Here is a 54,662-nt window from a genome sequence, read left to right as displayed (position 1 = left end):
AAGTTGCCGGCTCGCTCGGCTTGAAAGACCGGGGTTTGGGATCAATCCGCAACCCCGGCCATAGGCTCAGCGTTAAATGACGAACCGCGACACCAGCGCATTCAGATTCACCGCCAGGCGTGACAGTTCATGGGAGGCGGCGCTGGTCTGGTCGGCTCCTGCGGCGGACTGGGTGGCGAGATCGCGAATGTTCACCAGGTTGCGGTCGACTTCGCGCGAGACCTGGGCCTGTTCTTCGGAGGCGCTGGCAATGACCAGGTTGCGCTCGTTGATCAAATGGATCGACTGCGTGATCTGTTCCAGTGCGACACCGGCGGCACGCGCCATTTCCAGGGTGCTTTGGGTACGTTGATTGCTTTGCTGCATCGACGCCACGGCTTCACCGGTACCGTTCTGGATGCCGGCGACCATTTTCTCGATTTCCTGGGTTGATTGCGCCGTGCGATGGGCCAGCGCCCGCACCTCGTCCGCGACCACGGCAAAACCGCGTCCGGCTTCACCGGCACGGGCGGCTTCGATCGCGGCGTTCAGCGCCAACAGGTTGGTTTGCTCGGCGATGGCGCGGATCACATCCAGCACCTTGCCGATGTCGCGTCCCTGAGCGGCGAGGCCTTCGATCATCAGCGAGGTGGTGTGCACGTCGTGGGTCATGGTCTGGATCGCGTCGACGGTCTCCACCACACGGTTGCGACCTTCGCGGGCGGCCTGGGTCGACTGGTTCGACGCTTCGGAGGTCGATACCGCATTGCGCGCCACTTCTTCCACGGCGGCGGTCATTTCGTTGACGGCCGTCGCTGCCTGTTCGATTTCGTTGTTCTGTTGCTGCAGCCCGCGGGAAGCGTCTTGAGTCACGGCGCTGAGCTCTTCGGCGGCGGCCCCCAACTGCGTGGCGGAACCGGCGATCTGTTCGATGGTTTTGCGCAGATTGGCCTGCATGTTCGCCAAGGCACCGAGCAACCGCCCCGGCTCGTCCTGGCCATCGGCCTCGATGGTTTTGCTCAGATTGCCGTCAGCAATGGTCTGCGCTGCCTGCAATGCACGGTTCAGCGGCGTGACGATGCTGCGGGTCAGCAGCCAGGCCAACAGAATGGTCATCAGCGCGGCCATCACGGCGGCGACCACAATGCCGAGAATGGCGCTGCTGTAGTTGTCGCCCGCTTCGGCCGAGGCGGTTTTGGCATAGCCGGTGTTGAGTGCCACCAACTTGTTGAGCTGCTCGCCCATCTGATCGGTACCGTCCTTGATCCGCGTATTGATCAGCGCGCGCATTTCATCGAGCTTGTTCTGCCGCGACAACTCCAGCATCTGCTCCTGGTCGCGCATGTAGCTGTCCAGGGTGGCGGTGAACGACTTGTACAGCTGCGCCTCTTCGGGCTGGAATGGCAACGCGGCATAGCTGGCCTGGGCGCTGCGCACCTTGTCCACCAGCACACCGATACGCGTCTGTGCTTCCTGCAACGCCGCCGGATCACGGTTGACCAATACGCGGAACGACAGGATGCGCATGCGCAGCACGTTTTCCGTCATGTTGCCGAGATAACCGACGCTGGGCAGTTGATTGGTTTCCATGTCCAGGGAAGCCTGGCGGATGATGCTCATGCGATTCACCGCAAACACCCCCAGCACGATGACCAGCAGGGCAATGAAGGCAAAACCCAGGAAAGCTCGAGGCGCGATACTCAGATTACGCAATGACATAGGATGACTCTCGGGTGATGGTGGCTACGAGCATCCTTGCGTGATCACTGAATGGCAGACAGGCGCAGGCCCTTTCAGCGGGGCGCTATTGTTGTAGTGGGTTTGTGTGCGCCTGCTCTTTGTATCGGCCAGGCTTGAGGTTTATTGCGGGGATCGAGCAAAAAAATTTCAACGACTTACAAGTGTTTCATCGCTGAAACACCTGGGGCAAAGTGACAGCATCGCCCCGGAAAACTCCGCACTCTCGACTATCCTTGAAGATGTCCGGCCCAGGGCGTGTACCAATGAATTTCGCCTGTCCCTGGCTTCAGCCGGAGGCTGTCGACACTCAACGGTGCTGCATCCAAGGCTGAGGGAGCTACGTATCATGCCCAGGTCGAACTCGCCCGCTGACGCCACGCCCTTACTGGTCGCTTATGCGACATTACGTACCGGTGAAGCCCGTATTCCCGGTCATTACTCCAGGCAACTGGATGTGTGGGTGGTCGACCATGCACAAGGCGCCATGCCCCTCGTCGAATGCCGGCAAATTCCCGAGATTCTGACCAAGACACACGCTCGAGTGGAAGAAGACGACGACACGCCGTTCGTCATGATGGAAGCGGTCAGCCAATACCCGCTCGAACTGCTCACCAAAACCCTTGCTGCGCCTGAGCAAGACGATCCCTCGCTGGATTATCTGCTTGAGTTGATCACCAAGACCAACGCGGTCGCGGAGAAGGATGACACTACAGACTCGACGCTGGACCCTGAATGCGTCGATGTCTCGGCGCCGGACGTGCCACGCTGATGCTGCTTTTAGTGACCAATCAACGGGACATTACGACGGATTTTGTCGTGCTCGAATCAAGGCGGCGGGGCATCGATTTTTTCCGGCTCAACACCGAACTGCTGCCCTCCATGGCGTGCAGCTTTTCGGATCGCATCCTCGACGACTGGACGCTGACACTCGATGGCAGGACGGTCTGCGGCTCGCAGGTTTCGGGCGCTTACTTCAGGCGGCCGGGCAAGCCTCGGATTTGCGAAAACATCATCGACGATGCCGCACGCCGCTACGCGGAGTCGGAGTGGGCCAGCTTGCTGAAAAGCCTGTATACCCGCCTTGAGGGGCGCTGGCTGAACTCGCCGACTCAAATTGTCCTGGCGGAGGACAAGCCGCGACAGTTGCTGCTTGCCCATCGCCTCGGGTTTGACGTGCCGGCGGCTCGTATCACCAACGACCTGCAAACGGCGCAACAGATCACCGAGCACTTCAACGCCATTGCCAAGCCCCTTAGAGAATCCCTGCTGACGGGCGAGCGCGAGAGCGTGATGTTCACCACTCGCCTTGATGGTCTCTGTGCGGCGGATGCCCCCGCCCTGGCCCTGGCGCCGATCATCGTCCAACAAGAGATCGCCAAGCAGTACGACGTACGTGTGACCGTGGTTGGACAGCGGGTATTTGCCGTTGCGATCGGGTCCCAGGCGCATGCCGAGACGACGGTGGATTGGCGTCGCGGCTCCCATGCCGACCTCAAGCATGAACTCATCCAGCTACCGGAACGCCTGCAACACCAGTGCATCGAGCTGACCCAATCCTTGGGTTTACGCTTTGGGGCGATTGATTTGATCTGTGATCAGGATGATCGATTCTGGTTTCTGGAAATCAACCCCAATGGCCAGTGGGCCTGGCTGGAAAACATGACCGGCGCGCCAATCACCAGTGCCATTGTGGACGAGCTTCAAGGCATGGGTCGCCCATGGACTTGATAGAACTGATCTGGCCTGCAATGGAGCCGCTCACTTCGCAAGAGCTCAAGCTGCAGGACGCCCGGCATAAGCAGGACATCGCCAAAATCAATATCGCCCGATGGTCAGTCGACACCGACGCCGCCCTGGAGGAAGCGCGGCGCCTGGATGACGCCGAATCGGACCGCCGGAAAACGGCAGACAGCAAGGCCAGCATCTATCTGGCGGCCGTGACGGCGCTTACACCGGTGCTGGCTTCTCTGCTGCCGAGCATCTGGAGCGACAAATCAACGATCAGCTTCAGCGTCTGTTCGCTGGCCATCTTCTTTTTGGCCACGTTGTACCTGTTCAGGGCCGGGATATGGGCCTTCGAAACGCTCAGGGTTTCAACCTCCAGCCGTGTCGATGCAACGGACCTGGCCAGCCTGTGGAGCGCGGCCACCCCCAAGCCCGAACTGGTCAAGAAGCTGCTTATCGCCGTCAGGTACAACCACGCCGGGGCCAATCGCAAAGTGTCCTGCATCAAAATGACCCATGCCTTTCTGCTCAGGGCATTTTTGGCGTTCATCCTCCTGCTGATCGTCCAGGTGGCGTGGACACCGGCAGGCCAACTGATTGCGCTGGTGATCGCGACGGTGCGTTGCTTCAACTGAAGCGCCCTGGCAGGCAAGCGCGCCCGCCTGCTAAACGACGGGACCCTACAGCCTCACGCCCACCACCCCTTCCCCATGCAGCTGCCGGATCAACGCCAGGCCGACATCGAAGAAGTTCGACGACCCGGACCCACCCGCCTCCAGCGCCAGCCCCTGCAATTGCGCACGGCCGTCCAGCTCTGGACATTCGTCGATGCGCTGCAACAAGCGCCAGGCCAACGGGCTCAGTTCGGAGAACTTCACCTGCCAGTCTTCGGCCCGCCGCACCAGCAGCAATGTCGGCTGAGCTGGCGCGGTGTCCGGCTGATAATCCGGCCCCAGCAAGTGCACCGGCCAGGCATAAGCCAACGGCCAGGCCAGTGGCGAAACGCGCAACGGGCGACTCGGCAACAGCTCGGCGTCGCCCGCTGGCAACGGCTCGGCTTCGGATTGTTGCAGCGCCATTTCGACCCATTCGTAGTGCGCCAGCTCGACCATGAACGGCGGCCAGGAACCTTCGGCCAATGCCTGCGGTGCAGACGCCAGGAACTCGACAAACTCTTCGGCGATCTCACCGAATTTCGGCGTGTGGGCACGGTAGTCGCGCAGAAAAATCCGCACCAGCGCACGCCACTGTTCATCACCGAGGATTTGCACCAGTACCGGGAAGGTGCCGCTGATCAATGACGACAGGTTGGCGAACACCAGGTCGCGGTAAACCCGTGCCCGCGCCGGGTCCATTTCCGCGGGCGGCGCGTAGTGCTCCGGGTCGCGCAGATAACGGCCCATGCTGCTTTGTTGTTCGTGCAACGAGCGATTAGCCACGGCTCACCTCGCTGGCCTGCAAACGGCGAATGGTCTGCAACTCGGCGACCAGTTCGCTGAACGCCGGAAAATTGAAATCCCGCTCCAGCAATGTCGGCTGGGCGCCGAACCGGGAATAGGCTTCGGCGAGCAACGACCACACCGCCGGTTTGACCGACGCACCGTGGGTATCGATTTTCAAGGTGTCGGACTCATCGAAATGCCCGGCGATGTGCATGGCCACCACGCGGTCCGAATCGATACCGGCGAGAAAAGTGTGCGGATCGAAACCGTGGTTGATCGAGTTGACGTACACGTTGTTGACGTCGAGCAACAGATCGCAATCGGCCTCGCGCAACACGGCGTTGGTGAAGGTCACCTCGTCCATGTCCTGCTGTGGCGCGGCGTAATAGGAAACGTTTTCCACCGCCAGGCGCCGGCCAAGAATGTCCTGGGCCTGACGAATGCGCGCGGCGACGTGGTGCACCGCCTCTTCGGTAAACGGCAAGGGCAACAGGTCGTACAGATGACCGTCATCGCTGCAATAGCTCAGGTGCTCGCTGTACAGCGGCACGTTGTAATGATTGAGGAAGACTCGCACTTCTTGCAGAAAGCCGACGTCCAGCGGCGACGGCCCGCCCAGGGACAACGACAACCCGTGGCAGGACAGCGGATAGCGCTCGGCCAGGGCCCGCAGCGTCGCGCCATGGGCGCCGCCGATGCCGATCCAGTTTTCCGGTGCGATTTCGAGAAAGTCGAACTGGCCGGCCGGGGCAGCCTGGAGGTCGTTGAACAGACCGCGACGCAAGCCGAGCCCGGCGCTGGCCTTCGCTGAAGTGATGGGGGTTTGCATGGTGTCGATTCCTGGGGTTGTCGGTACGCAATCACAGTTAATCGAATCGATGTATCGGGTCTGTGTTGCGTACCGACGGAAAACGGCAGTGCTTGTATCGCCAGCGGGTCTGTACACACTTCGGTACAAACCCGTCGGTCAGGGTCAAGCCAGGTCGTACTTCTCACGCACCAGATGACCGATGCCAATGCGATCGAGCACCTCCATCGGGCACAGGAACGTCACCCGCACCGTGCCCGGCAGGCGGCTGATGTCGATCGAACCGGTGAGGGTGGCGCGGTTGAGCACTTCGTCATACGGCAGGCCCGTGACCTGTGCGGCACGCGTCAAGCCGTTCTCGACCGCCAGGTTGAGATTTTCGCCGCTGCCGATAAAGGTGACCGGGCCGCTCTGCTCGATCTCGTGCTGGCCCCAACGGGCGCCCAGCTCACGGACCTTCGCCCGTTGTTCGGCGTTCATTGGCCGCGCCATCGGCGGCAAGTCGTCGAGGTTCTGCAGGAGGATCGGCCCGTCCAGCGTCAGGTTTTTCACCACCTCGACCACCACTTCGGTTTCCCCGGAGCAATCGGTGGCATGCCCGGCGATTTCGCCGTTGCCCTGCTGGGCGTGCATGTCGCCCATGTACACCCCGGCCCCGGGGACTTTCACCGGACAGATCAATACGCAGCCCTCGCGGATCGAATTGGTGTCCATGTGCCCGTCGGTCTTGGCCGCATGCAGTTCTTCACGGGTCATGCCGAAACGGTGCGGTGCGTTGATCAGGTACTGGCCGAAATCGGCGCAGTTGTGGGAATCAGGCAAATCGCGGGACGGCATAGTGCCGATGTTGCCGAGGAACGGTCGCATGTGCGCGGCGACGCCAGGCATGTCGGCACGGGCCAGGGACAGGATCGAATGCTGGGCGGCGAATTCCGGCAGCGCTGACATTTCGGATGCCTGGCCGGCCAGTTGATTGGCGATGTCCTGGTTGACCGTCAGGCTGACCTGATTCTGCGCATCGAACACGATCACATAGCCGTGGCTGAAGCGAAACGCGCTGACTTCGGCGCCGCAGTGGTTACAGCGAATCGAGTCCTCGCCGATGCCATCGACATGGCTGGCCGGATGTTCGGTGCCGCACTTGGCGCAGAACTTGGAGACGAACGGATCGCCGTTGTAACGACCCTCAACAAAGGTCATGACCCCGGACGAGGTCGCCAGCGAGGTCACGCGCATGCTTTTGATCTTGATGGCGACCGCATCGCCGACTTGCGCACCGGCGATGGCCACCGGTTGCGTCACTTCATGGCCGCCTTCAAAGGCCGGGGTGATCATCGGCCCCCAGCAACCCGGCGGCGTTCCGGTGATCAGGGTGCCGCCGTCGGCCAAAGGCCCCAGCATCGGCAGGCTGGGGCCGATGATGCCGTGGGTGTAATGATCGACCCGCAGGCGATCGACCGGCGTGGCGTTGAGATTGGCTTGCGACACAAGCGTTGTCATTGGGTCCCCTTGACCGCATCAGGCGCGGAACAGTGTCAGGAGCGAACGGCCGCCGGTTGCGACGGCCAAGGAAAGGGTCTTGGCCGCCAAGGTTCAGGGCGCCAAAACGGCCTGCACAGTTCAGCGCAGATTTGTATCTGCTCTGTGTTCGGCGGTGGCCCTGAATTGAGGGGGACTGTATCGGGAAGGCCGTTAGATACAGTGGGATACATGCGCAGGCAATGCGGGCCAAAATATCTCTGGGAGCGGCGGTGCGACCATTCCGCTTGCCCGCGATGAGGCCGGCAGATCTGGCCCATCTGTTGTCTGACACTGCGCTTTCGCGGGCAAGCCCGCTCCCACAGGTACCTTCGTCGCCAGCAAAGGCGGCTTTCGACCCGCGAACTAAACTTATTTCACTCAGGACATGCAAATCGTCCTGTTCATCCCCCACGACCACCGCCCAGTGGCGCGAGTCCTACACACCCGGCCTCTGGACCGTGATCCTTTCTGAAGGAGCACACGTGATGGACGAGGCCAGACTCAATGACTTCATGGGCAAACTGGTGAATGACATGGGCGGCGCGGCGATGCTCGCCAACGTCATCCTCGGCGAAGAACTCGGGCTGTACCGGGCCATGGCCGACAGTCAGCCAGTCACCCCTGAAACACTCGCCGGCAAGACCGGCTGCAACCCACGCCTGGTGCGCGAATGGCTCAGCGCCCACGCCGCCTCCGGCTATATGGAACACATCGACGGGCAGTTCCGCCTGCCCGAAGAACAGGCCCTGGCGCTGGCGATCGAGGACTCGCCGGTCTATATCGCCGGTGGTATCGGGGTGGTCGCATCGTTTTTCCATGACAAGGACAAACTGGTCAACGCCATGCGCGGCGACGGCGCCCTGCCCTGGGGCGATCACCATCCGTGCATGTTCAGTGGCACGGAGCGGTTCTTCCGCCCAGGCTACAAGGCCCATCTGATCGCCGAATGGCTGCCGGCCCTTGAAGGCGTGGTGGCCAAGCTGGAAGCCGGCGCGAAAGTGGCGGACATCGGCTGCGGGCATGGCGCCTCCACCGTGATCATGGCCCAGGCCTTTCCCGAGTCGCGATTTGTCGGGTTCGACTACCATGCGCCGTCTGTCGCCGTCGCCACCCAGCGCGCCGAAGAAGGTGGCGTGGCCGGACGGGCGCGATTCTTCCAGGGCACGGCAAAGAGCTACCCCGGCAACGACTATGACCTGGTCTGCTATTTCGATTGCCTGCATGACATGGGCGACCCGGTCGGCGCGGCCAGACACGCCTACGAGTCGCTGAAACCGGACGGCACGGTGCTGTTGGTCGAGCCATTCGCCAACGACACGCTCGATGAAAACATCAACCCGGTCGGACGTTTGTTCTATGCCGCCTCGACTTTCATCTGCACGCCGAACTCGCTGTCCCAGGAAGTCGGCCTCGGCCTCGGTGCCCAGGCGGGCGAAGCGCGGTTGCGCAAGGTGTTCACCGAAGCCGGGTTCTCCAGTTTCCGCCGGGCGACGCAAACACCGTTCAACCTGATTCTTGAAGCACGCAAGTAAACACAGCTGCCTTTGGTAGGAGCCCGCTTGCTCGCGATGGTGTATCAGATACATTGATGTCGACTGACACACCATCGCGAGCAAGCTCGCTCCTACAGGTTTTCCGACATGTTCGACAGCCTTATCCACGAACAACTCGACCGTCTCCAACAGCTTATGGCCGACGAACCGTTCGTGGTCCTGACCGGTGCCGGGATCAGCACCCCGTCGGGTATCCCGGACTATCGCGACAATCAGGGCGTACGCCGTGGCCGGCAGCCGATGATGTATCAGGAATTTCTCTCGGCACCCGAGTCCCGCCGACGTTATTGGGCGCGGGCGATGCTCGGCTGGCCACGGGTGCGCCAGGCGCGGCCGAACGTGGCTCACGACACCCTGGCCCGCTTGCAGAGTACCCGGCAGATCAGCGGCCTGATCACCCAGAACGTCGACACCCTGCACGATCAGGCCGGCAGCCATGACGTGATCGAACTGCACGGCAGCCTGCAACGGGTGCTGTGCCTGGACTGCGCGAAACGCAGCGAACGGGATTCGATCCAGCAACTGATGGAAGCGCAAAACCCCTATCTGGCCGGCGTTGATGCCGTACAGGCGCCGGACGGCGACACCTTGCTGGATGCCGCCTTCGAAGCCCGCTTTCAGGTGCCGCGTTGCCCGTACTGCGCCGGTGAACGGATGAAGCCGGACGTGGTGTTCTTTGGCGAAAACGTTGCACAGGAAACCGCCGCCAAAGCGATGGCTGCGGTGGAGAAGGCGGCCGGGCTATTGGTCGTCGGCTCGTCGTTGATGGCCTACTCGGCATTTCGCCTGTGCCGCACGGTGGTGGATCAGGGCAAGCCGTTGCTGGCGATCAACCTGGGCAAGACCCGGGCCGATGACCTGCTGGATTTGAAGATAGAAATGTCCTGCGAGCAGCTGTTGCCGTTATTGGCGCAGCGCCTCACCCACCACTGATGCGACCCAATCCTCGCAGGAGCGAGCCTGCTCGCGATGGACGTCAACGATGACGCGGGCTATCTGAATGCCCGCGGTGTCCTGGTGTCCATTGCGAGCAGGGTGATCAATGTCCGACTGCCTGCCAACCCAGGCTTTCTTCTTTAAGCACATCAAACAACGCCTGCGCCGCCGCCGACAGCTCCCCTCCCGGCAACGTCAGCACGCCCAGCGCCCGCTCTACCACCGGGTCGCGCAAGGTGATACAACGCGCGCCCAGTTCGCGCATCTGCCCGGCGCACAAGGCCGGCACCGCGCTCACGCCCAGCCCGCTGGCGACCATCCGACCGACCGTCGACAACTGATGGCTCTCAAACTCCACCGGCAATTTCATGCCCCGCGCCTGTAAGTGTTCCTCCAGCATCACCCGCACCGTCGAGGGGCGCTGCAAGGTAATGAACGGTTCCTTGAGCAAGGTCAGCCAGTCGATGTCATCGAGTATGGCCAGCGGCGAGTCATGGGGCACGACCGCCACAAAGCGGTCAACGTACAACGGCGTGAAATGCAGCGACGAACTCTGGGTCGGCTCAAACGCCACCCCCAATTCCACCTGGCGATCACGAACCATTTCCAGCACCTGCTCGTTGATCACGTCGTTCACCGTGACGTTGACTTTCGGGTAGCGCGCGCGGAAGGTCTTGAGGATCGGTGGCAGCAGGTTGCCGGCGAACGACGGCATCGCCGCCAGGGTCACGCGTCCGCGCTGGAGGGTGAAGCGCTGGCGCAATTCATCTTCGACATTGTCCCAGTCCGCGATCAATCGACGGGCCAGCGGCACCAGCGCTTCGCCTTCGGCGGTCAGCGCGACGTTGCGCGTGTTGCGGGTGAACAAGCGCCCGCCCAGGCCCTCCTCCAGCGCCTTGATGGTCAGGCTCAAGGCCGACTGTGACAGGTGCAGGCGTTCGCAGGCCACGGCGAAGCTCAGGCTTTGGGCCACCGCCAGGAAGGCGCGGATCTGCTTGACGGTCATAGGTCGCTTCGCTCCGTTTGCAAGCGGCAAATTTCAAGCCGCGGGGTAAAATCAACAGCCGAGGGTTCTGCATGAGCCGGTTTGCCAGCGAAAGCGATTTGCCAGACGACATCGTCGTCGACTGGCCTGCCGTCTTCGCTGGCAAGCCGGCGCGTACAGGATGACTGTTTAATGACATTAATCAATTAATCCAGCCAAAAAAACAACTTAACAAATCAATCTTGCAGCGAGACACTCCATCCCATACGGCTAGCCAGCCGCCCACAAAGAATAAAAGAGGTGCATATGGCAGGTTTCGACAAGCGCGTGAGTTCCTACGAGGAAGCTCTGGCAGGTCTTGAAGACGGCATGACCGTGATCGCCGGCGGCTTCGGCCTGTGCGGGATCCCGGAAAACCTGATCGCCGAGATCAAGCGCAAGGGCACACGCGACCTCACCGTCGTCTCCAACAACTGCGGCGTCGACGGCTTCGGGCTCGGCGTATTGCTGACCGACCGCCAGATCAGCAAAGTCGTGGCCTCCTACGTCGGCGAAAACAAGCTGTTCGAAGAACAACTGCTCAAGGGCGAAATCGAAGTCATCCTGACCCCGCAGGGCACCCTCGCCGAAAAAATGCGCGCAGGCGGCGCCGGCATCCCCGCGTTCTTCACCGCCACGGGTGTCGGCACTCCGGTTGCCGAAGGCAAGGAAGTGCGCGAATTCCATGGCCGCAAGTACCTGATGGAAGAATCCATCACCGGCGACTTCGCCATTGTCAAAGGCTGGAAAGCCGACCATTTCGGCAACGTGATCTACCGCCACACCGCCCAGAACTTCAACCCGCTGGCCGCCACCGCCGGCAAGATCACCGTGGTCGAAGTCGAGGAAATCGTCGAGCCCGGCGAGCTGGAGCCGTCGCAGATCCACACCCCTGGCATCTACGTCGACCGGATCATTTGCGGCACGTTCGAGAAGCGCATCGAACAGCGCACCGTGCGTAAGTGATCCCCTGCCCCCGGACCGAATGAAGGAATAACAACAATGGCACTTTCCCGCGAACAAATGGCTCAACGCGTCGCCCGCGAAATGCAGGACGGCTTCTACGTGAACCTGGGCATCGGCATTCCGACCCTGGTCGCCAACTACATCCCCGAAGGCATGGAAGTCATGCTGCAGTCGGAAAACGGCCTGCTCGGCATGGGTCCTTTTCCTACTGAAGAAACCATTGATGCCGACATGATCAACGCCGGCAAACAAACCGTGACCGCCCGCATCGGCGCTTCGATCTTTTCCTCGGCCGAGTCCTTCGCGATGATCCGCGGTGGCCATGTCGACCTGACGGTGCTGGGCGCCTTCGAAGTCGACGTACACGGCAACATCGCCTCGTGGATGATTCCCGGCAAACTGGTCAAGGGCATGGGCGGCGCCATGGACCTGGTGGCCGGTGCGGAAAACATCATCGTCATCATGACCCACGCGTCCAAGGACGGTGAGTCCAAGCTGTTGTCCCAATGCAGCCTGCCGCTGACCGGCGCCGGTTGCATCAAGCGCGTGCTGACCGACCTGGCCTACCTGGAAATCGAAAATGGCGCTTTTGTCCTCAAGGAACGCGCTCCAGGCGTCAGCGTCGAAGAGATCGTTGCCAAAACCGCCGGTAAACTGATCGTGCCGGACCACGTTCCGGAAATGCAGTTCGCTGACCAGTGAGGAATCATCCCATGCAAGAAGTCGTCATTGTTGCCGCCACACGCACCGCCATCGGCAGTTTCCAGGGTTCCCTGGCAAACGTCTCCGCCGTTGACCTGGGCGCGGCGGTGATCCGTCAGTTGCTGGCGCAAACCGGTCTGGACCCTGCCGAAGTCGATGAAGTGATCATGGGCCAGGTGTTGACCGCCGGCGCCGGGCAAAACCCTGCGCGCCAGGCGTCGATCAAGGCCGGCCTGCCCTTCGCCGTACCCGCCATGACCCTGAACAAGGTCTGCGGCTCCGGCCTCAAGGCCCTGCATCTGGGCGCCCAGGCCATCCGTTGCGGCGACGCCGAGGTGATCATCGCTGGCGGCCAGGAAAACATGAGCCTGTCCAACTACGTCATGCCCGGCGCTCGCACCGGCCTGCGCATGGGTAACGCGCAGCTCGTCGACACCATGATCAGTGACGGTCTGTGGGATGCGTTCAACGATTACCACATGGGCATCACCGCCGAAAACCTGGCCGAGAAGTACAGCCTGACCCGCGAGCAGCAAGACGCCTTCGCCGCCGCCTCTCAGCAAAAAGCCACGGCCGCCATCGAAGGCGGACGTTTTGTCGATGAGATCACGCCGATCCTGATTCCCCAGCGCAAGGGCGATCCGCTGTCCTTCGCCACCGATGAGCAGCCACGGGCCGGCACCACCGCCGAATCCCTGGGCAAGCTCAAACCCGCCTTCAAAAAGGACGGTTCAGTGACTGCCGGTAACGCGTCGTCGCTCAACGACGGCGCCGCCGCCGTGATCCTGATGAGCGCCGAAAAAGCCAAGGCCCTGGGCCTGCCGGTGCTGGCGAAAATCGCGGCCTACGCCAATGCTGGCGTGGACCCGGCGATCATGGGCATCGGCCCGGTGTCGGCGACCCGTCGTTGCCTGGACAAAGCCGGCTGGTCCATCGACCAGCTTGACCTGATCGAAGCCAACGAAGCCTTCGCCGCGCAATCCCTGGCAGTGGCCAAGGACCTGGAATGGGACCTGAACAAGGTCAACGTCAACGGCGGCGCCATCGCTTTGGGCCATCCGATCGGTGCGTCGGGTTGCCGGGTACTGGTGACGCTGCTGCACGAAATGATCAAGCGTGACGCCAAGAAAGGCCTCGCCACCCTGTGCATCGGTGGTGGTCAGGGCGTGGCTCTGGCGATCGAACGGGCGTAAAGCGTTCAACAGGCTGCGCGGGGACCCACGAAGAACCGTTGCAGCCTGGTAAAACACCCGGTGTGACTCAGGTCGCACCGGGTTCTTTTTGCCCGGGTTTCAGGCAAATCTCACCAGGTTCAAGATCGGCAAAGGTCCGCCCGGAAACTGCGCCAGCCTGGCCCCGACACTCAGCGTCCCCAGATCGATCCCGAAAAACCCCACTTGCTCGATCAAGTCCACCACTTGCGCTTTGGCGTCGGCATCGTCACCCGAGACAAACAACACTCGCCGTCCGCCCTCTGCTGCCGGATCACGCTCAAGCAATCCCGCCGCCAGGTGATTGAAAGCCTTGACCACCCGCGCACCGGGCACCCACTCGGCGAACACTTCGCTGGACATACGGCCCTGCAGATCTATTGCCTTGAACGTTGGTGCCTCTATCGAGTTGTTGGCATCGATCACGATCCGCCCGTCAAACGCCGGCAGACCCGCCAGCGCGGCAGGCAATTTCGACCAGTTCACGGCTACCAGCACGATAGGCTGGGCGGCCGCCTCTTCACGGGTGCCGGCGCGAGCGGTCGGTCCGAGTTCTGCCACCAGTGACGCCAGGCTTTCAGGGCCGCGACTGTTGGCGATGACCAGTTCGATGCCTTGACGCGACAGTGCTCTGGCAAACGCTGCGCCGATTGCGCCGGCGCCGATGATTCCGATGGTGCTCATGGTTTTCACTCCGAGGGGTTGTGGTTGGAGTGAATACTGCGCTTGCCATTAGCGCTTGATTAGCCGGTAATAAGTTGAATGATCTTCAAGCATTACTATCAGGTGTCGCCCCATGGAAACCCTCGCCAACCTTGAATCCTTTGTGCGCAGCGCCGAAACGGGGAGTTTTTCCGCCGCCGCGCGGTTGCTCGCACTGACGCCTGCGGCGGTCAGCCGCAATGTGGCGATACTCGAGCGCAACATTGGCGTACGGCTGTTTCAGCGCTCGACGCGCAAATTGTCCCTCACGCAAGCCGGCGAACGTTTTCTGGCCGACATCGGCGGTAATCTGGAGGCACTGCAAACGGCGATCAGCGCCGTGAGCAGCGACCGTGGCGAACCCGCCGGCGTGCTCAAGGTGAGCCTGCCGCCCACGTTTGGCATCAGCCATGTGTTGCCATTGCTCCCGGCCTTTCTCGCGCGTTACCCATTAATCCGCCCCGAATGGCACTTCGAAAATCGCCAGGTGGACTTGATCGCCGAAGGCTATGACGCCGCCATCGGTGGGGCCTTCGAGCTAACGCCAGGGGTCGTGTCAAGGAAACTCGCGATGGCGGATATTGTGGCCGTGGCCTCCCCTGCGTACCTGGCAGGGCAACCCCTGCCGACCCACCCTTCGGAGTTGTCACGACTCAATGGCATCGTGATGCGCGGCAGCCGCACCGGACGCATTCGCCAATGGCTCATGCAAGATGGCGCCGGCAATGCAGCCACAGCCAGCCTGAACGAGAACATCGTGCTCAATGACCCGGCGGCCATGCGCGAAGCGGCAATTCTTGGCCTGGGCGTCACCCTGCTGATCCTGCCCGACGTACAAGCGCCTATCCAGCGCGGCGAACTGGTGCGCGTGCTGCCGGACTGGCATGCCGATGCGGGGGCGCTTTCACTGTATTACCCGAGCCGGACGCTGATGCCGGCCAAGACGCGGGTGTTCATTGACTACATGGTCGAGGCGTTTCACCGCGACAGCGTGTGAGGGTTCATCGCCAGGACCATAGAACCTTTGTTCACTGTCGGCACAACGTTGCTGTCACTCACCCCAGAAACTGCAGGATCAACCAGGCGTTCGCCCCGCTGATCAGCACAAACAACTCCCACCCCAAGTCGGGTAGTTGGCGATGAAGTGGCTGCCTCCGATTAGGGTGTTGATGGGGCTGACGCTTTCGCTGGCAAGCCAGCTCCTACAGGGGTGTACGGTATGAGAGGGAACTGTTGTATACAAAAATTCAACCGATATAGAGCAATCCACTGTTCGCAATGCTAACGTTGCCGCCTGAAACAGATTGGAGATGTGCGTGTGCTGATGCTCAAACTGCTGGTCATTCCGGGATTCCTGCTGCTCATTTCCCTGGCTGGTAAACGCTGGGGGCCGAGCGTGGCCGGTTGGCTGTCCGGATTGCCGGTGGTGGTCGGGCCGATTCTGTTCTTCCTCGCCATCGAACAAGGGGTCGCCTTCGCTGCGCAATCGGCCATGGCGGCCCTGTCAGCGATGTTCGCGATGATCGCCTTCTGCGTGACCTACGCACAGGTTGCCCAACGCACGGGATGGCAGCTGGCGCTAGGGGCTTCGCTTCTGGTGTGGGCCACGGCGGCGGTGCTGCTGTCGTTGATCCCGCCGTCGCTGCCATTGTCAGTGATCGCCGCCGCAACGGCACTGCTGGCCGCGCCCTACCTGTTCCCGTCGGTACAGCCGATCGTGTCAGGCCCCGCACCGAAGTCCGACAAACTGCTGCTGCGCATGATGGCCGGCGCCTTGCTGACTCTTGCGGTCACCTTGCTCGCCAGCACCGTGGGCGATCGCTGGAGCGGCCTGCTCGCCGTGTTCCCGGTGCTGGGCAGCGTGATGGCGGTGTTTTCCCAGCAAACCCGTGGCCCGGCGTTTACCGCCGCCCTGCTGCGGGCGACGGCAACCGGGATGTATTCGTTCTCGGCCTTTTGCCTGGTCCTGGCGCTGGCATTGCCTGAACTCGGGATGCACGCATTCACCCTTGGAGTGGCGGTATCGGTGGCGATGCTGGGGGTGACCAAACGCTTGCTGGCGCGGCCCGTCGGCCCGATGGCGGCGGAGGCTGGACGAACCGCGATCAAGCGCTAAGCTGCATCTGGTCATCGGGCAAGGAAGTCGCCCGTTCAACGACCTGAAGGAACAGACATGACCACGTCTCGCGTCCGTACTGCTCACGCCGCCACAGCGGTCGGCGTGATTGCGATCTTCCTCTGGTCCTGCCTGGCGTTGTTGACCACCCTCACCGAAGGCATCCCCCCCTTTGAACTGCTGACACTGAGTTTCGGCGTGGCCTTTGCCGCGAGCCTGATGATTCTCGGCCGTCGGGGCCTCAGTGGTTTCAGGAGCTGGCGCCAACCCTGGGCTGTATGGGCGACGGGCTTTGTCGGCATTTTCGTTTATCACGCGCTGTATTTTTTCGCGCTCAAATCCGCGCCAGCGGCCGAAGCCAGTCTGATCAACTACCTGTGGCCACTGTTGCTGGTGCTGCTCTCGGCGTTTGCCGCCGGAGAAAAACTGCACAAGCGACAGGTGCTCGGCGCGGTGCTGGGCCTGGCCGGCACGGCCTTCATCATGCAACAACGCGGCACGGAGACGTCCGCCGCCACGCCCTTCGCCGGCTACCTGGCGGCGTTCGGCTGTGCAGTAATCTGGGCCGGATACTCCGTGTTCAATCGACGATTCAGCGAAGTGCCCAGCAGCACCATCGGCGGCATCTGCGGCATGTCCGCAGCAGCGGGGCTGGTTTGCCATTGGGTGCTGGAAACCACTATTTGGCCGAATGCGAGCCAATGGACAGCCATTATCGTCCTGGGCCTTGGGCCGGCGGGGCTGGCGTTCTTTGCCTGGGACCACGCGACCAAACACGGCAGTCTGCCCACGCTGGGGGCGCTGTCTTACCTGGCGCCGCTGATTTCCACCGTGCTGCTGATTCTGGTCGGGCGCAGCCATGCCAGCCCGATCCTGATGATCCCCGCCTTACTGATCATTGCTGGCGCGGTGATCGCCACGTCGCAACCCATCGGTAAAGCCCCTGCAACACCTTCGATGGTTTCGCACGACTAGAGCAAAAACCTCGTACGTCATTCGAACGGGTTTCATCCAACATCAGCCTCAGTTCACAACCCACCACTGACTGAGGCCTACATCATGAAATTCTTTTTCCACCCTTCGCCCAACCCGATGAAAGTCGCCCTGCTGCTCGAAGAACTGCAAACGCCTTATGAATTGATCGGCGTCGATACCTTCAAGGGCGAGCAACATCTGGCGGACTTTTTGGCGATCAACCCGAACGCCAAGGTGCCAGCCCTGGTCGATGGCGACGCCACGGTTTTCGACTCGCAAGCGATCCTGCTGCACCTGGCGCAAAAACATCAGCGCTTCCTGCCCACCACCGCTGCCGGCAATGCCGAACTGCTGTCGTGGCTGATGTTCATCGCCACCGGCCTCTCGCCGTTCTCCGGCCAGGCCGTGCACTTTCTGCACCACGCACCGGAAGACCTGCCTTACGCGAAAAACCGCTACCTCAAGGAAGTCGAGCGTCACTACCGCGTGCTCGACCAGCGCCTGGCCAATCACCCGTACCTGGCCGGCGACACTTACAGCATCGCCGACATGGCACTCTGGGGCTGGGCCAATTACGCGCCGTACATCCTGGGCGAAAACGGCCTGGCAGCCTACCCGAACGTGAAGCGCCTGTTCGATGAAATCAGCGCCCGCCCCGCAGCCCAGCGTGCTCACGGCCTGAAAGGGCAACTGGTGCTGAAAGCGGAATTCGACGAAGAAACCCGCCGCAACCTGTTCCCGCAGAACCAGGCTCAATAACCCGCTCCCGACGTTCGAAGGTGATGAAAATGAGTGATCAAGTCGCGTTTATCGTTTACCTGCCCGCCAAACCGGAACGTTTCGCCGAAACCAGGGAACGCCTGCTGGACGTTGTGCACCAGATGTCGGCCGAGCCGGATTTCGTCAACACCTGGGTGCACCAGCTCCAGGACGACCCGAACACCCTGGTGCTCTACGAAACCTGGAATTGCAGCAAGGAAGACTTCATCACTTGCCACCTGAGCAAGCCCTACCGTCAGGCGTATGAAAAACTGCTGCCGGAGTTGCTGGCCGGGGAGCGTCGGATCGAGTTTCTGGAGGTGATCAAAAGCTATCCGGTGCGCCGGGAGGCTTGACTGCGCCAGACCTTGTGGCGAGGCCCCCACCATGTACTGGCTTCATCCCCCTGCGACGGATGATTCGTAGAACGAACAGGGAAATTTCCGACGGCATTTCAAGGTTGGCCGTCGGAAGCCCGGGAACTACGATTTGCCCGGGCGGGAGTCGTCAACCGGCACCTTGGCAAGGTGTACTTCATCCAGACAGCAACGACAACTCGCCACACACCCATTAGACTGACAAGCATTGATTCCGGAGGCCACCATGAGCGCCGAACTTTCCCCCATCGTTTCAGAATTCGAAACCGAAGAGCAGGCCGCCAGCTACGACCGTTGGTTCCGCGCAAAGGTGCAGGCTTCATTGGATGATCCACGCCCAAGTATCCCGCACGATCAAGTGATGGCTGAAATGCGAGCCCTTATCGAATCGAAGCGCAACAAGCGCGATGCTGGTTGAGTGGCGGCCTGAAGCGCGGGCCGAACTCTGGCAAATCCTTGATTACATTGGCGAACGTAACGTGGCAGCAGCGATCGACCTGTCCCAAGCCATCGAGACTGCGACTTCAGCCCTTCCTGAACACCCCTATCTCTATCAATTTGGCCGAGTGCCCGGTACCGGGAAATTGTTGTGCACCCCAACTACCTGGTGGTTTATCAAGTAACGGATCGAATCGAGATCGTGAGCGTTTTACACGCCAGGCAGGAATACCCCTGACCATCAGTGACCGTCCGTTAGTCCGCACTGGAACCCGCCATAACCTCCATGGGATGATCGCCGCCCCATCGCGCGACCATCCCTGGAGATTCCGAATGTCACTGTTGAGTAAAAAAGCCGTTGTTCTGTTGCTGGCAGCGGCGGCCAGTCTGGGGGCTTTGAATGCGCAGGCCGCCAAGGCCACTGCCAAGGAGACGGCATCGACGCAGAAAGTCTCGATGCTCGGCGGCAAGTTCACCTTCACCCTGCCCAAGGGCTTCATCGCCAACCCGCTGCCGACCAGTCCCACCGGCGCGAGCGGCACCATGTACAGCAACGAAACCACCAAGACCGTGGTGATCGCTGCTGAAAACAGCCTGCCGGAAGGCGTCCAGGTCAAGGACAACGACGGTGCATTTCTCGACGGCACCGTGGCCGACTTCGACGCTGCCCAACGCAAGGCCCTGCCGGATTACAACAAACTCAGTGAAAAAAGCCTGACCCTGAAAAGTAACGGGCTGGGCTTGCGCCAGGTCGACAGCACCGCCACCCAGGGTGGTGGTCAGACCCTCAATACGACGTTGATGGCAGCGTCCGGCAGTCACATGACCGTGGTCCAGGTGATTTCCCGTCCCGGCGACATGGCTGCCCACGAAAACCTGATCAAGCAAATCGTCAGCGGCAAATGAGCATCAAGGATTGAGCCGCTGCAACCAGGCACTCAAGTCCTGCACCTCGTCGGCGCTGATGTTGTGGCCAACGCCTTGGTAGGCATGAAACTCGGGTTCGAGTGACATGCTCTTGAGCAGACGCTCGGCGTCGGTGCCGTCACTGAACGGCAGACGTTTATCCGCCGTGCCATGCCCGATGAAAATCGCCAGTGACTGGCGTTTTTCATCCGGCTGCAGCTCGGACTCGAGCACCGGCAGAATCCGCCCGCTCAACGCCGCGATCCCGCCCACCGCGTCGGGGTGGCGCAGGCCGACCTCATAAGACATGATCGCCCCTTGGCTGAACCCCACCAGAAACACCTTGTCAGGCCCGGTGTGATATTTCGTCGCCGCCTGGGCGATGAAGTCCAGGAGCAATTGAGCGCTGGACTTCAGATCATCGGTTTCGCCGTTATAGGCACCCTCGCCCTTCTTGCGAAACCACTGGTAACTGCCCTCTTCCATCACCATCGGCGCACGGACCGACAGGTAGGTGTATTGCGCGGGCAAGTCGTCCTTGATGCCGAACAGATCCTGCTCGTTACTGCCGTAACCGTGGAGGAAAATCACCAGGGGCTGATCGCGGGAGTCGATGCTGGCCTGCTCCAGGTACTTGAGCGGCAGATCGGTGTGCAACGGGGTTTGAGCGTGGACAGCGGCGGACGCCAGCAGCGTGAGCAGAGCAAGAAATCTCAACATGGACCTTCCTTCACAGTGCGCAGGATTCGGGACAGAGCCTAACATCTCTTCCCGGCTACGCACTCCCCTGTAAAAGCGTTGGCTGGCCAACGATGGCGATCTCAACGACCCCATCACTGGCAAGCCAGCGCCTGCCGAGGTGAATCGGCTCAATCGTTGATCAGCTTGCCCGCCCGAATCGGATCGCGCCCGGCGACTTTCGCCTGCCAGGTACCCGGTTGGGTGTAACGTCCGCGGTCGATGGCGAACAACACGCCGCTGGTGCCGGCGCGAACGGTGGTGACCTTGTCGTTGAGCGGGTCGACCACTTCAAACAGCGCGTCGCCCTTCTCCACCCACTCGCCGGCATCGCGCAGGAAGCTGACCACGCCGTGATGCGGCGCGAACAGGTATTCAGTGCCTTCGAACGGCATGCCTTCACAGCATTGCGCCGGCGCCGCTGGCCAGGTGCCCTTGATGAAGCCCTGTTCGGCGAGGAAGCCGAGAATAGCCTCGCAATTGGCTTGGGCCTGATCGACGCGAGTGTCGCCCATGCTGCCCAGCTCCAGCGTGGTCGCCAGGTTGGCCGGTGGAATGGCCGCCTCGGGGAACGCCCTGGCCAGGCGCAACCACGGCGAGGAACACGACTCGTCGAACGAGCTGCCACCAGAGTCTTCACACAGCAACGCGACGCCGGCCTTCAGGCGCGCGGCCAGGGATTGCCACTGTGGCCAGTGTTGCGGCAGGGCGTAAATGTGAATCGCCGCGTCGAAATCGCAATGCAGGTCCAGGGTGATATCCGCATCGCAAGCATGGCGCAGCAACAGGCGATGCATGGCTTCCAGCTGCGAAGCCGGGCTTGGCAGACTGTCGAGCACCTGCCCCATGGTCTGGCGAATCAGCGCGATGTTGGCCTCGGCATCCCCGCCCAGGCGATCACCGATCAACTGCGCCACCGGTGCGCTGAGCTCGACGAACGAGCGGTTGAAATTCTTGCCGCTGCCCAGCTCGAAGCGGCCCATGTGGCTGCCTTGCAGGTGCTGATCCAGACCAATGGGGTTGGCCACCGGCACCAGTTCGATCACACCTTGCAACTGGCCCTGGCTTTCCAGCTCGGTCAGGCGCTTTTTCAGTTCCCAGGCGGTACGCATGCCCGGCAGCTCGTCGGCGTGCAGGCTGGCCTGGATGTAGACCTTGCGAGTACCCGCGCCATAACGGAACACGCTGAGGGTGCGTTCCGTTCCCAGATGGCTCCAGGGCAGAGAGTGGTTGATGCGTTGCATGGGGCGCTCCGATATCAGCGGCATCAAGATCCCTTGTGGGAGCGAGCTTGATCGCGAAGAGGTCGGCACATTCAACATTGATGTTGCCTGACACAACGCCTTCGCGAGCAAGCTCGCTTCCACAAGAGACCGCGGCCTGATTGCAAATCATAAAAAAATGGCAGCCGCGTCAACGGCTGCCATTTTCCTGGAACGGCTCGGTTATTCCTTGCCGTAAACGTCAAACTTGAAGTACTTGTCCTGCACTTGCTTGTACTTGCCGTTGGCGCGGATTTCGGTGATAGCGGTGTTGAACTTGTCCGCCAGTTCCTTATCACCCTTGCGCACGGCAATACCGGCGCCGCCACCGAAGTATTTCGGATCGTTGTACTCAGGGCCTACGAACGCGAAACCTTTACCGGCGTCGGTTTTCAGGAAACCGTCGTCCAGGTTGACCGAGTCGGCCAGCAGCGCGTCAATGCGTCCCGATACCATGTCCAGGTTGGCTTCCTGCTGGGAACCGTAGCGAACCAGGTCGATTCCGGCCGGTACCAGCACTTCAGTGGCAAAGCGGTCGTGGGTACTGGCGCGCAGCACACCGACTTTCTTGCCTTTGAGTTCGGTCAGCGGGTCCTTCACATCGGTGCCTTCCTTCATCACGAAGCGCGCCGGGGTGTGGTAGTACTTGATGGTGAAATCGACGTTCTTCTTGCGGTCGTCGGTGATGGTCATGGACGACAGGATGGCGTCGATTTTCTTGACCTTCAGTGCCGGGATCAGGCCGTCGAACTCTTGCTCGACCCAGGTGCACTTCACTTTCATCTGTTCGCACAGGGCGTCGCCGATGTCCACGTCAAAACCGGTCAGTTTGCCGTCCGGGGTTTTCATCGAGAACGGTGGGTAGCCGGCTTCGATACCGATACGGATCGGCTTGGCGTCTTCGGCCACGGCGGTCAGGGACAGCATCGACAGTGCCAGGGCACCGAACATCACTAGCTTCTTCATTTATAACTCCTGTGTGCGGAGGCTTTTATTGGCAGCTTTCGATTGTCAGCTTTCGGTCGGTAGCTTTTGGCTGGTAAAAACCGAAGTGGCCGGCAGTCTAGAGTGGCTTCAGGAGGGCAAATTGTGCTGAAGCGACAAATACTTACAGAAAAGTGGCCACAGGAAAGAAGGCCATTGTGGTGTGCGCCATCGCGGTGCAAAGACTGTCAGATAATCCGCCAATTCGGAAAATACCTACAAGGAATTGACTGTTTTCCGACCCAAGAGTCGCGCTGGCGACACAGCACTTTTTGCGGCACATTGGCCGCCCACCCGCCCCTGAAGAGATGCGTGATGCCTTCCTTGAATCTGATCCAGCACCATCCCGCCGAAGGTCCCGGCGCTATCGCCCTGTGGGCCGAATCCCGTGGTGTGACGCTGAACGTTTTTCGCGCCGACCTGGGTCAACTGCCGCCCGTGAGCGCCGCGCCGCTGATTTTGCTGGGCGGGCCTTTCGAGTCCAACGCCGGTCCGGCATGGCTGGCGGCCGAACGGCAGTGGCTGGCAGCCAGCCTGGACCAAGGCGCGGCGGTGTTCGCCATTTGCCTGGGCGCCCAATTGCTGGCGTTGAGCCTGGGCGGGAATGTGCGGCGCATGGAGCGTACCGAGACCGGATGGACCACCGTGCACTTCGTCGACGGCCGGAGCCTGAACGTGCTGGAGTGGCATGAAGACGCCATCGACCTGCCGGCGAATGCGCAGTTGCTGGCCAGCAGCGAGCAGTGTGAACAGCAGATGTACCGCGTCGGGCCGACGCGGCTGGGCCTGCAGTTTCATCCGGAGTGGAATGCCGAATCGGTGGCGGTTCTGAATAAGCATTTTGCGGATGAATCGCCATTGCCGCGGGGTCAGCAGGACAGCGCCGCCCATGCAACCGTATTCGAGTGGTTGCAGGGGACGCTGGATGGGTGGTGGGAGGCATCTTCAGGCACACGCTGAACCGGTGAACCGGAGTACGCGATCGTCAAAAGAATTGAGTCGACTGATTTGGGGCCGCTTCGCGGCCCAGCGGGAGCAAGCTCCCTCGCCACAGTTGATCAGCATTCACACCCTATCGTCGCTTTGGCTGGACGTTGCACTGTGACGCTCAATTCAAACCCCTCATCCAGCCACCCGGTCACACCACCGATCATCTCTTTGACCGGATAACCCAGCGCCGCCAGTTTCACCGCCGCCTTGTTCGCGCCGTTGCAGTGAGGGCCGGCGCAATAGACCACGAACAGGGTGTTTTTCGGGTAAGCCGCCAGGCCTTCAGCACTGAGCAAGCGCCCTGGAATATTGATCGCACCGGGTACATGCCCGCGCTCGAACGCCAGCGGCCCGCGCACGTCCAACAGCGTGAAATCAACTTCGCCAGCGGCCTGACTGCCATGGACGTCGGAACAATCGGTTTCGAACGTCAGGTGATTGCTGAAGTGCATCAGGGCAATGGCCGAGGGGGCGGCGGGAATTTCGCGAACCAGGCTGGTCATGGGCAGTACTCCTAAGTGTCGTTGGGTGTGAGCAGACTTTATCCGCCGGCCCATTCTCGCTAAAGTGGCGCACAAGACACTCACCGGGAATTTTCCGCCAAATGCAACCCAACCCTGGATTGGTCGCCATTCTGGCCTACGACGGCCTCTGTACATTCGAGTTCGGCATCGCCGTCGAAATCTTCGGCCTGGCGCGGCCGGAGTTCGAATTCCCCTGGTACGAGCACAGCATCGCCGCTGTCGATCAGGGCCCGATGCGCGCCATGGGTGGCATTCAGGTGTTGGCCGACGGCGGCCTGGAACTGCTCGAACAGGCCCGGACCATCATCATCCCCGGCTGGCGTGATCGTCAGGCAGCGGTGCCCGAGGCATTGCTCACCGCCCTGCGCCAGGCCCATGCCCGGGGCGCACGGCTGCTGTCGATCTGTTCCGGAGTATTCGTGCTGGCCGCCACCGGTTTGCTCGATGGTCACAGTGCGACCACGCACTGGCGTTACACCACGGAGTTGGCGGAACGCTTCCCGAACATTCGGGTGGACCCCGATGTGCTGTATGTCGATTCAGGCCAGTTGATTACCTCGGCCGGCAGTGCTGCCGGCATCGACGCTTGCCTGCATCTGGTGGCCCGGGACTTCGGCACACAAGTGGCCAACTCGGTGGCACGGCGGCTGGTGATGTCGCCGCAACGCACCGGCGGTCAGGCGCAGTTCATTCCGATGCCGGTCAGTCCTGCGCCGCGCAGCGATCTTTCCCGCGTCATGCAGTGGGCACGCGAGCGCCTGCATGAACCGCTGGAAGTGCGTGACCTGGCCAGCGAAGCGGCGATGAGCGAGCGGACGTTCCTGCGCCGCTTCACCGAAGCCAGCGGCCAGTCACCCAAGGCCTGGCTGCAACATGAACGCCTGGGCCGCGCCCGCGAACTGCTGGAAAGCACCGATCAAAACACCGAGCAGATTGCCCTGCGCTGTGGTTATCGTTCGGTGGAAAGCTTCCGGGTGGCATTTCGCAGCGTGATCGGCGTACCGCCGTCGGTGTATCGGGAGCGCTTTGGGCGCGGGGTCAAGGCCCTTTCTTGAGGTGGCCTTGCGGGCCACGAAGCGGCCCGAACAGACAACGTAATGCTCAAGGCTTACGCAACAGATACGTGTCCATGATCCAGCCATTGGCCAGTCGTGCTGCCTTGCGCACCCGTTCGATTTCATCGGCCACGTCCTTGAGCCGGCCGCTGATCAGGATTTCATCCGGCGTCCCCAGGTAGGCGCCCCAGTAAATCTCGGTCTCCTGATCCGCCACCTGACGGTAAGCGTCCTGGGCATCGAGCATCACCACCAGGCTGTCGGCCTCGCTCACCTGCCCGGCGGCGAGGCGCCGACCCGTGGTGATCTCAACCGAGCGGCCAATCTGATTGAGCGCCACCTTGTGCTGCGCCGCCAACGCCTGAACGCTGGTAATGCCCGGGATCACCTCGTACTCGAACGTACAGGCACCTGAAGTCAGAATCGCCTGCAGGATGCGCAGGGTGCTGTCGTACAACGCCGGGTCGCCCCACACCAGGAAAGCGGCACACTCCTCGTCAGTCATTTCCTCGTTGATCAGCCGTTCGAAGATCCGCTGCCTGGCCTGGTTGAGGTCATCGACACTGGCCCGGTAGTCCGCATCATCGCGATCGCGTTCAGGGCTTCGGGCTTCGACAAAGCGGTAGTGGCGATCCGTGATGTAGCGCTCGCAGATATCGCGGCGCAGGTCGATCAGCGTGTCTTTGCTCCGGCCCTTGTCCATCAGGAAAAACACGTCGACCGTGTTCAACGCCTTCACCGCCTGAATGGTGATGTAGTCGGGATTGCCGGCACCGATGCCGATGACCAGTAGCTTTTTCATCAACACCCTTCCTCGAGGTCGGCTCCCGCCAGGCGAAGTCGCCAGCAACCCTGGAACCTCAGTTCGACGGTCGACAGCGGCTCAACATCTATCAGATTGAACGCTGAACCTTGCAGCACATGCGTCAGCGCGGCGCGGATGACAAACGGATGCGTCACCGCGACCACTTGACCCGGTGTCGCCTGCAGTGTGTCCAGCCAGGCCACCACGCGTTCAGTCACTTGACTCACCGATTCACCACCGTGAGGCGCCGAATCGGGGTCGGCAAGCCAGGACTGGAGCCGTTCGCCTTCGTTTTTTTGCACATCGTTGATTCGCTGACCGCTCCAGCGCCCGAAATCGCAGTCCCGCAGGGCCATGACCACGTCTGCGGCGCTCCCGAACAGTTCGGCGGTCTGCCGGGTACGCTCTTCCGGGCCGCACAACAGTCGCGCATGCTTGAATCGGGCACCACGAGAACCCCGCGCCGATTGCCAATCCATTTCCAGGGATTCGTTCGTGGGAAATCGCGCCAATTTCTGTGCGACGGTTCGAGCGTGGCAGATCAGGGTCAAACGGGTCGCCTGCACAAAGGTTCACTCTGTCGATGGAAAGTCAGTACGGCGCCTCGCCGTCGATGGTTGTGCAATTGTGCCGCAAGAAAGATTGCCTTGTGGGCCTTTCACTTCGTATTAAAAGCCATTTCCGGCTTGTTTATAGGCAATGCCCTACAAGATGTCCTGACATCCATGTAGCCACCGCCGTACGGACATTTCGCCCTGTTTTCGTGCGTTGAAAAACCCCTCGAAAATTAACTAGACATGCAGTGCGCCTTAAATAAATACTGCTTTCAACGGACTATTAATCCCCCATCCAGCAGGAGCCCGGATGCCTTCTTTCAAAGACCCGAACATCGATTCCCGTCTGGACAGCCCACCGTCCACACTCAAAACACCATGCAATCTGATCAATCCCTGCCGCCGTAATGACCCGGGGTTGATAGCGCGCGCGGCCAACCTCGAGTAGCGACTGAAGACAGTGCGGACCTGGCAAGGCAACCGCCGATTCAATGCGTGGAAACCGACAGCGATAGTCAGGTTCGGTGCAAGCCGCCGGGCCTTTTGATACAGGAGTGCATCCATGCTGGTCTTGCGTCCAGTGGTGTTAACCGACCTGCCCCAATTGCAGCGACTGGCTCGCGAAAGCCTGGTAGGCGTCACGTCCCTGCCGGACGACAGCGAACGCTTGCGCGATAAAATTCTCGATTCCTGCACGTCGTTCGAGCAAACCGTCCAGAGCCCGGGTCCGGAGAATTACTTCTTCGTGCTGGAAGACTCGACGACGCGGCGTCTGGCGGGCTGCTCGGAAATTGTTGCCAGCGCGGGGTTCAGTGAGCCGTTCTACACCCTGCGCAACCGCCACTTCAACAGCGCTTCGCGGGAGCTGAACATCGAACATGGCGTGCCTGCACTGTCGCTCTGCCACGACCTCAACGGCCACACCTTGCTACGCGGCTTTCATATCGATCCACAGCTGGTGCGCACGGCCTATTCCGAATTGTTGTCACGGGCGCGACTGCTGTTCATCGCCGCCCACGCGCCGCGCTTTGCCGACGCGGTCATCACCGAAATCGTCGGTTTCAGCAGCGATGACGGGCATTCACCGTTCTGGGATGCCGTGGGCAAGCACTTCTTCGATTTGCCCTATGTCGAGGCCGAGCGACTCTGCGGACTTGAGAGTCGTGGGTTTCTCGCCGAATTGATGCCGCAGTACCCGATCTACGTGCCGATGCTGCCCCAGGCCGCGCAAGACTGCATCGGCCGAATCCATCCCGATGGCCAGGAGGCCTTCGATATTCTCGAGCGCGAAGGCTTCGAAACCAACAGTTATGTCGATCTCTTTGACGGGGGCCCGACGCTCCATGCGCGCACCCGTGGCATCCGCTCCATCGAGCAGAGCCACATCGCTGAAGTGCGGACCGGCTCAGCCATCGACGCCCGTGGCCGCTATCTGGTGAGCAATGACTCGCTGGAAAACTACCGCGCCATCGTCGCCGAACTGGACTACAGCGCCGGGCAGCCGGTGACCCTCGATGCCGCGATGTGCACGGCCCTGAAGGTGAACGAAGGCAGCCTGATCCGGCTGATTGCCTTGTGATCATTGTCCATGGTCGCGCCCAACGACGATGCCCCGGCAAGCCCGCAGAAGGAGTTGCAGCATGATTGTTCGTCCGGTCCAGCCGACCGACCTGCCCGCCTTGCTCGCACTGATCCGGCAGACCGATTGCGGATTGACGTCGCTGCCGGCCAGCGAAGAGCGCCTGAACCATCGCTTGCGCTGGGCGCAAAGAACCTTCGCCGAACAAGTCGAGCGCGCCGACGCCGATTACCTGTTCGTACTCGAAGACGACGACCAGCAGGTGCTGGGCGTCAGCGCCCTGACCGGAGCCGTGGGCCTGCGCGAACCCTGGTACAACTATCGGGTCGGGTTGACGGTCAGTTCATCACCGGACCTGGGTATCGAGCGACACATCCCGACCTTGTTCCTGAACAATGAAATGACCGGTCAATCGGAACTCCGCTCGCTGTTCCTGCGGCCCGATCGACGCCAGAGCAGACACGGCCGGTTGCTGTCCCTGGGACGCTTGCTGTTTGTGGCCGAGTTCCCACACCTGTTCGGCGACAAGCTGATCGCCGAACTGCGCGGCCGTGCCGACGAACAAGGCTGCTCACCCTTCTGGGACAGCGTCGGCCGCCACTTTTTCAAGATGGACTTCAAGCACGCCGATCACTTGTCGGGGTTGGGCAACAAGGCGTTCATCGCTGAACTGATGCCACGCCAGCCGCTGTACACCTGCCTGCTGACCGAACAGGCCCGGGCGGTGATCGGCAAGCCTCATCCGAAGACCGAGCCGGCGCTGAAGATCCTCAGCGCCGAAGGTTTTGCCCACAAGGGCTACATCGACATCTTCGACGCTGGCCCGGTGATCGAGTCCGCCGTTTCGAGCATTCGCCTGGTGCGCGACAGCCAGTTACTGGAGCTGGCCATCGCCCCCCTGGACGACCAGGCCCCGATGTGGCTGATCCACAACCGTCGCCTGGAAAACTGTCGCATCACCGCCACTCCGGCGCGCCTGGTGGATGAGCGCCTGATCGTCGACCGCCTCACTGCCAAGCGCCTGCAACTGCAACCCGGCGACTCGGTCCGTGCCGTCCCCTTGCACCCGCAACAGCCACAGGCGGTGGCAGCGTAAGTGCCTGCCTGCTCACCACCAGCTGAGCGCCCATCCGCCATCGCCGACAAATTCGTCATCATTCTCGACTGCCCCGCGTGATAGCCTTTTACATCTTCGGCGTTGACACTTTTGCTCAAGCCCTTCCATTTCCATTGGTGGAACTCATATGTCCAGGCTTTCTCATCAAGATTTACGCCGCAACTTTCGCCAACTGTTCGCTTCCAACACCTGCTATCACACGGCGTCGGTCTTCGACCCGATGTCGGCGCGCATTGCGGCCGACCTGGGATTTGAAGTCGGCATTCTCGGTGGTTCGGTCGCGTCGTTGCAGGTGCTCGGCGCCCCCGATTTTGCCTTGATCACCCTCAGCGAGTTCGCCGAACAGGCCACCCGCATCGGCCGTGTCGCCCAATTGCCGGTGATCGCCGACGCCGACCATGGTTACGGCAACGCCCTCAATGTCATGCGCACCATCGTCGAGCTCGAACGTGCCGGCGTGGCGGCCCTGACCATCGAAGACACCTTGCTGCCGGCGCAATTCGGCCGCAAGTCCACGGACCTGATCACCGTTGCCGAAGGCGTCGGCAAGATTCGCGCGGCACTGGAAGCCCGGTGTGACTCGGAAATGGCCATCATCGCCCGCACCCACGCAGGGATTCTGCCGGTACAGGAAATCATCAGCCGCACCAAGCAATACCAGGCTGCCGGCGCGGATGGCATCTGCATGGTGGGCGTGAAGGATTTCGACCACCTGGAACAGATCGCCGAACACCTGAACGTACCGCTGATGCTCGTGACCTACGGAAACCCGTTGTTGCGCGACGACAAACGCCTGGCCGAACTGGGCGTGCGTGTCGTCATCGACGGCCACGGCGCCTACTTCGCCGCGATCAAGGCCACCTACGACAGCCTGCGCGAGCAACGCCAAATCTTCACCCAGGCCGCCGACCTGAGCGCGACGGAACTGACACACACCTATACGCAGCCGGCGGAGTACATTCGTTGGGCTGAAGAGTTCATGCACGTTAAAGAGTGAGGGTGAGCAAACGCTAATTGCGTGAAACCCCATCCCCTGCTCGCGATGGACATCGACGATGACGCAGGCTGTCTGATTGCCCGTGTTGCCCGGACGTTCATCGCGAGCAGGCTCGCTCCTACATTGGATAGGGTGCACCTGCGGGTGATTGGTCGGCTGTCAGGCCGCCTTCGCTGCGGTGCGGCGCCCCGATAAGCCAGCTCCCACAATAGACCGGGTACACCTTCCCACAGTCGATAGGGCTACACCTGCGAGCAACCACCCAACCTCACTCCCCCTGCCCCTCAGGATCCACCTTGTTCTGCGTCAGGTAGCGATCCAGCGTCGCATTAGTGTCCGGCGAATTGTCCCCGGCCACCTGCCACAAACGCCGCTCAATGCCCTGGGCCAGCAAATGCCCCACCGCCGCCTCGATCGCCGACAACACACACAACTGCGCCGGTTCGTTGGTGGTGTAGCCCACTTCAGCCTCAAGCAACTTCTTGAACTCGATGAACTTGAACACCCCGGCACTGCGGCCCACGGAGTAGATGGTCTTGCTGGTCATCACGTTGGCCAGCACCTGCCCGCTGCGCACGTCCACCGCCCGCAGGTTGACCGTGACCTGATCCACGCGATACTCCCGGGAAATGTCGATGCCCAGGTAGCGCGCCCCTTCCCCGCCGCTGCGCACGTTGGTGTCGTAGGCGATAATGCCGCCCTCGAGCATCATGTTCGCCGCCTGCAATGGCGGCAGCTCGCCCTGAATGTTCACCGGGGTGTTCGGCTTCTTCTGCGAGGCGCGGATGATCTTGCGCTCGGTCAACAGGTTCTGCAGCCCTTCACGCTCCAGCACCACAAACCAGCCACTGGCCTGCAAGGCGTCCATCAGCATGCTCGCCGCGCCCTGGGTCACGCTGGTGGAAAAAGAACTGGCCGGGGTCGGCTTGTACTGCCCGGTCTGATCGCGGAAACCATAGACCACGGCCATCAACCGGCCCTTGGGTCGTGGCATGTTCAACAAGTCATAGTAGGTCGAGGCCCTGGGGGTCAGGGTCGGGGTTTCGGTGTCCTGCTCGGCCGACATCGGCTCGCGCAGACCGCACCCTTGTAATGCCGCCAACATCAGCCCCAGCACAATTATTTTTTTCATGTCCCTAACTCCCCATCGACCCAATCCCTATCAGTTCAGGCCATTCACCTTGATTTCCGAGAGCTCGCCAGTAGCCCGGTCGGTCACTTCAATCGTCAATTGCCCTGAGTCGTCGACGACGTTGACGATAAAGGCGTCGGTGGACAGGCTTCCCGTATTGCCGGTGGAAATGTTGTCCAGCAGTTGCCCCAGCAACCTCGATTGCAATTGACTGCTGAACCGCTCCAGGGCCGATGTCCCGGCCACGGTGGTGCGATCCTTCAAGTCCGGGTCGTCGTGGTCGTTTTGCGCCTGAGCGTTGTTGAGCAGCCAGGTGCCGTTCAACGGGTTGCCGCCAAACGACGGGTTGATCGGCGTGTACACCAGTTCGGTGGCCTGGACCAACCCACAACTTCCCAGCCCGAGCAACCAGAGCCCGAGGTGCCGCGAGACAGTGTTCGTTTTCATAGTTCGTCCCTCTCAAGGTCCGTGGTGTCCTGCAACAAGGCTTCCAGCTTGCGCTGGACAACCTGCCCGCGTACCCAGTCGGCGGCGGCATAGGCGTCGTCCTTGAGGTCCACGGTGTTCGGCGGCAGGAAGCGCCGGTAAACCAAACGCTGTTGATATTCCACGGTCACCAGGCTGCCCCAGCGAGCCGAAGGCCGTTCGCGTACCACCAGGTTGAAATCCATCGGGCTGGTGGCGCGCAGGCGTTCACTGAACGCGTAGTAAAAGTCGTGGCCGATGTGCGAGATCGTGTCGTCGACGATGAAACCGAGCATTTCGTCCTCCTCGCCGGCCGAAGCGACAGCGCTGCTCAGCAGCAGGATCAAGGCCAGGCACAAGCGCTTCATGGCTGCAACGCCTGAGGGGCTTTGCTCTGGCCTTTGGCCGGCCCCGAGCTGCCATCGAGGAAGGCCTTCTCGGCGACAAACTGCCAGTCCTTGTAGCTGGCCATGCCGTTGAAGTCCGACCACTGGCTGGGGAAATTCGCCTGTTTCAACGGTTTTTCCGTGGAGGCGCTGCTAAGGCCGGTGATGCGCCCGTCGAAGCCGCGCATCAGGGCCCACTCGCCGCCGCCGATCGGGTCCGGATACAGCTGGCGCAGATGGTGTTTCGGGTTGGGAAAGCGCTCGTCCTGCAGCAGGTCGGCGAGTTCTTTGGGGTACTGGGCCACACCGGGCGAACTGCGGTAATAGCTGCGCAAGGCCTGGGCGTACTGCGTGCCGACCCATAGCAACTGGCGTTCACGGTCGCGGCGCGAGGCGGTGGCCCACATCTCGCCGGCACTGGCCAGGCCCATGCCCATCACCATGATCAGCAGCAGCACACCCAGGTAGGTGAAACCGCCCTGCGCAGCAGGCTTACCACTCGGAATAGAGGCTGCCATCACGCGCCCTCCCGGTGGCTCCGCTCTTGATATCGGCCACACCGCCCTGTACGCCATCGGGCGGCGCGACCAGGACCCAGGCGTCCTTGCGTTCGGCAATCGGGTCCATAGGCTGGTTGCGCAAGTAGCGCTGCTCGACCATTTGCTCGATGGAATCGGGATAACGCCCGGTGTCGCCGTAATAGTGATCGAGGGCTTCGCGCATGGCCGAGAGGCTCTGGCGCAGGGTGGTCTCTTTCGACGCTTCGAGGCTGTTGAAATAACGCGGCAAGGCAATGGTCATCAGGGTCGCGATGATTGCCATGACCACCATCAACTCCAACAGGGTAAAACCCTTTTCCCGGCGCATAGATTCACCACTCCCGGTAAGCGATGCCATTGAGACCCTTGCCCCGGGCCTTGGAGTAAACGTCGTAGACGTCTACACCCTCCCGTGGGTTTTGAGCCGTGCTGTCATAGGCGCGCAAACCCCAACCACCGTCGTCGTCACGCTTGCTCGGAGCCAACGGATCGTGGGGCACCCGCCGCAGGAAATAGAACTTCGCCCCCTTGGCGCTGCGCACGTCACGCACGCCCTCCACCAGCACTTTCAGGTTCGGCGGATAGCCGCTGCTGTCGAGGGATTTTTCGATGTAACCGGCGTCGAACGCCCGTTTGTAGGCGTCGATGGCATCACGGATCTGGTACAGCGCGGTGCGCAGTTCCTGCTCTTTGCCCCGGCGCACCACGGTCTCGGTCAGCGGCGCGGCCAGGCCGGCCAGAAGGCCGACCAGGGCGAGCGTCACCACGACTTCGATCAGGGTAAAACCGCGTTGCGAGGCGTTCATGATCAAGGCTTCCCGACGGTTACGGTGGTCGCGATCGGTGCACTCATGCCATTGGCGCGAACCTCTTCGACTTCGACCTTCGAACGGTCCGGCGCCTGGATGTGCATGCTGGTTTCGGTGCCGGTGCTGAACTCCATGTCCGACGGGCTCTGGTACGGCAGGTTGCGCACGATCCTCGGGGTGATCGACAGCACCAGCTCGGATTTGCTGATGTCGTCCTTGTTGCTGCCGAACAGGCGGCCCAGGCCCGGGATGTCGCCAAGACCGGGGATCTTGTTGCCGGTGCTGCCATGGTCGTTACGCACCAGGCCGGCGAGGATCTGGGTTTCGCCGTCATGCAGACGCAGTGTGGTCTGGGCGTTACGGGTATCGACCTGGACCGGGATGGTGCCCTGGCGGGTCGGCTCCAGCGGCGTGGCGTTACTGACTTCCAGGGCGACCTTGATCGCCACCTCGTTGTTCAGGTGCACGGTCGGCTGAACTTCCAGCTTCAAACCGACGTCGAGGTAAGTCACGCTTTCGGTGATCACCGGTCCCTGGGTCGAAGGTACCGAGGTGGCGCTGATGATCGGCACCCGCTGACCGATGTGAATGCGCGCCTGTTCACGGTTGCTTACGCGGATCACCGGGCTGGCCAGGGTATTGATGTCCTTGTCCTGGGCGTTGATCTTGGCCTGTGGCGAAGGATTGATGGTGATCCGGCTGGAGTCGATGCCCTTGAGCTGATCGAGAATGGTCACGGGCGAGCCGTCGCCGTTGACCACGCCAAAGGTGTTGGGCCATTGCAGGCCGAGGTCGAGGATGCGCTGGCGGGCGACTTCCATCACTTCCACTTCCAGCACCACCTCGGGGTTGGACTGATCCTGGGATTGCAGGAGTTTTTCCGCCATGCGGATGGCGTCCCCGGTGTCGCGCATGGTCAGGGTATTGAGGCGCTCATCGACGAACACGTCGCGGGTCTTGAGCATGGTCTTGACCATGTTCAGCGCCGTGTTGGCATCGATGCTGGTCAGGTAGAAGGTGCGCATCACCAACTCCTGGTAATCCTTGAGCTTCTGCGGCGAATCCGGGTAGATCAGCAGGGTGTTTTCGTTCACCACTTTCTGATGCAGCTGGTTCTGTTGCAGCAGCAGTTCCACGGCGTCTTCGATGCGCACGTCACGCACGAAGATCGTGGCTTTCATGTCCGGGCGCAGGTCCTTGTCGAAGATGAAGTTCAACCCGGCGACCTGGGACAGCACCTCGAAAATGGTCTTGAGGTTGGCATCGCGAAATTCCAGGGTCACCGGCCGGTCCAGGCGGGTCCGCAGTTGCGGATAAGGCACCACGTTGCGGCTCTGCACCAGGCGGATATTGCCTTGCAGTTCCAGGGCGCCTTCGTTGTTCGGGTCCAGTTCGAGGATCTGTTTGACCTGGCGTTCGGCGCCATAGATGTCGCCGCGACGCAGGTCGCCACGGGCCAGTTCGAGTTTTTCGTCGAGGCTGCGCATGTGCTCCAGCTGACGCAGCGCGTCCTGCGCCCGACGGTTGTTCGGCTCGATGGTCAACACCCGGCCGTACGCCATGCGGGCCGAAGCGAAATCACGCTGGGTGCGATCCATGTCGCCCTGGGTCAGCAGCGCCGTCACCGCCCGGGCGCGACCGTGATTGAGCGCCAGGTGCAGCTCGGTATCACGAGGGTTTTCCCGCAAGCCCTCCTCGATCCTGGCCAGGCCCGCTTCGTATTGGCCCGACTCCATCAGTTGGGTCGCCTCTTCCTTGGCAATCTGTGCCGAGCTGCACGCCGCCAGACCTGCACAGAGACAAAAGCTCATCAGCAAACGGGATTTGTTCATTGCGCGCTCCCCACAGACAGCGTCTGGGACAAATGCAGAGGCAGATAGACCAGGCTCAGTTCCCTGTCGGAAATCCCCTCGATCTTCCATGTTTCGTCGATCACATCCCCTTTGCGTACGACGTATATTTTTTCGCCGTTCTGCAAGAACACTTGCAGGTCGCTGCGATCATCCAGCCGACCAATGAACTGGAAAGGCAAAGCCGGTGCAGTAGGGGCCTGGACCACCGGGGCGACGTTGACCGCTGTTTCAGTGACGCTGGCGAGTGTCGGCGCCGGTTTCCAGCTGCGGGCGGCGAACAGATCGCCGGCCGGGCTCAGGTCCTTGATGGCGCTCGACACACCAGCGGCCTGGGTGGCTGATGACGCGCCACGGGCTTTGCCTTTGGTCGGCGTGGCCACTACGGCCACGTCAGCCCCAGTGTCGTCGGCCGATTTGAAGTAATCGGGCAACCAGGCCAGCGCCGCCGCCACGGACAAGAACGCTACCCAGCCCACTGCGCGTTTGCTGTTCATCATGACCTCGACAGGTAAAGGGTCATGCGGATCCGCCCGGTCAGGTCGGTGTCGGCGATTTTCTTGCGCTGGAACTCCACGTCCTCCAGCACCACCGCCGGCAACTGGCCGAGCAAGGCGTGCAGGAAGCGCCGCAGTTGCGGGTAGCTGCCCCGCACCGGCAGCAGGATCTGATAGCGCGCCAGGTGGGTTTTCGGATCGATGCCCAGGGAATACTCACCCCGGGCCAGGGTGATGCGTTCCTGGGCGGCCAGCGCGTAGATTTTGTCGATGGCCACGGTGGCCTGGGGCTGGGTCGGCAACTTGCTGCGGAAATCATCCAGCTGCCGTTGCGGCACCACCGGCGCGGCCACCGTGCCGTCCTCGACCCTGGCCAGGTATTCGCTGGCTTCGCGGGTCTGCTGGCTGAGCTGCTGCACGGACTGCCAATCCGGCAACAGCCCGGCCAGGCCATAGGTCAGCGCCAGCACCACCATCGCCAGCCCTGCCAGACCCGGCACGCCGAGGCTTTGCAGGTACTCATGGACGATCAATCTAGGGATTTGCATCGCCAATCTCCCAGGTAGCCGACAAGTTGAATTGCACCGGGTGTTCCGGCACGTTGGCGACGATTTCGTGGCTGAGCAGCGACACGTCGGACAGCTCGTCGCTGGCTTCGAGGCGGCGGTGAAAGTCGAGCATGGCGTCCAGATCCCGCGCCTCGGCGCTGATCCGCACCTGGCCCTTGCGGGCATCCGGGGTCAGGGTCAGCAAGGCAATGTTGTCCCGGGGCATGGCTTCGAGGGTGGCGAACAACTGCTCCCAGGGGCGGCGCAATTGCTGGGACACCTTGCGCATCTCGGCCAGGTTCTGCGCCTGTTCGCGGGTTTCCGCCGGGGTCAGGCTGACCTTGCTGCCCGTGTCGCCAGTGAGCACGCGCTGGGCGGTCTGCAGGTGACCTTGCTGTTGTTCGGCCTCCTCGCTGAGGTGTTGCTGGATCACGATGCAGGTCAGCACCAACACCACACCACCGGCCAGCAGGCTCCAGCCCAGCGTGCTCGCGCGACGACGCGGTTGAAAGTCGAGCATCAGGGCGCGCATGTCAGGCCACCGCCCGAGACATGACGTACAGGCAATCGTGTACGGCTGTCCGGTCCTCTTCGAGGGTGCGCAGGTGCACACCGGGAACGTCGGGGTGTGAGTCGATACGGGCCGGCGCATGCAGGTAAACGTTCAGCGGCCGTTCACTGGTGGAGGCCTGCAACTGGCTTTCGCGACCGATCAGGGCAGTCAGCGCGGCATCGCTGTCACTGCTGCCCACCGAGCGCACCGCCGCCCAGCGCCCTTCGCGCGCCAGCAGCAACACGCTGCGCACCGGCTCGGCGACCACGAACAGGAAGTCCCCGGCGTCGAAGCTCTTGTCGAAATGATTGAACGCGGCCATCAGGTACGGCTGCACCGAACGCAGTTTCAGGCCGCGACCGCTGACCAGCGTGCGCAGGCGTTCGAGCAAGTCCTGCGGCAATGCGCTGGCGATGCGGTCGTAGCCGGCCGGTTCGGCCGAGAGCACCAGGCTCCAGGGTTGGCTCGGTACGCCGTAGAGGTCTTCGAAGCACAGTTGGGCAAACCCGCGCAGTTCTTCGGGGCTGCTGATCTGATCGCTCCAGGGCACCAGGCAGAACCGGCTGAAGTGCCCGGAGATCACCACGGTCAACTCCGCACCGGCGCGGGCATGTTCGCCCAACAGCCGGTCGAGGGTTTCCAGAGCGACGGCCCAGGCATGAAACCCTTCATCGATGAAGCCGACACTGCCCAGCCAGCGGGTTTCACTGCCCTGGCGCTGGCCGAGGCCGACACCACTGGCACCGAGGACGGCGATATAACGCTCACGAGATAAAAGTGACACGATTGATCTCCTCGAGAGTGGTCCGGCCGTGTTGCACCAGTTCCAGCGCCGACTCGCGCAGCAGGCGCAAGCCACGTTTGCAGGCGTGGGCCTTGATTTTCGAAATGGGTTGGCGCTCGACGATCATCTGCCGCAGTTCATCGTCCAGGTGCAGCAGCTCGGCAATCGCGCTACGACCGCGATAACCGGTGCCACGGCAATGGCCACAGCCCTTGCCGTGCACGAAGTGGTAGTGATCGACCTGCTGCGCATCGAGCCCCGAGGTTTGCAGTTCCTCTTCAGTCGGGGTGTACGCCGTGCTGCAGCTGCTGCAAACCAGGCGAATCAGGCGCTGGGCCAGCACCGCGTTGAGGGCGCTGACCAGGCTATAGGGGTCGATTTCCATCTGGGTGAAGCGACCGATCACGTCAAACACGTTGTTGGCGTGAATGGTGGTGAACACCAGGTGCCCGGTGAGTGCCGATTGCACGGCGATTTGCGCGGTGTCGGGGTCGCGGATTTCCCCGACCATGATCTTGTCCGGGTCGTGGCGCAGGATCGAGCGCAGGCCACGGGCGAAGGTCAGGCCTTTCTTTTCGTTGACCGGGATTTGCAGCACGCCCGGCAGCTGATATTCCACCGGGTCTTCAATGGTGATGATCTTGTCCACACCGTGATTGATCTCGGTGATCATTGCGTACAGCGTGGTGGTCTTGCCGCTGCCGGTGGGGCCGGTGACCAGCACCATGCCGTAGGGTTCGGCCGCCAGCCGGCGCAGCTGGCGCAGGGTTTCGTCTTCGAAGCCCAGGGCTTGCAATTGCACGCCGCAGACCTTGTCCGCCAGGTCCTGTTTGTCGAGCACCCGCAGCACCGCGTCCTCGCCGAAAATGCTCGGCATGATCGACACCCGAAAGTCGATCTGCCGCCCGCTGATACCGATCTTGAAGCGACCGTCCTGGGGCACGCGTTTTTCGCCGATGTCCAGTTCGGCCATGACCTTGACCCGGGAAATCACCTGTTCGGCGAACTCGTTGCCCTGGATCTTGCTGATGTTGTTCAGCACCCCATCGATCCGGTACTTGATCACCAGCCCGCTGCCGGTGGTGCCCAGGTGGATGTCGCTAGCGTGCATTTTCAGCGCGTCGTACAGGGTCGAGTTGACCAGTTTGACCACCACGCTGGAGTCTTCGCTGATGCTGGTCAGGGACAGGCTTTGCAAGTTATCGATTTCGCCACCGGCGTCGGCCTGGGCGTTGAGCGATTCGACCGCGTGGAAGCTCTCTTCGTGGCGCGCCAGGTAGGCTTTCAGGTCGTCGGCATGCACCAGGTACAGCGGCGCGCCGTGCAGGCAATCATCGATCCAGGCCAGGCGGGCCGTGTCGAAGGGGTCGGCGAAGACACCGATGACCGCCTCGTTGTGACGCAGCAGGGTGAATTCGCGCTTGAGGCATTGGGCCAGGGTGACCCGGTCGAACACCGGGGTGGCTTGAAACAGGCTGTCAGTGTCGAGCACCGGATAATGCAGGGTCGCGCCGAGGCACTGGATGAAGGGCATGGGGGCCAGTTCGCTGAGCTCCCCGAGGGCGTCCAGGATCCGTTCACCGGAACTGGCGGCCAGCGCCCGCGCCTGGGCTAATTGCTCACTGGAAAAACGGCTGGGTAGAGACTCCGACGGCAACGGCTCGACAACAAGGGATAGACGGTCCATGGCTTGCTCTCCAACGCCCGGGGCTTTGAGCCCTGTCGGCGCGGCGAGCTGTTTCGGCGGGGGCCGGAACCTCTTGTCGCGCCACTACTCCCCGGTGAGCAATTGTTCGTCGTCTGGCGCCCTGGCGGCCGATGAACTTCGTCGGCGATCGGCCAGCACCCAACTACCGTCGTACAACTGCAGCGGGAAACTTTCGGTCCTGCTCTGGCGTCGTTCGACGAATCCTTCGGATTGGCTTGCACCTGCTTTGGGTTCGCGCTTCATCCCCAGAAGATCGCAGACTGCACGGGCCAATTCCGCCAAGGGAAAGGGTTTGAACAGGATGTGGCTGACTCCCAGTTGCCGGGCCCGCTCGCAAACTTCTGCGGTGGGGTGCCCTGTGATCAGCACAAAATGACAGTTCCTGTTCTGGCGGACGGCATCGAGCACCTCAAAACCTTCCATATCAGGCAAGCGGTAATCGAACACCATCACATCGGGTGAAAAGCGTTCGGCTTCGCCAATCGCCGTCTCACCGTTGTGCGCTATCCGGACTTCCAGCGCTTGCGCCTGCAGGTAACCCTGGAGGTTTTCCGCAAGGAGCTGTTCGTCGTCAACAACCAGTACTTTGTTTAACAAGGTGGACTCCTTGAAACCGCAGGGCCGAATACCGAACCTGGTGGAGTGCGCGCCTTCAACAGGTCTAACGCACACTTCATGCCAGGCTGAGCGCCGGTCGTTTTATCGCTTCATGTCCTTGAATTTAAAAACAATGCCTTTTCGTCCACTTACCATTCCCCCCAAAAACGGGGGAAAGCGAACGGCTTTGCATTGAATCGATTCCCCACTTTTGGGGAAACGCTCAATCATCGTCAACCCGTTCGATCCGATTACCGGAACGCAATTGCGCCAGTGCCTGCAGACGAGCCTGAACCTGTTTCTGTCGGGCAAGGTACGCCCTAACCATGTCAAGTCCTTGCTCCTCTGTGACATCGGTTGCCTCCACTCGGTTCTCTAACAGGATCAAATGCCAGCCCACTGCCGTGCGCACCGGCTCGCTGACGGCTCCCGGCGCCAGGGCAAAGGCTGTCGCTTCGAACTCCGGCAGCATCCGCCCCCGAGGAAAGTAGCCCAGTTCGCCGCCTTCGCTGGCCGAGGCGTCTTCAGACCCCTCCCTGGCAACACTGGCAAAATCCGCACCTTGGGTGATTCGGGTGTGCATTGCTTGCAAGCGTAGTCTTGCTGCTTCAACAGTGGAAGCATCCGCCCCCTGAGGCACTTTGATCAGGATATGCCTGACCTGTATTTCCTCGGGCCGGTTCATCTCGGCGCGGTGTTCCTCGAAAAACGCCTGCACCTGCTGTTCGTCCGGCTCACTGACACGGGTGAGGTCGGCGAACACTTGCTGAGCCGCCAGTTCACGCCGGGTGTATTCGGCGTAGCTGGCTTCATCGAAACCCGCGTCCTCCAGGCGCCGGGCGAACACTTCGGCACCGCCGAAGGCCTGGCGTGTCTGCTCGACCTGGCTTTGCACCGTGGCATCGCTGATCACCACCCCGCGCTTGAGTGCCTCCTGCCAGAGCAATTCCTTGTCGATCAGCGCGTCCAGCGCCGCCTTGCGCAACTGCTTGTACGCCTTGGGATTGCGGATATTGCCCACCGAGCGCCCCTGATCCTCCAGGTACTCGGCGAAATAACGCTCCAGGCGCAGCTGGGAAATTTCCTCGCCATTGACCCGCGCCACGGCCGGACCGTTGCTGCAGTAAGCCGCCGGCACCCACAGCGCCCACAGAACCAGCAAAGTGTTGAGTTTCATGTTCGGCCTCCGGTCAGGGCATGGCGGCTATCGGTTTGTAGGGGGCAACCAGGTAGAAACGCTGGTCGGGCAGGTCCACCGTGACAATGTGCGCGCCACTGAGGCCCAGGCGGCGACCCGGTCCGAAACTGATCAGCGGGGTCAGTCCGGTATCGAAGTCATGCAGGCCTTCCAGGGCGCTAATCAGTTTTTCGCGGCTGGCGTCTCGCCCGGCCTGCTTCATCCCTTCGCTCAACAGCATCATCGAGCTGAACGCACCCACCTGCAGGACCGCGTGCTCGCCGCCCAGTTTCTGCCGCTGGCGCAATTGGGTCAGGGCCAGGCGTCCGGCCAGCGTCCAGTCGCTGGGCACGAATGGATAGGCCAGGAACACCCGCCGGGAAAACTCACTGGGCACTTGCAGCAGATCCCCCGCCACCTGATTCGACGCGGCGAACAGGTAAGGCACTTGACCCGCCGTCTGCAGGCGCGCGGCGAGGTGACTGAAACCGCCGCTGCTGCCCATGTAAAACACCGAGCGCGACCCCAGCGGCAACTCGTCCTGCGCCGATTGATAGCCTTGCAGGCGCACGGCTTGCCAGTCGTTGGCTTGCAGGTACTGGGCAAGTTTCTCCGCCGCCTGGCGCTGACCCGGCTCGTCCGGATAGGCGATCAGCGTCGGCCCCTGAAGCACCCGCAGACTGGTGGCGGCGTAACTGGCCAGGGCAATCATTTGTTCGCTCAGCCCAGGCAGCGGCTCGAAAATCTGCCGGCTGACCTGGGCCCTGCCCTGCAATGACAGCGGCCCGATCAGCGGCACGCCGGCCTGCTCCAGGCGCTGCGCCAGGTCCGACTCCAGTGCCGGGGCCAGCGGCGCAATCAGGGCGAACACCTGCTCTTTCTCGATCAATTGGTCCAACGCACGCTCGGCGCTGGCGCGGTCCGGGCCGGGGTCGAGAATGGTCAGGCGCAACTGCCGGCCATGAATGCCGCCGGCCTCATTGATGCGCGCCACGCAACCGTTGAGCACCGCCGCCACCGTGGCGCCCTCCTCGCTCAGCGCCCCCGTGCTCGGCAACAAGGTGCCCAGGTGCAGGCTGTCAGCGCTCAGGCCAGGGTCTCGGTCATCGGCCACGCGTTTGAGATAGGCCGTGAGGTTGCGCTGATCCTTGATCGATATCACAAACCTGGGCATCGCCGGATCGAGCTGATTGTTGCCGGGGTCGCGGCCCTCCTGGATGGCCCTGGCCAGGGTGTTTTCGGTATACGCCGGGTAAGCGCGTCCGTTGACCTGCTGCTGGCCGTAGGTGCTGGTGAGCCGCGACCAGCTCAGGTCCGGCGGACGCACGCCGCCTTCGGGACGGCCGAGGCCATCGCTGCCATGGCAGTTGGCACACGGCAGGCGGGTGGCCGGCAGCAGCAGGCCGGCCGCCCCGACCCTGGCCATGATCGGCTCGCCACTGGCCGACACCCCCTCGCGGTACAGCCGTTTGCCGGCGCTTTCGCTGGGGGTCAGCGTCAACGCCTGGGCGCACAGGCTGATGCCGGACACCATGAGCAGGCCAAGGATCAGGGCTTTTTTCATGGCCCGGACTCAGCGCCCGACCACGGGCATTGTCAGCAACTGCAAGCGCTGGGCAATGGCAGCGGCGGGCGCATCGGGCCGGATTTTGCTCCAGCGTTTATTGGCCACGTCGCCGACGATCAACTGCGTGGAGTGCTGCTCGGGGGTCGGCACGATCTGGCCGATGCGCCCCAGGACAAGGTCCATTTGCGCCTTGTCGCCGGTAAGGAAAAGCCAGTGGGGGCCATCGACGCCCTGCTTCAAGGTGTAAGCCTTGAGTACCGCCGGGGTGTCCCGCAGCGGATCACTGGTAAGGGAAATGAAGGTGATGCCCTCCGCCTGGTCGCCCAACACTTCGCGTACTTGCTTGAGCTTCTGGGTGATCAGCGGGCAGGCGTCGGTGCAGCTGGTGAAAATCACGTTGAGCAGCACCACCCGGTTCTGTAGCGCATCGCTGAAGAAGCGCAGGGTGTTGCCGTTCTGGTCCTGCAACGGCGTGTCGGTGAACCAGGTCTTCGCGTCGCGGGTGCCGCCCGCCGGTTGCGCCGCCGCGACAGCCGCGGGTGCCGGTTCTTGATGGCCTGCGTGGGCGAAGGCCAGCGCACTGAACAGGCACAGGCAGGCACTCAGGGCCATGCGCTCGAGGGTTCTCATGGCTGATCCTCCATGGCGACGGCCGTGTGCTTGGCGTGGGCATTGCGCTGACCACTGAGTTTCTCGACTTCACGGCTCAGCACCGTCGGGTCGGTGAACCCGTAATAACGCGTCCAGTGGCGGCTGTTGCCATCGCCGACCAGAATCAGCGGCGCATGGTTCTTGAAGTCGCCGCTGAAGGCGCCCAGCCCCTTGAGGGTTTCGTTGACCGACTGCGTGGTGCCGGTCAGCCAGCTCCAGCCCGGGCCATTCTGGAAGGTACGGGCATAGTCGTTCAGGCGCTTGGCGTCATCGCGCTGCGGGTCGATGCTGATCGACACCAGTTGCACTTCGCTGCCCACCCGTGCGCCCAGCTGTTTCTGGACCTTGCCCATGATCGAAGACACCACCGGGCAGACCGTGGTGCAACTGGTGTAGATGAAGCTCATGACCACGATCTTGTTGCTGACCAGGTCTTTTTCCAGGCGGACGGTTTTGCCGTTCTGATCCACCAGCGCCACGTCGGCGAATTTGACCTGGGTGCTCTCCTGACTGGCGCTCTTGGCCTGCATGTCGTGACCGGCATGTTCATCGGCCGAGTGGGCCAGTGCCTGGCCGATGCCCGCGGCCAGAAGGCAGAGGGTCAGCAGGCCACGGTGTGCAAATCGGTTCATGTCGATGTCCTCTTCAATGAGTCTGGCCGGGGGTCACCCGAACACTGGCAAAGGTCTGGTCGCCGAAATTCGCCCCCAGTGACGCCGCACGCACGTGCAGGTACCAGGCGCCTTGTTGATTGAGGTCGACCGGGGCTTCATACACACCGTTGCCGACGTCCAGGGCTGCGACTTCCCGAGGCCGCGAAGTCGGCGCCAGGAAGTAGCGCACCAAAACGTCCTTGACCCCACTGCGCTCGGTTTTCTGCTTGCCCTGGACGATGCGGAAACGCACGACATAAGGGTTGCCCAACGTGGCGGTAGAGGTGTCGAGCAGGAACTCCACACTGGGCACGCCGACGAGAGGCTCAAGGCTTTTGTTGGCCTCGACCACGGTGGTGAAGCAATGAATGATGTTCGGCTGATTGAGCAGGAACGCTACGTCGAAACGTCCGGCCGGCGGCAGCTTGATCCGCGCGCTGTACAGCCCCGGCTCGATTTCGCGCAGACTGCGATCGATCACCAGCGCCGCCCGCGCCACTTGCCCGCGGTTGGGGTAACCGGACATCGGGGCGTTCATGCCTTCGGCGTAGAAGTAGGTGGTGTTGTCCACCGGATTGACCACAAACACCGCGTTGTCGTCCCGCGACACCGCCAGGCTTGAGGCCAATGGCAGGTCCCCGGCCAGGCGTGGCGCCTGGGGCCCGGCTTCGAAGCCCTGGCTGATCGGCGTGCGGCCTTCGCCGAGTGATGCCAGGTTGATCATCGTCACCTTGGGCGAGGCCAGGCCGCGGATATAGGCGTAGGCCTTGGTGAACACCACCTGATAGGGCTCGGCGGACACGTCCAGCTCATGGATCAGCGAGTCGGTGGCGGCGTCGATCACCGAGGCCTGGTTCTCCAGGGTATTGAGCACGATGCCGAAACGACCGTCGGCGCTGAACCCCATCGGGCCGAGGCCCTGCTTGACCTTGATCACCCGTCGCACCGACTGGCTCGCCGCGTCCACCACCGTGACCGTGCCATCCTTGCCATCGGCCACATAGGCCGCGCCGGACAGTGGCGAATACACCACCGACAACGGGTGCGAGCCGGTCTTGAGTTGTTTGATCAGGGTCAGGCTGGCGATGTCGATGATGCTCAGGGTGCCGTCATCGCGATTGGTGACGAAGGCGAAACGGCTGTCCTTGCTGAAGGCGATTTCGTGATGGCCGCCCCCCGTCGCCAGGTGTTTGAGGGCTTTCAGACTGTGGGTGTCGATCACTGTGACCCCGGACTGCTCCGCTGCCTGTGCGTTGTTGCCGACCCACAGCAAGCGTTCGTCCGGTTGCAGCGCCACACGAACCGGGTGGCTGCCGGCCGCCACCGAATCCAAAAGTTTGAACTGTTCGCTGTCGATCACCGCGACTTCACCCGCCGTCGGCATCGACACGAACACCCGCTTGTTGTCCCTGGGGGTGACCCAGTCCATCGGCGGTTGCTTGATGTCGATCCGCGCCAGGGTGCTGGTAATACCGCCCACCGACACCGACGGGTCGACCACCGAGACACTGGCATCGCGGTTCATCACCATGAGGAAGTAGCTGTTGAGATCGAGCAAGGGACGCGCGCCGATGCTCGACTTGAGGAACACCCCGACCCGCGCCTTGCAGCTCTGTTCGCGGCCCTGGGCCTGGTCGGCGGCAACGGTTTCCGGGTCCAGCCAGGCGCCGGGGGCAACGCCTGCCAAGGGTTGGCCGGAGGCCTTGTCGGTGATGCGGAACTGCACGTCGGCGAACTCCCCTTCGCGCAGTACGCCGTCCGCGGCCAGCGGCTTGACCTCGAGCGCCACCGATACGCCGTCACGCTCCAGCGTGTGGCCGCTCCAGGTATCGGGCAACGCAACGTCGCTGAGCAAGGTGGGGGGTGACGTGCGCCATACCCCGAGGCAGATCAGCCCCACGCCGACAATCAACACACCGATGGCGATTTTGATGGTCCTGTTCATGCCAACACTCCCCTTCAGATCTGTGTCTGCCTCATCGCCCCCCTGTGGGAGCGAGCCTGCTCGCGATTAGCGTCACCACGGTTTGACGTGGTGATGCGACTGACGCCATCGCGAGCAGGCTCGCTCCCACAGGTGTTGCGCTGTTTTCTGCCCTACGGCGCCGGTGCCGGCTCCGGTTCGTTGGTCACCCGCAGCAATCCCCACAGTCCGGCGGTGTTGCCGTAGGCGCCGTAATCGCGGAACAGGTAATCACCCGGGATCGCGTTGCTGCCCCCGGCACTGGGGTGCATGAAGCTGAAGTGCGCCGCCGGCAGGATGCTTTCGTGGGCACCGATGTACATCGACATCGGGTTGTAGCCAAACCGCACCGAACCCACGCCAGGCATGCTCATCGGGTACCCGCCGGTGTCGCTCTTCTCGGACTGGAACGGGTTGACCGACCAGACGTGTCCGTCGAGCTGGAAGGTAGTACCGCGACTGCCACCGGTCGGCATCAGGATGTGCGTGCGGAACGGCTGCCCCGGCTTGACGTACAGCACAGGCGTCTGCGGATCGCCCCCCACCAGCGCATTGCTGAAGGCCATGTGCGCGTTCGGTACATCGCCATAGCCATGACCGTCGGCGTGGCCGAACGGAGCATCCGGGGCAAGACCGAAGCGGTACCACATCGGCTCTGTCTTGAAGTTGATGGCCATGCTCGAGTTGTCCTGCGGATCGGTTGGTACACCCGCTTCCGAGGCAATGCCCTCCACCGGACGACCATTGGCCCAGCGCATGTTCAAGGCCTTCTGCCAGACCATGGCAAAGTCGCGATAGGGGGTTTGCCCGGGGGCGGTGACGGTCGCATTGACCTTGCGTGTGTCTTCCGTCCAGGTGGCGCCGACCGGCAGGATACTCATCGCGCCGCCCAGTCCTTTTTGCGGCTGTTTGATCACGTCTGCCGGCGTGATGTTCAGCCCGCCGAATTCCACCGCCGTGGCGTTGATGTTGTCGACACTGCGGCCCAGTTGGGTGATCGGCTTGCCTTCACGCTCCAGGTGCCCGGCGTAGTACTGATAGGTACGGGTCGGGTACGGTCCGGTGTTGCCCACCCGTGGCGGCACGGTCTGGATCGGGTTGGTGCCGACGTTGGCGCCGTCGGATTTGGTGATGTCGTAAGCCAGCAATTGCGCGTGCAGGCCCACGGTGCTCGATGGCCGCAGCAGGTTATTGCTGAAGGTGGTCGAGCCCTCGCCGTTGTTGCGGTCACGCTTGACCATGCCCATCACGGTGGCCGTCTGGGGCAGGTCCGGCATCACGCTGGGCAGACGGTTCTCCAGGGTGATGTTGATGCAGTCACCCGCCGCTGCACGCAGCACCAGCGGTTCCACCGGCACGCCGGGTTTGAGTTTGCCAGTGACCGGATCAAGGTCGGTCTTGCGCACATAGAGGATCGCGGTCGGGTCATGCAACGGCCCGCTTTGTCCACCGATGGTGAAGGTCACACCGTCTTGAGGGTCGGTCACGGTGACTTGCGGAATGCTCACCGCCCGCGAGTTGAAGACCAGTGTGCCCCCGGCCGGATTCAGCGGCCCGCCGACATGCTGCCCAAGCCCCGCCGAGTCACCGATGGCGAGCCCCAGGGGGTTGCCGAGGATGTCGTTGGCCAGGGCCGCGACCACTTCATAGTTGCGTTGCGGGGTCGGCCGGGTACCGATGCCGTTGGGGTTGGCGCCGATCCGTGGGCAAGTGCCATCGAAGGCCACGGTGTTGCGCATGCCGGCCGGTTTCGGGTTGTTCGGCAGCGCGAACAGATCGTTGCGCTGGGCCGTGTAGTTGCGCATCACGCCCCAGATGCCGCTCCAGTAACCTTCGAGCGAAGCGTCCATCGAGTACAGGTAGTCACCGGTGGTGGCCGCCGAACTGGAGAGCATCGACACCGGCGCGATGAAGCCCATCTGCTCGGAAATCCCGATCATCTGCGACGCGCGCCAGCCGGAGTTGGAGCTGTTGCCGAAACCGGAACCGCTTTGCAGCCACTTCACGCCGTGCAGGGTGACGTTGTGCTCCTCTTCGTGACCGCCGGCATGCACCCGCAGCCGCACGTTGTCGCCGGTGTAGGTGCGCAGCATCGGGGTGAACGGGTCACCTGGTTCGGCGCCGCCCTTGTTGATGTGCGGCGGGAACAGCGTGGTGCCGCCGGTTGGACCAGTGGCCGCGGTGATCAGGTTCGGCGCCAGGTTCATCGCCGGGATCGCACGGTCGGTACGGCTTTGCATGGCATACGCCAGGTCGCCGCCCAGGCCATCGGCCTGCATGCCGCGCTTGCCGTCCGGGCCGACCTTGTTCGGGTCGTACACCCGCAGGGCAAGCGGTTCGTTGCGGTAATTGACCACGAACATGCCGGGGTCATCGACCGAGATCGCTTGCGGGCAAGGCCGGCTTGGGCAGCCCTGCATCAAGCCACCACGGGCTTCGACCACCTGCTCAAGCAGGGTTTCGGCTTCCTTGCGCACCGGCGGATTGATCGCGTAGCGGAAGCTGTCGGCGGTGGCCGGGAAGCTTTGCGCATCAGGAATGCCATTGGGACCGGCACCCACGTAGACACCCGCTTCATAGGCGTGCTGGAAGTCGCTGTATTCGAGGAAGAACTCACGGAAGCTGTCGTTCTTGCCGTCACCGTCCAGATCGCCGGTAGAGATCACCGCTTGCCACGACGTCGGCCCACCGTCCTGCCGCGCGCCGCTGTACAACGGCTCGCCCGTTTCGGCGTGGAACCAGGTGGAACCGGCCGGTTCGGCCAGCACGGTGGCGTACAGGCCAATCTGTTGGTGCGTCGATGGGCCGAGGTGGTCGTGGGTGAAGATGGTGCCCAAGCCACGGTCGACGCCCTTGGTGTTCACCACCGGATCGACGAACCAGCGTTGCATCGCGGTGCGCGCCCCGACCCAGTCAGCCCGGCCGTATTGGCCGAAGAACGGGTGCGCCTTGGCTTTCGGGCACGCGGCCGTGCCGTCGCGCGGGTCGGTGCCTTCGCACTGGTTGAACTGGCGAATGGCGTGGATGCGTTCTTGCACGGCACCCGGAGAAAGGATGCCGTCTTCGTAGTTCCAGCCATTGGCCGAACCGTCGGCCGCTGTCAGGTCCCATTTCGGCAGGTGGATGTGCTGGCCGATCACGTCGGTCGGTGTGCGCACCTGATAGTCGTCCATTTCATAAACGGCCGGCACCAGGTTGGTTTGCTGATACTGCACGCAATCGAAGGTGTTCATGCGCATCACCAGCGGCTCTGGCGGACGCTGCTTGGTGATCACCGGCCAGGCGTCTTCCCACAGCGCGAGAATGCGCGCCTGCGGGAAGTGGTAGCCGACTTTGTTGTACACCGCGTCGAACTGAATGTTCGCCGCCTTGTAGATGCGCGGACGGTCGGCGGTGAAGGTCGAGGCACCGCTGAACGACATGCCGTCGATCCGCTCGCCGCTGTTGAACTCGCCGCTGCCGGCGCTGCTGGTCAGGCGCTTGGCGCGGTCATCCATGCACGGTTCGTAGTACGGTGCGCCCGCCATCGGCAGCGCGCCGTTGGTGCGGAAGTTGCGCGCCACCACCTGGTTGCCCGGCAGCACGGCGAAGCTGGGGTGTTCTTTCTTGGCGTGGAACGCCATGGCTGCCTGTTCGACTTCGGTGCCTTCTTCCGGCAGGTACAGTGGCTTGGCGCGGGTCACTTCCTTGGAGAAATCCAGGGAGGTGGTCACGGTGTGCGCCTCGCCGCCGGAGGAGAAACCGTCCAGGGAATGACGCCCCAAACCACCATCCCAGCCACCGGACTGAGCCGGGTCGAGGTTGGCCCACAAGGCATTGCCACTCGACTTCAAGGCCTGGGCCTTGGCGGCGTCGAGCATGTCCAGCGGCGGGGTCGGCGGGCGTTGGCCGACCGAACTTTCCATGCCACCGATCCAGAAGGGATAGCCGGGGTTTTTCAGGCTGCCGTCGGCGTTGCGGTTGGCTTCGCTGCGATCCACCAGCGCCAGCGAGCCAATCGCCTGGGCACCGCCGCCCTGATGCCCGCTGTCATCGTCGCCGGCTTCATCGTCGTCATTGGCGGCCACAAGGGTCTCGCTGATTTTCGGCACGACTGCGACTTTGCCGGGCATCGGCGCCATGGCTTTGCCAGGCAACGGCACCACCGCCGGAATCGGCGTGCCGGCCACAATCTCACCGTCGGGCAAGGCCCGTGCGCCCGCCGCCGGTTTACCGCTGCGCAGGGCATAGGGTTCGCTGTGGAAACCGTCGGCGCCCTGTTGCGAGACTTCGAGTCGGGTGCCCTCTTCAAAGACGTCATGGACCCGCCACATGCTCCACATGCCTTGGGCAAAGTGCGGGTAGAAGTGGCAGTGATAGATCGCATCGCCCGCTACCCGGTTACGGTTGCCCGAACCGCCGTTGGCGATTTCATAGGTGTAGCCGGCGCCCGGCCCGATACCCTGGGCGTCCACATAGTCGGAGTTGTCGTCGTTGGGGTTGAACAGCCACTGATGGCCGTGCAGGTGGAAAATGTGCTGCTCATGGCCGTTGTGGGTATTGCGGAATTTGACGAAGTCGCCGATGTAGCTGTGGTTGACGTTGGACGGCTCGGACGGATACAGCGCCATGGTCGCCTTGACCCCGACCTGATCGGCCCTGGGCACTTCACCGGGACGGATGTTTTCCAGCCCGGCGTTGGCCGGGACGTCCACCAGCATCGCCACGTCGCCGACGGTGTGAGAGCTGAGGAAGAATTCTTCGTAGGCGCAGGACAGGCAATCGTGCATCGGCCCCACGCCCAGGCGGTTGGCCACGACCTCGGCGCCCATGCCGCCGGAACCGTAGTTGATCATGAAGCCATCGCGGGTCGGCTCCAGCACGTGGGCCATGACCGGGTCCGCCCAGTAACCCGGAAACGCCTGGGTCGCGGCGGTTTCATCCTGGAACTGCGAAGCGAAGTCGCGGAAAGGCTCCAGACGATTGGGCAGCGCCGGGTTGCGTTTGCCCACCGATTCCAGCGGATAGGTCGAGGGCGGGAAGCTGCCGTCGGCGTTGCTGCCCATGACGATGGCGTCGCTCTCGCTGGAGATGATTTCGTTGCCGTCGACCATGTTGATGATCGGCGTGCCGGCCTTGCCTTCCCGTATCCAGGGCTGGCGCTGCGGGTAGCGCGCCTGGTAATCGACAATCGGCTGGCCGGTCGGGGTGCGCCCGGTGGTGGCCAGGCGCATCTCTTCTTCGGTCACGGTGTTGCGGTAGGTGCGACCGCCCTTGGGCACCACCACCACTTCGCCGAACAGCCCATTGGCCACGTTGCCCGCCGCCCCTTCGCCACCGAAGGTCGCGCCCCGGCTGCTGGCGGCGAATGCGCCTTCACGCTCGGCGTACAAGGTGTAGCTGCGGGTGGCACCGGGCGGGATCAAGGTGTTGGCATTGCGTCCGGTGAACGACGCGATGTCGTCGATGGTGTTGACCGCTTGCATGCCGTTGACCTGGAAACCGACATGGCGGTCAGTGACCTGTTCATCGACCTTGAAGGCATTTTCGTTGCCGACTTCGACTTCGCTCTCCACGCCGCCATTTTCGTGGGAACCGGGGTTGGCCTGATAGGCCAGGAGGTTCTGCAGATTGATGGTCAGGCAATCACCGGCGGCGACCCGCAGTACCAGCGGACGCGGACGCTTGTCGGGACGCAGCGACACCTTGCCCGGCACTGCGGCGCCGCCCTGAGCCAGGGAAATCTCATGGTCATCGACCACGTCGCGACGCAACGCGAACATCATGCCGTTGACGTTTTGCGCACCGAGGCGGTTGAACATCAGCGGCTGGTCCAGCGCCACGACGTTGGCCACCAGGTTGCGCTCACAGCGCACTGCCGCTTCGGCCAGTTCGACGCCGAACATCGAGGCCGCCAGCAGCAACAAATGGAATACGGATGGTGCGTGGAAAATGCCGGTCATGATCACGGGCCTCGCTGTGGATGCTCACAGGGAATAATTCTCGACAACTGCGTTGAGCAAACCGCATGCCATAAAAATTCTGTTTATTTTTCAGCCAGTTACGATTTTCAGTTGATAGCTCGGGGGATAATTCCCCACTTATTCCCCACTTTTTCGCCGGGGCCACCCTGCCCCAATGTTGGGGAAAACCACCCCACGGCTTTCGCTCACAGTGGGGCATCCGCCGACAAGCCCTGCAGACGCCGGTACTGGCGCAGCACGCTGGGCACATAACGCTGGGTTTCGGCAAACGGCGGGATCACGCCGCCCCGGCTGAGCACGGCTTGCGGCCCGGCGTTGTAAGCGGCCACGGCGAGGGCGATGTCGTTGTCGAACAGGGTCATCAACCGCTTGAGATAACGGGCACCGCCCTGGATGTTGGCCTTGGGGTCGTAGACGTCGGTCACGCCCATCTCGCGGGCTGTGTCTGGCATCAACTGCATCAGGCCACCGGCCCCCTTGGCTGACACCGCACTGGGGTTGTAGGCCGACTCGGTCTTGATCACCGCGTGCAACAGCGCCGCCGGCAATTGGTTGGCCGTGGCCGCCGCCGACACCAGCTCGGCGTAGGGTTGCGCGGCGATCATCTGCGGCTGTTGATCGAGGCTGACCACCGCCGCGGCAGGCTCATGGATGACCCGTTCATAGTGCCGACCGGGACGGTGGACGTTGGACAGGACGAAGTTGCCCTTGGCATCCGTGGACACGAACACATCGGCTTGAGCGACGCCCGCCAGCAGCAGGCAGCCGAGCATTCCCGTGGTGAGAGTTTTCATGGTTCCACCTCCCCTGCCCGGCCCCGAAAATTGGGGGTTATGCCCCAATGGCCAGTCGTTAATCAGGCATACGCAAGCACTGTGCCGAAAGCGCAGAAGCCCGTGGCACGCGGGGTACAGGAGGATGCCAAGGCCTTCGCCGGCCCTTTGCATGGCAATTGCATAAGGCGTTGTTGCGACCCTTCTGCCGACTGTGTGAGGTCATCATGAATCAGCGTCTGTGTTTCGCCCCGCGTGCCCAACGCGGCTTCACCCTGCTCGAATTGTTGGTGGTGCTGGTGGTGCTCGGGTTGTTGGCCGGCATCGTCGCGCCGAAATACTTTGCGCAACTGGGCCGTTCCGAAGTGAAAGTGGCCAAGGCGCAAATAGAAGGACTGGGCAAGGCCCTGGACCTGTATCGCCTCGAAGTCGGCCATTACCCATCGACCGAACAGGGCTTGCAGGCGTTGGTCACCGCGCCCAGCGATGAACCCCACTGGACCGGTCCTTACTTGCAGAAAAAGCTGCCGCAGGACCCGTGGGGCCGTAACTACACCTACCGCTACCCTGGCGAAAACGGCGAGTACGACCTGCTGTCCCTGGGCAAGGACGGGCAACCCGGCGGCGAAGGCGAGAACGCTGAAATCACCAGTTGGCAGTGACGGAAATGGCCACCATGCGATTTCATCTCAAAGCCGTCGGCAAGGCCGGCGTGGTTTCCATGACCGTCGAGGCGCCGGGTCACAGCGAGGCGCGGCGCATCGCCGAAGACCAGGGCCTGCGGGTGGTCAGCCTGCACGCCGAACGTCATTGGCGGGCACTGCGGTTGAAACAGCGCGAGACGTTCAACCTGGTGTTGTTCAGCCAAGAGCTGACCACCTTGCTCAATGCCGGCCTGCCGTTGATCGATGCCCTGGAAAGCCTGGCGGAAAAAGAAACCGCGCCCCAGGCCCGCAAGACCCTGAGCGAGCTGGTGCGCCTGCTCTATGAAGGCAAATCGTTTTCCCAGGCCTTGGCCCAGTTGTCGGCGGTGTTCCCGCCGCTGTACGTGGCCCTGGTGCAGTCCAGCGAGAAGACTGGCGCCGTGGGCGAAGCCCTGGGCCGCTATGTCGGCTATCGCCAGCGCATGGACGAGGTTCGTCAGAAGATCATCAGTGCGTCGATCTACCCCATGCTGTTGCTGGTGGTGGGCGGTGGCGTGGTGCTGTTTCTGATGGGCTATGTGGTGCCGCGCTTCAGCCTGGTGTTCGAGGGGCTGGGGTCGAACCTGCCGTGGCTGTCGCAGATCCTGATGAGCAGCGGCCTGTTCCTGCACGCCCACCAGGGCGAGTTCTTCGCTGCCTTGCTGGCCATCATCGTCACCCTGGTGCTGCTCAAGCGCCAACCGGCCTTTCGTCGGGGCGTGGACCGCTTGATCGAAAAACTCCCGGCAGTACACCAGCGCATTTTCATGTACGAACTGGCGCGCTTCTACCGCTCCCTGGGGATCCTCTTGCAAGGCGGCATTCCCCTGGTCACCGCCATGGGCATGGTCCGGGGCCTGCTCACCGTGGCCTCGCGCA

Annotated in this window: 55 protein-coding genes and 1 pseudogene (2 of these 56 running past the window's edge); 24 read left to right on the top strand and 32 right to left on the bottom strand. The window is 62.3% G+C overall.

Going from position 1 to position 54,662, the window contains the following annotated elements; translation table 11 throughout:
• On the top strand, positions 1-24 hold the 3' portion of the coding sequence (locus ACGJAX_RS16630; RefSeq protein WP_390955415.1) for an ATP-binding protein. 1,296 nt of this gene lie to the left of the window's left edge; only the last 24 of its 1,320 coding nucleotides appear in the window; its start codon lies beyond the left edge, outside the window; its stop codon occupies positions 22-24.
• A 48-nt stretch (positions 25-72) separates the two neighbouring features.
• Here ACGJAX_RS16630 and ACGJAX_RS16625 read toward each other — a convergent pair whose 3' ends face one another.
• Positions 73-1,698, bottom strand: coding sequence for a methyl-accepting chemotaxis protein (locus tag ACGJAX_RS16625; protein ID WP_390955414.1), 1,626 nt, complete (start codon positions 1,696-1,698; stop codon positions 73-75).
• Positions 1,699-2,065: 367 nt separating this feature from the next.
• On the opposite strand from ACGJAX_RS16625, the gene ACGJAX_RS16620 reads away from it, so the two are divergent.
• From ACGJAX_RS16620 to ACGJAX_RS16610, 3 genes are read left to right on the top strand one after another with little or no spacing between them, the layout of a single operon-like run.
• Positions 2,066-2,488, top strand: coding sequence for a hypothetical protein (locus tag ACGJAX_RS16620; protein ID WP_390955413.1), 423 nt, complete (start codon positions 2,066-2,068; stop codon positions 2,486-2,488).
• Positions 2,452-3,447 (top strand): hypothetical protein, encoded by a 996-nt coding sequence (locus ACGJAX_RS16615; protein WP_390955412.1) that lies wholly within the window; start codon positions 2,452-2,454, stop codon positions 3,445-3,447. Before ACGJAX_RS16620 ends, ACGJAX_RS16615 begins: the two co-directional genes overlap by 37 nt.
• Entirely contained in the window at positions 3,438-4,079 is a 642-nt protein-coding gene (locus ACGJAX_RS16610; RefSeq protein WP_248914163.1) for a hypothetical protein, read from the top strand. Before ACGJAX_RS16615 ends, ACGJAX_RS16610 begins: the two co-directional genes overlap by 10 nt.
• 45 nt (positions 4,080-4,124) lie before the next feature.
• Here ACGJAX_RS16610 and ACGJAX_RS16605 read toward each other — a convergent pair whose 3' ends face one another.
• From ACGJAX_RS16605 to ACGJAX_RS16595, 3 genes are all read right to left on the bottom strand, one after another.
• Positions 4,125-4,847, bottom strand: a complete 723-nt coding sequence (locus ACGJAX_RS16605; RefSeq protein WP_390959893.1) for a putative DNA-binding domain-containing protein — start codon at positions 4,845-4,847, stop codon at positions 4,125-4,127.
• Between the two features lie 28 nt (positions 4,848-4,875).
• The gene (locus ACGJAX_RS16600; protein ID WP_390955411.1) at positions 4,876-5,715 is read right to left on the bottom strand and encodes a DUF692 family multinuclear iron-containing protein; all 840 of its coding nucleotides are present in this window, start codon (positions 5,713-5,715) and stop codon (positions 4,876-4,878) included.
• 144 nt (positions 5,716-5,859) lie between these two features.
• A complete protein-coding gene (locus ACGJAX_RS16595; RefSeq protein ID WP_390955410.1) occupies positions 5,860-7,194 on the bottom strand; it encodes an acetamidase/formamidase family protein in 1,335 nt (444 codons plus the stop codon).
• Between the two features lie 506 nt (positions 7,195-7,700).
• On the opposite strand from ACGJAX_RS16595, the gene ACGJAX_RS16590 reads away from it, so the two are divergent.
• Positions 7,701-8,747, top strand: a complete 1,047-nt coding sequence (locus tag ACGJAX_RS16590) for a class I SAM-dependent methyltransferase (protein WP_248914160.1) — start codon at positions 7,701-7,703, stop codon at positions 8,745-8,747.
• 108 nt (positions 8,748-8,855) lie between these two features.
• Positions 8,856-9,701 (top strand): NAD-dependent protein deacetylase, encoded by an 846-nt coding sequence (locus ACGJAX_RS16585; RefSeq protein WP_390955409.1) that lies wholly within the window; start codon positions 8,856-8,858, stop codon positions 9,699-9,701.
• A gap of 106 nt (positions 9,702-9,807) precedes the next feature.
• On the opposite strand, the gene ACGJAX_RS16580 is transcribed toward ACGJAX_RS16585, so the two are convergent.
• A complete protein-coding gene (locus ACGJAX_RS16580; protein ID WP_390955408.1) occupies positions 9,808-10,710 on the bottom strand; it encodes a LysR substrate-binding domain-containing protein in 903 nt (300 codons plus the stop codon).
• Positions 10,711-10,995: 285 nt separating this feature from the next.
• Here ACGJAX_RS16580 and ACGJAX_RS16575 point away from each other — a divergent pair, with 285 nt between their 5' ends.
• Genes ACGJAX_RS16575 through ACGJAX_RS16565 form a run of 3 tightly spaced genes read left to right on the top strand, consistent with a single transcriptional unit; the run spans position 10,996 to position 13,589 of the window.
• Entirely contained in the window at positions 10,996-11,694 is a 699-nt protein-coding gene (locus ACGJAX_RS16575; protein ID WP_047530551.1) for a CoA transferase subunit A, read from the top strand.
• Between the two features lie 36 nt (positions 11,695-11,730).
• On the top strand, positions 11,731-12,396 hold the full coding sequence (locus ACGJAX_RS16570; RefSeq protein WP_247254316.1) for a CoA transferase subunit B: 666 nt from the start codon (positions 11,731-11,733) through the stop codon (positions 12,394-12,396).
• Between the two features lie 11 nt (positions 12,397-12,407).
• A complete protein-coding gene (locus ACGJAX_RS16565; protein ID WP_090319405.1) occupies positions 12,408-13,589 on the top strand; it encodes an acetyl-CoA C-acetyltransferase in 1,182 nt (393 codons plus the stop codon).
• 99 nt (positions 13,590-13,688) lie between these two features.
• Here ACGJAX_RS16565 and ACGJAX_RS16560 read toward each other — a convergent pair whose 3' ends face one another.
• On the bottom strand, positions 13,689-14,291 hold the full coding sequence (locus ACGJAX_RS16560; protein WP_390955407.1) for an NAD(P)-binding domain-containing protein: 603 nt from the start codon (positions 14,289-14,291) through the stop codon (positions 13,689-13,691).
• Positions 14,292-14,403: 112 nt separating this feature from the next.
• On the opposite strand from ACGJAX_RS16560, the gene ACGJAX_RS16555 reads away from it, so the two are divergent.
• From ACGJAX_RS16555 to ACGJAX_RS16520, 8 genes and pseudogenes are all read left to right on the top strand, one after another.
• The gene (locus ACGJAX_RS16555) at positions 14,404-15,306 is read left to right on the top strand and encodes a LysR substrate-binding domain-containing protein (RefSeq protein WP_390955406.1); all 903 of its coding nucleotides are present in this window, start codon (positions 14,404-14,406) and stop codon (positions 15,304-15,306) included.
• Between the two features lie 321 nt (positions 15,307-15,627).
• Positions 15,628-16,425: a hypothetical protein gene (locus tag ACGJAX_RS16550; protein ID WP_390955405.1), complete on the top strand. Its 798-nt coding sequence runs from the start codon at positions 15,628-15,630 to the stop codon at positions 16,423-16,425.
• Between the two features lie 57 nt (positions 16,426-16,482).
• The gene (locus ACGJAX_RS16545; protein ID WP_390955404.1) at positions 16,483-17,400 is read left to right on the top strand and encodes an EamA family transporter; all 918 of its coding nucleotides are present in this window, start codon (positions 16,483-16,485) and stop codon (positions 17,398-17,400) included.
• A gap of 84 nt (positions 17,401-17,484) precedes the next feature.
• Positions 17,485-18,159 carry a glutathione S-transferase family protein gene (locus ACGJAX_RS16540; RefSeq protein ID WP_090319393.1) on the top strand — a complete coding sequence of 225 codons (675 nt, stop codon included), beginning with the start codon at positions 17,485-17,487 and terminating at the stop codon, positions 18,157-18,159.
• Positions 18,160-18,188: 29 nt separating this feature from the next.
• A complete protein-coding gene (locus tag ACGJAX_RS16535; protein ID WP_390955403.1) occupies positions 18,189-18,515 on the top strand; it encodes an antibiotic biosynthesis monooxygenase in 327 nt (108 codons plus the stop codon).
• Between the two features lie 247 nt (positions 18,516-18,762).
• Complete coding sequence (locus ACGJAX_RS16530; RefSeq protein WP_248914154.1) at positions 18,763-18,954, top strand: antitoxin; 192 nt, start codon at positions 18,763-18,765, stop codon at positions 18,952-18,954.
• Positions 18,944-19,212, top strand: a pseudogene (locus tag ACGJAX_RS16525) (type II toxin-antitoxin system RelE/ParE family toxin). The gene ACGJAX_RS16530 and the pseudogene ACGJAX_RS16525 overlap by 11 nt, the downstream one beginning before the upstream one ends.
• A gap of 95 nt (positions 19,213-19,307) precedes the next feature.
• Entirely contained in the window at positions 19,308-19,880 is a 573-nt protein-coding gene (locus tag ACGJAX_RS16520; protein WP_390955402.1) for a hypothetical protein, read from the top strand.
• A gap of 3 nt (positions 19,881-19,883) precedes the next feature.
• Here the strand turns inward: ACGJAX_RS16520 and ACGJAX_RS16515 are convergent, their stop codons facing one another.
• The 3 genes from ACGJAX_RS16515 to ACGJAX_RS16505 form a co-directional block, all read right to left on the bottom strand.
• Complete coding sequence (locus ACGJAX_RS16515) at positions 19,884-20,600, bottom strand: alpha/beta hydrolase-fold protein (protein ID WP_390955401.1); 717 nt, start codon at positions 20,598-20,600, stop codon at positions 19,884-19,886.
• Positions 20,601-20,749: 149 nt separating this feature from the next.
• A complete protein-coding gene (locus tag ACGJAX_RS16510) occupies positions 20,750-21,862 on the bottom strand; it encodes a succinylglutamate desuccinylase/aspartoacylase family protein (protein WP_390955400.1) in 1,113 nt (370 codons plus the stop codon).
• A gap of 201 nt (positions 21,863-22,063) precedes the next feature.
• Positions 22,064-22,846, bottom strand: a complete 783-nt coding sequence (locus ACGJAX_RS16505; protein ID WP_090319378.1) for an ABC transporter substrate-binding protein — start codon at positions 22,844-22,846, stop codon at positions 22,064-22,066.
• Positions 22,847-23,179: 333 nt separating this feature from the next.
• Between ACGJAX_RS16505 and ACGJAX_RS16500 the strand changes: the two genes are divergently transcribed.
• Positions 23,180-23,824 carry a type 1 glutamine amidotransferase gene (locus tag ACGJAX_RS16500; protein WP_390955399.1) on the top strand — a complete coding sequence of 215 codons (645 nt, stop codon included), beginning with the start codon at positions 23,180-23,182 and terminating at the stop codon, positions 23,822-23,824.
• Positions 23,825-23,922: 98 nt separating this feature from the next.
• Here ACGJAX_RS16500 and ACGJAX_RS16495 read toward each other — a convergent pair whose 3' ends face one another.
• Positions 23,923-24,357 (bottom strand): rhodanese-like domain-containing protein, encoded by a 435-nt coding sequence (locus tag ACGJAX_RS16495; protein WP_390955398.1) that lies wholly within the window; start codon positions 24,355-24,357, stop codon positions 23,923-23,925.
• A gap of 101 nt (positions 24,358-24,458) precedes the next feature.
• Here ACGJAX_RS16495 and ftrA point away from each other — a divergent pair, with 101 nt between their 5' ends.
• Positions 24,459-25,433 carry a transcriptional regulator FtrA gene (gene ftrA / locus ACGJAX_RS16490; RefSeq protein ID WP_390955397.1) on the top strand — a complete coding sequence of 325 codons (975 nt, stop codon included), beginning with the start codon at positions 24,459-24,461 and terminating at the stop codon, positions 25,431-25,433.
• A 46-nt stretch (positions 25,434-25,479) separates the two neighbouring features.
• On the opposite strand, the gene cobF is transcribed toward ftrA, so the two are convergent.
• Positions 25,480-26,235 (bottom strand): precorrin-6A synthase (deacetylating), encoded by a 756-nt coding sequence (cobF, locus tag ACGJAX_RS16485; RefSeq protein ID WP_247254306.1) that lies wholly within the window; start codon positions 26,233-26,235, stop codon positions 25,480-25,482.
• Positions 26,235-26,804, bottom strand: coding sequence for a histidine phosphatase family protein (locus ACGJAX_RS16480; protein WP_247254305.1), 570 nt, complete (start codon positions 26,802-26,804; stop codon positions 26,235-26,237). Before ACGJAX_RS16480 ends, cobF begins: the two co-directional genes overlap by 1 nt.
• Positions 26,805-27,354: 550 nt before the next feature.
• On the opposite strand from ACGJAX_RS16480, the gene ACGJAX_RS16475 reads away from it, so the two are divergent.
• The 3 genes from ACGJAX_RS16475 to ACGJAX_RS16465 all read left to right on the top strand — a co-directional run bounded on the left by ACGJAX_RS16475 (position 27,355) and on the right by ACGJAX_RS16465 (position 30,485).
• Positions 27,355-28,371 carry an arginine N-succinyltransferase gene (locus ACGJAX_RS16475; RefSeq protein WP_390955396.1) on the top strand — a complete coding sequence of 339 codons (1,017 nt, stop codon included), beginning with the start codon at positions 27,355-27,357 and terminating at the stop codon, positions 28,369-28,371.
• 61 nt (positions 28,372-28,432) lie between these two features.
• A complete protein-coding gene (gene astA / locus ACGJAX_RS16470) occupies positions 28,433-29,467 on the top strand; it encodes an arginine N-succinyltransferase (RefSeq protein ID WP_390955395.1) in 1,035 nt (344 codons plus the stop codon).
• Positions 29,468-29,615: 148 nt separating this feature from the next.
• The gene (locus ACGJAX_RS16465; RefSeq protein WP_090319354.1) at positions 29,616-30,485 is read left to right on the top strand and encodes an oxaloacetate decarboxylase; all 870 of its coding nucleotides are present in this window, start codon (positions 29,616-29,618) and stop codon (positions 30,483-30,485) included.
• 268 nt (positions 30,486-30,753) lie between these two features.
• On the opposite strand, the gene ACGJAX_RS16460 is transcribed toward ACGJAX_RS16465, so the two are convergent.
• The 20 genes from ACGJAX_RS16460 to ACGJAX_RS16365 all read right to left on the bottom strand — a co-directional run bounded on the left by ACGJAX_RS16460 (position 30,754) and on the right by ACGJAX_RS16365 (position 53,121).
• The gene (locus ACGJAX_RS16460) at positions 30,754-31,617 is read right to left on the bottom strand and encodes a CsgG/HfaB family protein (RefSeq protein ID WP_090319270.1); all 864 of its coding nucleotides are present in this window, start codon (positions 31,615-31,617) and stop codon (positions 30,754-30,756) included.
• A gap of 30 nt (positions 31,618-31,647) precedes the next feature.
• Positions 31,648-32,064 carry a curli assembly protein CsgF gene (locus ACGJAX_RS16455; protein WP_090319267.1) on the bottom strand — a complete coding sequence of 139 codons (417 nt, stop codon included), beginning with the start codon at positions 32,062-32,064 and terminating at the stop codon, positions 31,648-31,650.
• Entirely contained in the window at positions 32,061-32,450 is a 390-nt protein-coding gene (csgE, locus tag ACGJAX_RS16450) for a curli production assembly/transport protein CsgE (protein ID WP_090319264.1), read from the bottom strand. The genes ACGJAX_RS16455 and csgE overlap by 4 nt, the downstream gene beginning before the upstream one ends.
• Positions 32,447-32,986, bottom strand: a complete 540-nt coding sequence (locus ACGJAX_RS16445) for a type II secretion system protein (RefSeq protein ID WP_090319261.1) — start codon at positions 32,984-32,986, stop codon at positions 32,447-32,449. Before ACGJAX_RS16445 ends, csgE begins: the two co-directional genes overlap by 4 nt.
• Positions 32,961-33,335 carry a type II secretion system protein gene (locus tag ACGJAX_RS16440; protein WP_047530667.1) on the bottom strand — a complete coding sequence of 125 codons (375 nt, stop codon included), beginning with the start codon at positions 33,333-33,335 and terminating at the stop codon, positions 32,961-32,963. Before ACGJAX_RS16440 ends, ACGJAX_RS16445 begins: the two co-directional genes overlap by 26 nt.
• Before the next feature lie 4 nt (positions 33,336-33,339).
• Positions 33,340-33,813 carry a type II secretion system protein gene (locus ACGJAX_RS16435; protein WP_090319257.1) on the bottom strand — a complete coding sequence of 158 codons (474 nt, stop codon included), beginning with the start codon at positions 33,811-33,813 and terminating at the stop codon, positions 33,340-33,342.
• A 2-nt stretch (positions 33,814-33,815) separates the two neighbouring features.
• Entirely contained in the window at positions 33,816-35,648 is a 1,833-nt protein-coding gene (locus tag ACGJAX_RS16430) for a secretin N-terminal domain-containing protein (protein WP_390955394.1), read from the bottom strand.
• On the bottom strand, positions 35,645-36,163 hold the full coding sequence (locus tag ACGJAX_RS16425) for a hypothetical protein (protein WP_390955393.1): 519 nt from the start codon (positions 36,161-36,163) through the stop codon (positions 35,645-35,647). The genes ACGJAX_RS16430 and ACGJAX_RS16425 overlap by 4 nt, the downstream gene beginning before the upstream one ends.
• Positions 36,163-36,711 carry a pilus assembly protein PilO gene (locus ACGJAX_RS16420; RefSeq protein WP_390955392.1) on the bottom strand — a complete coding sequence of 183 codons (549 nt, stop codon included), beginning with the start codon at positions 36,709-36,711 and terminating at the stop codon, positions 36,163-36,165. The genes ACGJAX_RS16425 and ACGJAX_RS16420 overlap by 1 nt, the downstream gene beginning before the upstream one ends.
• Positions 36,698-37,243: a PilN domain-containing protein gene (locus ACGJAX_RS16415; RefSeq protein ID WP_248914118.1), complete on the bottom strand. Its 546-nt coding sequence runs from the start codon at positions 37,241-37,243 to the stop codon at positions 36,698-36,700. Before ACGJAX_RS16415 ends, ACGJAX_RS16420 begins: the two co-directional genes overlap by 14 nt.
• A gap of 1 nt (position 37,244) precedes the next feature.
• A complete protein-coding gene (locus tag ACGJAX_RS16410; protein WP_090319241.1) occupies positions 37,245-38,048 on the bottom strand; it encodes a hypothetical protein in 804 nt (267 codons plus the stop codon).
• A complete protein-coding gene (locus ACGJAX_RS16405; protein ID WP_390955391.1) occupies positions 38,029-39,735 on the bottom strand; it encodes an ATPase, T2SS/T4P/T4SS family in 1,707 nt (568 codons plus the stop codon). The genes ACGJAX_RS16410 and ACGJAX_RS16405 overlap by 20 nt, the downstream gene beginning before the upstream one ends.
• Positions 39,736-39,819: 84 nt before the next feature.
• Positions 39,820-40,353, bottom strand: coding sequence for a response regulator (locus tag ACGJAX_RS16400; RefSeq protein ID WP_390955390.1), 534 nt, complete (start codon positions 40,351-40,353; stop codon positions 39,820-39,822).
• 223 nt (positions 40,354-40,576) lie between these two features.
• A complete protein-coding gene (locus tag ACGJAX_RS16395; protein WP_390955389.1) occupies positions 40,577-41,530 on the bottom strand; it encodes a peptidylprolyl isomerase in 954 nt (317 codons plus the stop codon).
• 13 nt (positions 41,531-41,543) lie between these two features.
• Positions 41,544-43,094, bottom strand: coding sequence for an ABC transporter substrate-binding protein (locus tag ACGJAX_RS16390; RefSeq protein ID WP_390955388.1), 1,551 nt, complete (start codon positions 43,092-43,094; stop codon positions 41,544-41,546).
• Positions 43,095-43,103: 9 nt separating this feature from the next.
• Positions 43,104-43,727, bottom strand: coding sequence for an SCO family protein (locus ACGJAX_RS16385; protein WP_247254264.1), 624 nt, complete (start codon positions 43,725-43,727; stop codon positions 43,104-43,106).
• Entirely contained in the window at positions 43,724-44,380 is a 657-nt protein-coding gene (locus ACGJAX_RS16380) for an SCO family protein (RefSeq protein WP_090319221.1), read from the bottom strand. The genes ACGJAX_RS16385 and ACGJAX_RS16380 overlap by 4 nt, the downstream gene beginning before the upstream one ends.
• Before the next feature lie 13 nt (positions 44,381-44,393).
• Positions 44,394-46,346, bottom strand: coding sequence for a cytochrome D1 domain-containing protein (locus ACGJAX_RS16375; RefSeq protein WP_390955387.1), 1,953 nt, complete (start codon positions 46,344-46,346; stop codon positions 44,394-44,396).
• Positions 46,347-46,498: 152 nt separating this feature from the next.
• Positions 46,499-52,306, bottom strand: coding sequence for a manganese-oxidizing multicopper oxidase MnxG (gene mnxG, locus ACGJAX_RS16370; protein ID WP_390955386.1), 5,808 nt, complete (start codon positions 52,304-52,306; stop codon positions 46,499-46,501).
• A 206-nt stretch (positions 52,307-52,512) separates the two neighbouring features.
• Entirely contained in the window at positions 52,513-53,121 is a 609-nt protein-coding gene (locus ACGJAX_RS16365; protein ID WP_390955385.1) for a transglycosylase SLT domain-containing protein, read from the bottom strand.
• Positions 53,122-53,327: 206 nt separating this feature from the next.
• Here ACGJAX_RS16365 and gspG point away from each other — a divergent pair, with 206 nt between their 5' ends.
• Positions 53,328-53,762, top strand: a complete 435-nt coding sequence (gspG, locus tag ACGJAX_RS16360; protein WP_090319209.1) for a type II secretion system major pseudopilin GspG — start codon at positions 53,328-53,330, stop codon at positions 53,760-53,762.
• Between the two features lie 14 nt (positions 53,763-53,776).
• Positions 53,777-54,662 carry the 5' portion of a type II secretion system F family protein gene (locus ACGJAX_RS16355; RefSeq protein WP_390955384.1) on the top strand. The gene runs 302 nt beyond the window's last position, so the window shows 886 of its 1,188 coding nt (coding positions 1-886); the start codon lies at positions 53,777-53,779; the stop codon falls past the right edge of the window.

The sequence above is a fragment of the Pseudomonas moorei genome (assembly GCF_042846945.1).
In the GTDB taxonomy this organism is placed as follows: Bacteria; Pseudomonadota; Gammaproteobacteria; order Pseudomonadales; family Pseudomonadaceae; genus Aquipseudomonas; species Aquipseudomonas moorei.
The sequence above is the reverse complement of the archived record's forward strand: the minus strand, read 5'-3'. Positions and strand labels throughout refer to the sequence as shown.

Excerpts from the sequence above, each read along its gene's own strand:
- ACGJAX_RS16390 (WP_390955388.1), bottom strand. The coding sequence starts at position 43,094 with ATGAAAAAAGCCCTGATCCTTGGCCTGCTCATGGTGTCCGGCATCAGC.
- ACGJAX_RS16600 (WP_390955411.1), bottom strand. The coding sequence starts at position 5,715 with ATGCAAACCCCCATCACTTCAGCGAAGGCCAGCGCCGGGCTCGGCTTG.
- ACGJAX_RS16625 (WP_390955414.1), bottom strand. The coding sequence starts at position 1,698 with ATGTCATTGCGTAATCTGAGTATCGCGCCTCGAGCTTTCCTGGGTTTT.
- gspG (WP_090319209.1), top strand. The coding sequence starts at position 53,328 with ATGAATCAGCGTCTGTGTTTCGCCCCGCGTGCCCAACGCGGCTTCACC.
- ACGJAX_RS16425 (WP_390955393.1), bottom strand. The coding sequence starts at position 36,163 with ATGAACAGCAAACGCGCAGTGGGCTGGGTAGCGTTCTTGTCCGTGGCG.
- ACGJAX_RS16455 (WP_090319267.1), bottom strand. The coding sequence starts at position 32,064 with ATGAAAACGAACACTGTCTCGCGGCACCTCGGGCTCTGGTTGCTCGGG.
- ACGJAX_RS16620 (WP_390955413.1), top strand. The coding sequence starts at position 2,066 with ATGCCCAGGTCGAACTCGCCCGCTGACGCCACGCCCTTACTGGTCGCT.
- ACGJAX_RS16475 (WP_390955396.1), top strand. The coding sequence starts at position 27,355 with ATGCTGGTCTTGCGTCCAGTGGTGTTAACCGACCTGCCCCAATTGCAG.
- mnxG (WP_390955386.1), bottom strand. The coding sequence starts at position 52,306 with ATGACCGGCATTTTCCACGCACCATCCGTATTCCATTTGTTGCTGCTG.
- ACGJAX_RS16500 (WP_390955399.1), top strand. The coding sequence starts at position 23,180 with ATGCCTTCCTTGAATCTGATCCAGCACCATCCCGCCGAAGGTCCCGGC.
- ACGJAX_RS16415 (WP_248914118.1), bottom strand. The coding sequence starts at position 37,243 with ATGCGCGCCCTGATGCTCGACTTTCAACCGCGTCGTCGCGCGAGCACG.
- ACGJAX_RS16495 (WP_390955398.1), bottom strand. The coding sequence starts at position 24,357 with ATGACCAGCCTGGTTCGCGAAATTCCCGCCGCCCCCTCGGCCATTGCC.
- ACGJAX_RS16375 (WP_390955387.1), bottom strand. The coding sequence starts at position 46,346 with ATGAACAGGACCATCAAAATCGCCATCGGTGTGTTGATTGTCGGCGTG.
- ACGJAX_RS16440 (WP_047530667.1), bottom strand. The coding sequence starts at position 33,335 with ATGCGCCGGGAAAAGGGTTTTACCCTGTTGGAGTTGATGGTGGTCATG.
- ACGJAX_RS16590 (WP_248914160.1), top strand. The coding sequence starts at position 7,701 with ATGGACGAGGCCAGACTCAATGACTTCATGGGCAAACTGGTGAATGAC.
- ACGJAX_RS16530 (WP_248914154.1), top strand. The coding sequence starts at position 18,763 with ATGAGCGCCGAACTTTCCCCCATCGTTTCAGAATTCGAAACCGAAGAG.
- ACGJAX_RS16365 (WP_390955385.1), bottom strand. The coding sequence starts at position 53,121 with ATGAAAACTCTCACCACGGGAATGCTCGGCTGCCTGCTGCTGGCGGGC.
- ACGJAX_RS16585 (WP_390955409.1), top strand. The coding sequence starts at position 8,856 with ATGTTCGACAGCCTTATCCACGAACAACTCGACCGTCTCCAACAGCTT.
- ACGJAX_RS16575 (WP_047530551.1), top strand. The coding sequence starts at position 10,996 with ATGGCAGGTTTCGACAAGCGCGTGAGTTCCTACGAGGAAGCTCTGGCA.
- ACGJAX_RS16395 (WP_390955389.1), bottom strand. The coding sequence starts at position 41,530 with ATGAAACTCAACACTTTGCTGGTTCTGTGGGCGCTGTGGGTGCCGGCG.
- ACGJAX_RS16535 (WP_390955403.1), top strand. The coding sequence starts at position 18,189 with ATGAGTGATCAAGTCGCGTTTATCGTTTACCTGCCCGCCAAACCGGAA.
- ACGJAX_RS16435 (WP_090319257.1), bottom strand. The coding sequence starts at position 33,813 with ATGAACGCCTCGCAACGCGGTTTTACCCTGATCGAAGTCGTGGTGACG.
- ACGJAX_RS16520 (WP_390955402.1), top strand. The coding sequence starts at position 19,308 with ATGTCACTGTTGAGTAAAAAAGCCGTTGTTCTGTTGCTGGCAGCGGCG.
- ACGJAX_RS16540 (WP_090319393.1), top strand. The coding sequence starts at position 17,485 with ATGAAATTCTTTTTCCACCCTTCGCCCAACCCGATGAAAGTCGCCCTG.
- cobF (WP_247254306.1), bottom strand. The coding sequence starts at position 26,235 with ATGAAAAAGCTACTGGTCATCGGCATCGGTGCCGGCAATCCCGACTAC.
- astA (WP_390955395.1), top strand. The coding sequence starts at position 28,433 with ATGATTGTTCGTCCGGTCCAGCCGACCGACCTGCCCGCCTTGCTCGCA.
- ACGJAX_RS16595 (WP_390955410.1), bottom strand. The coding sequence starts at position 7,194 with ATGACAACGCTTGTGTCGCAAGCCAATCTCAACGCCACGCCGGTCGAT.
- ACGJAX_RS16405 (WP_390955391.1), bottom strand. The coding sequence starts at position 39,735 with ATGGACCGTCTATCCCTTGTTGTCGAGCCGTTGCCGTCGGAGTCTCTA.
- ACGJAX_RS16570 (WP_247254316.1), top strand. The coding sequence starts at position 11,731 with ATGGCACTTTCCCGCGAACAAATGGCTCAACGCGTCGCCCGCGAAATG.
- ACGJAX_RS16465 (WP_090319354.1), top strand. The coding sequence starts at position 29,616 with ATGTCCAGGCTTTCTCATCAAGATTTACGCCGCAACTTTCGCCAACTG.
- ACGJAX_RS16515 (WP_390955401.1), bottom strand. The coding sequence starts at position 20,600 with ATGTTGAGATTTCTTGCTCTGCTCACGCTGCTGGCGTCCGCCGCTGTC.
- csgE (WP_090319264.1), bottom strand. The coding sequence starts at position 32,450 with ATGAAGCGCTTGTGCCTGGCCTTGATCCTGCTGCTGAGCAGCGCTGTC.
- ACGJAX_RS16420 (WP_390955392.1), bottom strand. The coding sequence starts at position 36,711 with ATGCAAATCCCTAGATTGATCGTCCATGAGTACCTGCAAAGCCTCGGC.
- ACGJAX_RS16460 (WP_090319270.1), bottom strand. The coding sequence starts at position 31,617 with ATGAAAAAAATAATTGTGCTGGGGCTGATGTTGGCGGCATTACAAGGG.
- ACGJAX_RS16545 (WP_390955404.1), top strand. The coding sequence starts at position 16,483 with ATGACCACGTCTCGCGTCCGTACTGCTCACGCCGCCACAGCGGTCGGC.
- ACGJAX_RS16505 (WP_090319378.1), bottom strand. The coding sequence starts at position 22,846 with ATGAAGAAGCTAGTGATGTTCGGTGCCCTGGCACTGTCGATGCTGTCC.
- ACGJAX_RS16580 (WP_390955408.1), bottom strand. The coding sequence starts at position 10,710 with ATGACCGTCAAGCAGATCCGCGCCTTCCTGGCGGTGGCCCAAAGCCTG.
- ACGJAX_RS16385 (WP_247254264.1), bottom strand. The coding sequence starts at position 43,727 with ATGAGAACCCTCGAGCGCATGGCCCTGAGTGCCTGCCTGTGCCTGTTC.
- ACGJAX_RS16605 (WP_390959893.1), bottom strand. The coding sequence starts at position 4,847 with ATGGGCCGTTATCTGCGCGACCCGGAGCACTACGCGCCGCCCGCGGAA.
- ACGJAX_RS16560 (WP_390955407.1), bottom strand. The coding sequence starts at position 14,291 with ATGAGCACCATCGGAATCATCGGCGCCGGCGCAATCGGCGCAGCGTTT.
- ftrA (WP_390955397.1), top strand. The coding sequence starts at position 24,459 with ATGCAACCCAACCCTGGATTGGTCGCCATTCTGGCCTACGACGGCCTC.
- ACGJAX_RS16430 (WP_390955394.1), bottom strand. The coding sequence starts at position 35,648 with ATGAACAAATCCCGTTTGCTGATGAGCTTTTGTCTCTGTGCAGGTCTG.
- ACGJAX_RS16610 (WP_248914163.1), top strand. The coding sequence starts at position 3,438 with ATGGACTTGATAGAACTGATCTGGCCTGCAATGGAGCCGCTCACTTCG.
- ACGJAX_RS16510 (WP_390955400.1), bottom strand. The coding sequence starts at position 21,862 with ATGCAACGCATCAACCACTCTCTGCCCTGGAGCCATCTGGGAACGGAA.
- ACGJAX_RS16380 (WP_090319221.1), bottom strand. The coding sequence starts at position 44,380 with ATGAACCGATTTGCACACCGTGGCCTGCTGACCCTCTGCCTTCTGGCC.
- ACGJAX_RS16445 (WP_090319261.1), bottom strand. The coding sequence starts at position 32,986 with ATGGCAGCCTCTATTCCGAGTGGTAAGCCTGCTGCGCAGGGCGGTTTC.
- ACGJAX_RS16565 (WP_090319405.1), top strand. The coding sequence starts at position 12,408 with ATGCAAGAAGTCGTCATTGTTGCCGCCACACGCACCGCCATCGGCAGT.
- ACGJAX_RS16555 (WP_390955406.1), top strand. The coding sequence starts at position 14,404 with ATGGAAACCCTCGCCAACCTTGAATCCTTTGTGCGCAGCGCCGAAACG.
- ACGJAX_RS16615 (WP_390955412.1), top strand. The coding sequence starts at position 2,452 with ATGCGTCGATGTCTCGGCGCCGGACGTGCCACGCTGATGCTGCTTTTA.